The sequence below is a fragment of the Marinobacter sp. DSM 26671 genome (assembly GCF_900112835.1).
In the GTDB taxonomy this organism is placed as follows: Bacteria; Pseudomonadota; Gammaproteobacteria; order Pseudomonadales; family Oleiphilaceae; genus Marinobacter; species Marinobacter flavimaris.
The window spans coordinates 1-50,441 of the sequence record NZ_FONF01000026.1; the positions used below are offsets into that span (position 1 = coordinate 1).

The following is a 50,441-nucleotide window of genomic DNA, read 5'->3' on the forward strand; positions in this document are numbered from 1 at the left end:
GAGTTATTGTCAAATCTGGTGTATGACCATCAGGCAGCGCTCCTGTCAGATTGATCCTCCACCGGTATTCCATCCTGAAACTGCACGTTGTCCACGACCAGCTTCAGTTGGTTGAACCCCTTGATCCGCTTCCAGCGTTTCTGGGCGGATTGGAGCAACTTGAACACCATCGATAACGTGGTGTCGCGATTGCCACAAGACCGGCTCCGCTTGGTTCTCAGCCGTACTGTGGCGAAGGTGGATTCAATCGGATTGGTGGTCCGTAAGTGAATCCAGTGAATCGCCGGGAAATCGTAGAAGGCCAGCAGCTCATCCCGGTCCTTCTCCAGGTTTTCCATGGCCTTCGGGTACTTGTCCCGGAACCGCCGCAAAGCGCTGTCAAACGCCTTGTGGGCGCTGTCACGAGTCTCTGCCAGGTAGATCTCATGCAAGGCTGACTTCACCTTCGGTTGCACCGACTTGGGCAGCTTGTCCAGCACATTGGCCGTCTTGTGCACCCAGCACCGCTGGTGCCGGGTGTCCGGAAACACTTTGCTCAGAGCCTTCCAGAAGCCCAGTGCGCCGTCACCCACAGCCAGCCTGGGCGACGGCTCCAGACCACGTTCCCGCAAGTCCGTGAGCAGCTCTCGCCAACTGGCCTCGGACTCCCGGTGGCCATCCTCGACAGCCACCAATTCCTTGTGGCCATGCTCAGTCACGCCGATGATTACCAGCAGACAGAGTCGATCGTCCAGCCGGACGTTGCTGTACACGCCGTCGGCCCACCAGTACACATAGCGTTTCTGGCTCAAGTCCCGGCGCTGCCAGTCCTTGTGCTCATCCAGCCACTTCGCCTTGAGCCGGGAGACCGTGTTCGCCGACAACCCGTTGGCCTGCTCGCCGACCAGCGCGCTCAGGGCCTCCTGGAAGTCACCGGAGGAGACGCCCCGCAGGTAGAGCCAGGGAATCAGTTCCTCCAGACTCCGGGCACGCTTCAGGTAGGGTGGCAGCAGGTGGCTGTTGAAGCGAATGCCAGAGCCACTGCGGTCCCGGACTTTGGGAACCTGGACTTCTACGTCGCCGACGCCGGTCTGAACAGTGCGTTTGGGAAGGTGCCCATTGCGCACCACAGCACGGCGGCCATCCGGTGTCTTGACGTCTGCGCACTGCTTCAACAGGCTCTCCAGCTCCGTCTCGACAGCCTGTGCAATCAGATCACGGGCACCCTGACGGATTAACTCGTGCAAGGGATCGTTGCCGGCTACCTCTGGTTGTGAAAGAGCATGCAGGTTAGACTTGGACATGGCGTATCATTCCTCTGTTGGTTGTGATCGTCGCGGTGATCAACCAACAGGATACGCCACCCCTTCAACCTGCTTCCATACACCAGAAATCACCATAACTCCATTCAAAGCTAAACGAGGGACAGGCCAACTTCATCGCCAACAGTTCGAATCAGCCAATTAAAAGACCGATCCAGTAACCAAAGTTAAAAATCAGGTATAGGGTCGGCACCATCGCAAGAGGAACGAGTAAGCAGGATGCACCCGCCCCAACCAGGACCCCCGTGGCTACCCTCCAGGAGCTGGATCGAGAGATCGTTTTTATGTAAGCAAATAAATAGCCAAGAACGAGTATTGCTGAAGCAAAAACAAATAACATTAACCCGACGAAATAATTCATCAGATCAAAGCGTAGTGATAGGTTTTCGTCGAAAGAGTAATAGATCCCGATAACAGCTTGAGGTATGTATATAAGCCCATGCCAAATCGCTACTGAGTATACTGACGTAAGGAAAATGCTTCGAACATGAACAACAACTCCCAGTCTCAATAACACATACCAGACGCTGATCGAGAAGAGCGCTGATATAGTAAGGAGGAAAATTACTGTCACGGGTTCGTTGTAGATATCCTCTCTAATGACTTTGTCAAAGAGGACTGATGCGAACCCAAATTTAACAAACGCGAGCTGTGGGACTTCAGCATCAAGCAGACAATATTGCGGGAAGGCAATTTTTGTTGACAGTCCGAACTCAAGTACCCTAGCGTTCTGCCGATCAGTTTCAGGGTCACCAGTAGCTACTTGAAGCCCAGGCCCCACGAATTTCATCCCCATATACTCAGGCGCAGGAATCTGCTTGACTTTAGCCGTAGACCTACTGTCTTTCAGCCATTGCTGGATTTCAGGGCTACGCTGGAAGTCTTCGAATTCCTTAAAACTACATGAAACGAAAGCACCGAAAGAGTCGAAGCCCGAATGGCTGAATAGCCGGTGAGACGTTGCCTCCAGAACGAACGTTAAAACCACAATCACCAATACAAACTTTACGGCATCGGTAATTGATGAGCATTTCCTGATACGCGCAGCAAATATTCTAGGGTGGAAGAAAAAGAAATAGATAATTCCAAGATTGCCCAAGGTGGAGGCGTAAAGCGACCGGGCGCGACTAGCCCTTTTTCTCATCATTTCCCCTGCTCTCACTGGCCATGAAGCTGACCAACGCAGTCTATGATCCCACACTAAACTGGAAGAATGGAGTTACGTAACCGTCTGGTGATCCCATCTTGATCCTGGCGCTGCTGCCGTCAGGATAGTGTCCACTTATTTTCTAGTGGACACTTAACATGAACAACGTAAGCGCAACCAAGCCCTATCAGAAGCGTCGCCGCTTTTCTCCTGAGTTTAAAGCCGACATCGTTGCTGAGTGCCTAGAACCCGGAGCTTCTGTTTCCCGGATTTCTTTGGAGAATGGGCTCAACACCAACATGGTTCGGCGCTGGATTAATGAAGCGCGACGAGCGCCGAAAAGATCGGGATTTGTGTCGGTCGCTCTCCCAGCGGCAACCTCTGCACCGAGCAACCAATCAGTTCCAGACAAGCGTAGCACCATCCGCATCAAGATTCCCCGCGCCGGTGGCTCGGTCGTGGTGGAGTGGCCTGCGGAGCAGGCGCACCAGTGTGCTGCGCTGTTACGGGACCTGCTGGGATGATCCGCATTGACGAGATCTGGCTGGCTACCGAACCGCTGGATATGCGGGCCGGGCCCGACAAGGCCCTGGCCCGGGTTATTCAGGTGTTCGGTTCTGCCAGGCCCCATTGCGCCTACCTGTTCGCCAACAAACGGGGCAACCGGATGAAGGTTCTGATCCACGATGGCCTGGGCATCTGGCTGTGTGCCCGCCGGCTGAACCGCGGCAAGTTCCATTGGGGCGAAGCCTGGCGCGGTGACCAACTGCGCCTGACCGAGGAACAGTTATTCGCCCTGGTTGAGGGCCTGCCCTGGCAGCGCCTAGGGGCCGGCGGCGTCATCTCCATCCTGTAACCACAAGTGCAGTAATTTCGCCATAGCCAGAACTGCGAATCGCTTGCAGCACAAGGGCTTGGCATACTATGGGACATGACTCAGCGCCCCGATATCAACCATCTCTCTGCCGATCAGCTCCGTGCCCTGGCGACGGAACTGATGGACTCTCTGGATGCCAAGGATCAAACCTTGGGCCGGAAGGAGCGGGAGCTGGTACGCAGCAATGCCATCATCGAGAAGCTGACCCACGAAGTAGCCATCCTCAAGCGTCACAAGTACGCCCGTCGTAGTGAACAACTCGATGCGGTTCAGGGGAAACTGCTGGACGAACTGATCGACAGCGACCTGGCCGCCATCGAAGCCGAGCTGGACCAGGCGATGACCGAGGAGCAGAAAGCCGCTCGGCCAAAGCAGCAGCCCAAGCGCACCCCGCTGCCACCGGAACTGCCCCGCACCCTGATCCACCACGAGCCTGAAAATACCCAGTGCCGTTGTGGCTGCCAGCTCAAGCGCATCGGTGAAGACATCAGTGAAAAGCTGGATTATGTCCCGGGTGAGTTTACGGTGGAGCGCCACATCCGGGGAAAGTGGGCCTGCAAAGAATGCGAGACCTTGATCCAGGCACCGGTTCCAGCGCAGGTGATCGACAAGGGCATCCCCACCGCCGGTCTGCTGGCCCAGGTGCTGGTGGCCAAGTACGCCGACCATCTGCCGCTGTACCGCCAGGAACGCATCTTCGGCCGTGCCGGATTAGAAATCCCGCGCTCCACCCTGGCCGAATGGGTGGGTGCCTGCGGTGTGCAGTTGCAGCCCCTGGTGGATGCACTGAGAAATGCCCTGTTGGAGCACAGCGTTCTGCATGCCGATGAAACGCCGGTCAGCATGCTGGCTCCGGGCAAGAAAAAGACTCACAAAGCCTACGTCTGGGCCTACTGCACCACGCCGTTCTCGGATCTCAAAGCCACTGTTTATGACTTCGCGCCCAGCCGTGCGGGCGAATACGCCCGGAACTTCCTGGGTGACTGGCAGGGCAAGCTGGTCTGTGACGACTACGCTGGCTACAAAGCCGGGTTCGGTAATGGCATCACCGAAATCGGTTGTATGGCCCACGCCCGGCGCAAGTTCTACGACCTGCACGAAGCCAACAAGAGCGAGTTGGCAGCCAAGGCCCTGGAATACATCGGCGGGCTTTACGAGATCGAGCGAGAATCCAAAGACCTGCCGCCGGATAAGCGACGGGAAATCCGGCAAACCAGAGCCAAACCACTGGCTGACGCACTGCATCAGTGGATGCTGGCGCATCGCCAGAAGGTGCCAGATGGCTCCGGCACGGCCAAAGCGTTGGATTACAGCCTCAAACGTTGGGCAGCGCTGACGCGCTACCTGGACGATGGCGCTGTGCCCATCGACAACAACTGGGTGGAAAACCAGATCCGACCCTGGGCGCTGGGTCGTTCCAACTGGCTGTTCGCGGGATCACTGCGCAGTGGTCAACGGGCAGCTGCGGTCATGACGCTGATCCAGTCCGCGAAGCTGAACGGGCACGATCCCTATGCCTATCTAAAGGATGTTCTGACTCGGCTGCCGACGCAGAAAAACAACGCCATCAACGAGCTATTGCCCCACAACTGGAAGCCTTGCATACCCTGATAAGTCGCAATGGCCGGCCCCTTATGTTGGATTGTTTGATTCCTCTCTAAAGGCTCTATCATGCGGAATTGGCCGTTTTTGATTGAGCGTAATTTCGGATAATCCCACAAGACAAACCACGGTCTAACTCACCCTCCAGATCAAGTAGAAGACAATAAAGAGTGAACGCTGTCTCATATTCTTGACAAAACATTAAACTGTTTATAAAACTCTCTCTTAGATTAATTGTAACTAACTGTTAAGTGTTAGTTTTTCAGCAGTGCCATTGCACTTCGTTGATGCTCATAACAGCGAAGCGAGAGGGCGTCTCGAGAGTGTTAAAAACTGTCAGGGACACTCCAGCGTCAGGATCTGTCCGATCGTCATGCTTCCTGAAGACAGTCTTTTTTATCGTAGTAAAAGGGGAAATGGGTGCGACGCACTCTTCAATGGGTTAGGGAATTCTTCGGAACCTCGACGACAAAATCGCAGCTCGCGACTACCTCCCAACCGGGCCATGCCGATAAGGAGACGAGCGATCCAGTTTTCTTGGCCGTAGACGAGGTCTCGGGAAGTCTGCAAGAAGGCTTGCTCTCCTGGCTCTTGAACGTGGAGCCACACCAACTGGAGAAAACCGACGAGCGCACAAGCGCCATTGTCGCCCAACTGGAAAGCAGAATAAGCTCTGGCAAACTGGAAGAGTTGCCACGTCAGCCGCTGATTCTCCCCAAGCTGTTGCACGCCCTGTCCAAGGAGAACTCGGACAGACGGGAGCTGGTTAGCATTATCTTGAAGGACCCTGCACTGACCAACCGGGTTCTTCAGGTCGCGAACAGCCCCTTCTTCCGATCCGGAGATCAACATATTGAGTCGGTAGACCAGGCGGTCTTTCTGTTAGGGCACAGAGGCATTCGGAATGTCGTGTCGGCTTCCATCATGCAACCCATGCTGGCCGCGCGGGACAATGCCGAAGCGCTGTTCAGTGAGCGAGTCTGGCAGTGGGGCATGACATGCGCCAGATCAGCGGAAGCAGTTGCCATCTCGAAAGGTGTGGACAGCGGTGCTCACTTTCTATTGGGCTTACTGCCGGCGCTCTCTTACATCACCCTTCGACGTGAAGTGGAAAGGCTTTACAAAGACCGCTGCAACCGAGAGGAGGTACCCCCCAGTCTGTTTCGTGCGGTTTTCAGCCAGTTCGATTGGGCAATCGCCCGACTGGTGGCCCAGAAGTGGAGCTTACCCTCTAGCTTCCAAGCCAGTTTGCCTGCAACGACGCGTCCAACGCCGATGCAGTATTCTACCCCGCTCTGCGATGGAATTATGCTGGGTACCCGCGAGGTATTGCGTCACGTCAATCACCCCACTCTGACCGAAGAGGAACTTCGTCAAGTTCTGCTGCTGGAAGAGCCGCAGTTCGACAGGATACGTGGCGCGATTGCGGGGATGCTTGAAAAAGAGGCGAGCCCGGCTTGATAACCTCTACGATTTTTCTTCGGCCACCACGTCCCACACTGCTGACAGGCAGCTGCACGGTATGCAAAAACCGATCTGATTGGCTGTCCCTTTTTCTCTATCAGGCTTGAAGGAACCCCCCATTGAGGACGTTAATTCTGGAGCACGACGTAATGATGGCCGACCTTTTGGAGACAGTTGTTGGCGGTCTCTATCCGGGTGGCACTGTTTTTGTAACGGGGACCATGGAGAGCGCTCTGGCGTATTGGAGGGAAAACGGTGCTGACTTGATAATTACTGGCTGGAGCCTACCGGATGGGTCGGGCCTGGCCTGTGCAAGAGCCGTTCGCGAAAATGACAAACAAACACCGGTTGTCTTGATTTCCAGTCGTTCGGATCGCAAATCTGTGCGCCAGGCAGCACACCACGGCATCAATAGCTACATCGTAAAACCTTTCGATGTGTCGCTCCTTCACGAAAGGCTGAAATCACTGGTTGACCAGGAAGCTTTTGAGCAGCAGTCACCCATCGATCTGGAGCAACGATTACGATCCTCGGTCGATACGGTCATCCAGCTTCCTTGCGAGATTAATACGGCTGATGTCATCAAACTGATGGAACGTCGTCAGGATCTCTATCCATCCCAGCTTGCCGAGCGCTGGAATGACGAAATGGCGCTGACATCTCGTCTGCTGGATGTCGCGAACACTGCATCTTTCAAAAAGACCGGTGAACCCGTCCGTAATTTGCGTGATGCCATTGCAACCTTGGGGATCGATATGGCACTCCGGCAAGCAATGGCATTGTCGTTGAATATATCCGGACACATGCGCGACCCGCGTCTTGCGGAGAGGGCCGAGGCGTTTATTGAACTCGCCGAAAAAACGGCCCGCGAGGCCGAACTGGTTGCAGCGAGGCTTGAAATCAACGCGGCGGAGATTCATGTAGCTGCACTGCTCAGTCGCATTGGTGAGTTGGCAGTGCTCAAGGTGATGCAAGAGGCAATTGACCAAAACTGCTCCATTTCGGAAGAGCATATTGAAGGTGGGTTGGGGACCTGGGCTCCTACCTTTGGAAATCGTCTGAAGGTGCAATGGCATCTACCAATCCCGCTCAGGGAACTCATCGGGGCTGTGCATATTCTTCCTCGGGCCGCCACCCGCGAGTCGCTGATCGTGATGCGCACAGCAGCGCTCAAAGCAGCTGGCGAGGGAAAAAGCGAAGAATGTTTGCGTCTTCTGAGTCGACTCGGGTTGGATGAATATAGCTGTGAGCAACGGTAGCAAGCAAATACAGAAATTGTGGCGAATCGCTTACGTTGGGGGATTAACAGAATGGATGTGCCCAGCAATCTACAACACACAATTTATGAACGCTTGTCGCTTATGTCTACGGCCAAAAGTGAGAGAGGAAAACATTAGTCGCTTTTACTGACGTAAAAATGTACATGTTGGTATAATTCTTAGGTTCGATGAATCAAATCGCTTGCTCGATATTACTGGTGTGAACCTTGCAGACCCATAGTAAAAACAACGTCAGTGATGACGGTCGTCTTTTTTCCGCCGACGCAAGCGGAGCGTCAGAGCGTTTGGGGCGGCTGCTTGTTGCTGACGATGAGCCGCGCTTGCTCGAAAGCTTATGCTCGATACTGCGTGACAAAGGATTTGAGGTGGACGAGGCCATGGATGGCGACGCCGTCTGCCAGCAGCTGCAAGATAATGCCTATGATCTGATTTTGTTGGATATCCGGATGCCGGGGAAGAGCGGTTTAGAGATTATGGCTTGGTTGAAAGAGACCGGCATTGATTCTCAGGTCATCATTATGAGCGGCCATTCCGACTATCGCATCGTAAGGCAAGCATTCAAACTAGGTGCCTGCGATTATCTAAAAAAACCCTACGATGTCGATGATTTAATTCAGGCTGTTGGTGACAAAGTTTTGGAACGAAGACAAAGCCGTTCGAGGGCGACTACGGACTGGTCTAACCCGCTAAAAGGCGAGCTTTTCAGGCGCACACTTGACCATCTTCCCGAGCTGGTTTTTTTACTGGACGAGCGAAAGTGCTTTGAATATCTGAACCATAAAGTAGAGAGCCTTACAGGATTGCCCGCAGAGGAGTTAATTGGTCAACCGCTTTCCCGGCTCGTTCATGAAGATGACATTGCGAAGCTTCCACTGTTCTTTGAGAGAGCCGAGGCTGGCGAGCCAATTACCCAAGAGATCAAGCTTAAGACCCACAGTGGAGGAGTTGGTCACAAGGACTTTGAAATTATCCTTACCTCTACGCTTGGGGTGAATCCCGCGCTAGCTCAAGCGAACTTCTCTCCAGAGGATCCTCCTTTTTTGGGCATTGCCCGGGACATAACTGAGCGCAAACAGACACTGGAATTAATGGAGTTTCGTGCTTCTCACGATTCATTGACCGATTTGCCTAATAGAAACCTGTTTATGGACCGACTTAGGCTGGCTGTCAGTCAGGCGAGACGTAATGGGCAAAAGTTTGCTGTGCTTTTTATCGACCTCGACAATTTTAAAGCGGTAAACGACGCATACGGGCATGGGATTGGTGATCAACTATTGCAGAAAGTCGCATCCGGTCTGAAAAATTGTTTGCGAGAAGGGGATACGCTTGCTCGCTATGGTGGTGATGAATTTATGGCTCTGTTGCCCTCGCTTGATGAAAAAAAGGATGCCGCAACGGTCGCACGCAAACTTTTGACCTCGCTCGAAACCCCTTTTCGTTTTGCGGGCTGCGACCTTCGCGTTTCTATCGGAACCAGCATCGGGATTGCACTGTACCCTGAAAACGGTGATGAGGCGGAAACGCTGGTAGAGCGGGCAGACATGGCCATGTATGCCGTGAAACGGGAGAAAAAGAACGGCTTTCGCTTTTACAGCTAGTGCAAATCTGAAAACGTCTTGAAATCAGCTCTAACACGGCGATTGCTGATAGGTATAGAATTTGCGCTTATCTTGAGAAGGGTAACGACACAAGAGGCGCAAATAAACCGCCGCCCATATTTCTAGAACAAAAAGACAAGCTCTGGGCGATTTTTCAAGCCATTTGTCCACTGGACACTATCTTCACGAAGGCAACGTCTGACTCAAGATGGGATTACCGGTCGCTTACCATTCAGCTTTGCTGACTGGATCAGTGTCATCACCGCAGCCGCACGTTGACCACTGCGCAGTGATCCGGCGAACAGCCAGTTGCTGCGCCCCAGCGCCCAGGGCCGGATCTGGTTCTCCGCCCAGTTGTTGTCGATGGGCACAGCGCCATCGTCCAGGTAGCGCGTCAGCGCTGCCCAACGTTTGAGGCTGTAATCCAACGCTTTGGCCGTGCCGGAGCCATCCGGCACCTTCTGTCGATGCACTAGCATCCACTGATGCAGTGCGTCAGCGAGTGGTTTGGCTCTGGTTTGTCGGATTTCCCCGCGCTTATCCGGTGGCAGGTCTTTGGTATCCCGCTCGATCTCATATAGTCCGCCGATGTATTCCAGGGCCTTGGCTGCCAGTTCGCTCTTATTGGCCTCATGCAGGTCGTAGAACTTGCGCCGTGCGTGGGCCATGCATCCGATTTCGGTGATGCCGTTGCCGAACCCGGCCTTGTAGCCGGCATAATCGTCACAGACCAGTTTTCCCTGCCAGTCACCGAGGAAGGCGCGGGCGTGTTCACCCGCCCGGCTGGGCGCGAAGTCGTAAACGGTGGCTTTCAGGTCCGAGAATGGTGTGGTGCAGTAGGCCCAGACGTAGGCCTTGTGGGTCTTCTTCTTGCCCGGAGCCAGCATGCTAACCGGCGTTTCGTCCGCATGCAGAACGCTGTGTTCCAACAAGGTGTTTCTCAGCGCATCCGCCAGGGGTTGCAACTGCACACCGCAGGCACCGACCCATTCGGCGAGTGTCGAACGTGGGATTTCGAGGCCAGCGCGACCGAAGATGCGTTCCTGACGGTACAGTGGCAGATGGTCCGCGTACTTGGCCACCAGCACCTGAGCCAGCAGCCCAGCAGTGGGGATGCCCTTGTCGATCACCTGCGGTAGCAATGGTGCCTGGATCAAGGTCTCGCATTTGTCGCAGGCCCACTTGCCCCGGATGTGCCGCTCCACGGTGAACTGGCCCGGTACGTAGTCCAGCTTCTCGCTGACGTCTTCGCCAACACGCTTGAGCTGGCAGCCGCAATGGCACTGGGTGTTGTCTGGTTCGTGGTGGATCAGGGTGCGAGGCAGTTCGGGTGGCAGCGGAGTGCGCTTGGGCGTTTGCTTTGGCCGGGCCGCTTTCTGCTCCTCCGTCATCGCCTGATCCAGTTCGACCTCGATGGCAGCCAGGTCGCTGTCGATCAGTTCGTCCAGCAGTTTCCCCTGAACAGCATCGAGTTGCTCACTGCGGCGAGCGTACTTGTGACGCTTGAGGATGGCTACTTCGTGGGTCAGCTTCTCGATGATCGCATTGCTGCGCACCAACTCCCGCTCCTTCCGGCCCAAGACTTTATCCTTGGCGTCCAGAGAGTCCATCAGTTCCGTCGCCAGGGCACGGAGTTGATCGGCAGAGAGTTGGTTGATATCGGGGCGCTGAGTCATGCCGCCTAGTATGCCAAGCCCATGAGCGGCAAGCGATTCGCGGTTCTGGCTATAGCGGCATTACGGCACTTGTGGTTACAGGATAGAGATAACGCCGTCGGCCCCAAGGCGTTGCCATGGCAACCCCTGCACCAGGGCGGATAACTGTTCTTCGGTCAGACATAACTGTTTGCCTCGCCAGGCTTCGCCCCAGTGGAACTTACCCCGGTTCAACCGGCGTGCACACAACCAGATGCCGAGGCCATCGTGGATCAACACCTTCATCCGATTACCCCGTTTGTTGGCGAACAGGTAGGCACAATGGGGCTTGGCCGAACCAAACACCTGAATCACCCGAGCCAGGGCCTTGTCAGGCCCGGCCCGCATATCCAGTGGCTCCGTAGCCAACCAGATCTCGTCAATGCGGATCATCCCAGCAAATCCCGCAACAAGGCTGCACACTGGTGGGCCTGCTCCGCAGGCCACTCAACCACAACCGCGCCACCAGCGAGGGGAATCTCGATGCGGATGGTGCTACGCTTATTCGGGACTAATTGGTTGCTCGGTGCAGAAGCCACTGCTGGCAGATTGACCGGCAAGAACCCAGGTGTTGTCGTAGGTGTTTTCGGCGCTCGCCGCGCCTCGCTAATCCAGCGTCTGACCATGTTGGCGTTGAGACCGTTATCCAGCGAAATTCGGGAAACGGAGGCACCGGGTTTCAGGCATTGGGCAACAATCTGGGCTTTGAATTCCCGAGAAAAGCGGCGACGGCGCTGGTAGGGTTTGGTTACGCTTAAGTCGTTCATGTTAAGTGTCCACTAGAAAATAAGTGGACACTATCCTGACGTTGGCAGCGCCTGGCTCAAGATGGGATTACCGGACGCTTACGGAGTTACCCCGATATGTATGATTCTCTCCAGCCTCAAACAGGGGCCATTTCAAATGGCCCATACAACTGTATTTTCCTTTTTCGTTAAAATATTTAGTCAAGAAAGTGAAGTGCTACTGAAACTATAAGAGACAAAATCGCTACGGCAAGAGCGAGTTTGGCGATGCGCGAGCTCCCCTTTTGTGCAGCCATCTGTTCATTATGATGGCGTTCTTTTTGCTTCATCTCTGCTGGTGAAGACATAATCGTGATATCTCCATTTACTTTTTAAATGTAGTACTCGCTGCGCCCAGAATGGAGAGTTCCATTACCACACCGGCACACCAAAACTAAATCATAAACCATGAGAAGGTACAGGAGTAAACACCCCTCTTTTAGTAACCCCTCTGATTTGAGTTTTCGGCCCGCTGATGTTTCGCCGTATCCCCATGGCGCTGGGTCTTCCAGTGAATTGGCGGGAAACGTAACGGGCTCATTCGGCCCAGTAAAAGCTCCGCTTTGTAGTCAATTCAGTCTTTTCTGAATGTCCGCTTTTGTTTAAGAGCTTGAGCTTAACTGAACGTCCAGAAAGGTCCGCTTTGAAAACAGAGTGGACGCAAAAGTGGGGTGATTTTTTTGCGTGCTACTACATGAACAGAAGTCACGCCATGGTTTCTTTCAGCTAACTTTTAGGATTTTAGATTGGTATGCTTACTAAACCTAAAAGCGCTTATTCACTCACTCACACGATCATTTGGGATAGTTTATATTGTTATAGTGCTTCAAGGCGCCCGACCTCCGAATGAGTGGCTGCCACCACAGGGTCGGTGCGGCTATTTAGCAAGGTTCAAGCGCATGGTGCTCATCTATAGGTTAGAGTTCTCCGAGGAGGAGCGGCGCTTCCTCGATTGGTTCCTGGCATCTTGCTAATGCTCATCAAATCCAATTTTTCCACCTCTCTCGCCTAAATCTGGTACAGCGACACCGTCTGTCGGAAGCTGCTTGTAGAGTGCACTCGGAGTCATCCCAACAAGGCTTTCGGTGACTCAATCATTTTCTCTAGAAGGATTGGTTTATGAGAGTTTCCCTGTGGTTTTTGATTTTTGCCTCTGTTCTTTCGATAACGGCAGCCCATGCAGCTGAAGGCGATGGTGGCTATTTCGGGGTGTCTGTAGGCCAGGCAACAGTTGATGACTTCTGTGGTGGTGGCGAAAGTACTTGCGACGACAGTGCCCTGAGCCTTCGCGTGCACGGCGGCAGTCAGCTGAGTTCCTTTGCCAACCTTGAATTCGGTTACAGGTATATCGATGAGGTCGAGGCCTCTGGCGTTATCAACGGTATTGGCGTGGCGGCCGCCGTGAACGGGCATTTCGTGGATACGACTCTCCAGTTAGGTATGCCCGAAACGGGGCCTTTCAAAGTCTTCACCAAGGCGGGTTTACTCTTGTGGCGATTGAACTATGACGTGGCTGCCAGCAATGGATTTCAGACATTCTCAGCCAGTGATAGCGATTCGGGTGTCGGGTTCCGAACGGGGCTGGGGGCTTCTTATGAACTGTCCGAAGATGTACGTCTCAGGGCAGACTGGGATTTCCTGGTCAACATTGGCGATGAAGACGAGCTTGGCGAAACCGATATAAACGTCTTTACTGTAGGGCCAGAGTTTACGTTCTAAGGCTCCGAAATCAGATACCCGGCCTGTGGATGAGACGCTTAAATCACAAGGAGGTGAAGTCCAATGGACTACCACGATCTGAAACAGCGGCATCGAGCAGAGAGGGAGGGCTTTCACAGCAATCTCTCTCTTCGTGTCCACCGTTCCCTTAGCTGGTTGCAACGAGCCGAGCAGGCCGAAGATCTGGATGGCCGGTTTATCTTTCTCTGGATTTCCTTTAACGCCGCATATGCAACGGAGATTGACGAGAACTATCGTCGATCCGAGCAGTCTGCATTTCGGGAGTTCCTGCAGAAACTCTGCGATCTGGACGATAAAAAGCAGCTTGAAGGTCTGGCGTGGTCAGAGTTTCCGAGAAGCATCCGGCTTTTGCTGAGCAATCAATATGTTTTTCAGCCCTTCTGGGACTTTCATAATGGAAAGCTGACTGAGCAGGAATGGCGGGATCAATTTGATGCTGCTCGAAGAGCTGCGCAAGCGGCGCTTGGCCATCAGGACACGGCTACGTCGATTGGTATTGCGCTCAGCCGCCTTTACACGCTCCGTAATCAACTCATTCACGGTGGGGCCACCTGGAATAGCTCGGTGAATCGCGAGCAGTTGCGTGACTGTGTTGCGCTGATGTCGAAGCTTGTTCCCATCATCCTAACGATCATGATGGATCACCCCGGTACGCTGTGGGGTGATGCATGTTACCCAGTGGTTTCTGAAACGAGAGCGCTTTAGTGTAATTGATACCAATCATCTATAGTGTTGAGAAAGTGGCATTTGCAAGAAATGATTGGCTCGTTAGAAAAACCATGAAAAAAATAGTCCGTGGAAACGGGGTAGAAGCCGGACACATTTGAATTCCGCATAGCAAGGAGAGCTTGTTGAGTCAGGAATTAGTGAACGTGCAGCCTATTTTGAAGCCCGCCGACATCCTTGCAGGTCTTGGTGGCGCCGACCGAAACCTACTTGCAACCTGCATTGCGCTCTTTGAAGACAGCACACTTACTCGCCGGCTTGAGCATTGGTATAAAAAGTTCGAGAATCTCGAGTGGAATCGCTGGAGACGAGCATTGAATGACAGCAGGGAGGAGGACTTCGGAGGTGTGCAGGATACACAGGCAAAGTGGCTCTCGTCCGATTTCAGTGATGATGATTTGCGGCTCATACTCTGGATCCATCTCCGCAGTGCACTTGAGTTACCTGCGCGATTGAGCGCAACTCATCGAGGCTGTGCTCTGTTGGGTGATGATGTCACCGCAAAACTTATTAGTTATCTAGACCCACCAGGCGCAATTAAGTCAGGCAAGCGTTGGCTTTGTGAAAAAGGTTGGCTGAGCGCTGGCCAGCCGGCGACGAGACTCTCCGATATTGTGCTCCCTGTCTTAGATGAGTTGCTTGAATGCTCTCAGCCGAAAGAGGGCTCATCGGTCGGCCGCGAGAATCGCCGAGAACGGCTGGCCGAGGCGCTCATCTCACTCAGAACTCTCTCAAAGAAAGACCGTGAAGCTTTGTTGGAGGATACAGGCGCTAACGATGCGAATGATAAAACCATTCAAAATTCGCTGCTCCTCGGGGGAAGTTTGAGCCTTTTTGGTATTGGAGTCAGCTCAGCGGGTTTTTCTGCTTATATTCTTGCGGCACAGGTTTCGGCTTTTATACCGATGGTTACAGGGCCAGGGCTCGTTTCGTTTGTCTCCGTAATATCGAACCCCATCTCGATTATTGCTGCAACCGGCGGGGGTGCGTGGTGGCTGGCTCGATCTGCTCGCCAGAAAGCCAATTTTTCTATTGCCTCGCGCGTTGTTGCCATGCTGGTAATCCAAGGTTTGCAAACAGGCTCATCTGGCTTGGAGAGAATCTGCGCTAGTTTTCGTCGTGTTCCTGGACTGATCAGCAGTGACAAGCTGAATGATCTACTGAGCGATAAGCACCGAGATGCCTGGTATGACGAATGGCAATTATTGCGAGCGTTATGGGGGGCAAGCCCAGAAAAGCCGGCAGAGAAAGTAATGCATCTTATGGAAGCCGCCGTTAAGGATGATGTTTCTGAACCCAGGAAGCGAAAAGCTGGTCATTCTGAGTCGGAAAAGGAACGCGTAAACGCTGGTGTCTTTAGCGCCTTAACCGTGGGTGAAATGCTATATAGCGCAGCAGCAATAGATCCGGAGGTAATCAAAGCGGTTGATTTTTCAAGGGTCGCAGAGATTGACGGATATGTGGAGTTTGCCCAGGTGGCTTCCGAGATTCTGAGCGGGTCAGATAGCGCGGTGTTGGGTGGCATTAGTCAGTTAAAAGGCTATGTGGCAGAAAGAGCTGTAGCGGCCGACCTGGTCTCGTCGGGCCACACTGTGAGCTTTCCTGAGGCATCAAATACACCGGGGTTCGACTTGATTGTTGATGGGCAGCCTTTTCAGGTGAAGTTTCATGAATCCCTTCAGGGAATTCGTGAACATTTTGACAGATACGATTACCCGGTTTTTGCCAACTCCGACCTAGCCGGAAAGATTCCAGACGACTTGGTCGATCACGTTTTTTTTATCGAGGGGTTAAGCAGTGAGGTAATAACAGAAGTGGCAGAGTCGTCGTTAAATGCAGCCGATCAGATGCTGAACTCCTCGAGTATGGCTTCAGCCGGAGCCATCAGTATTGCTCGAGGTCTCATCGCTTATCGAGATGGCTCTCTGACGCGGCACCAGTTGGTCGAGCAGGTGCTACTGGACGGTATGGTGAGGGTCGGTCTGGCGGGAAGTGGAGCTGCGATTGGGTCGGCTGTAGGCTTAGTCACTTTCGGCCCTGCAGGCGCCTGGGTCTTTGGGACAGGCGCACCCATTCTCGCCGCAATGCAAACCAGTAACGCGACGATGTGGGTCAAGGGGCTTGTGAGGAGTGAGCAACAGCGACTTTGGGAACGACTGGCTCATGCGCGAATTGACGATCTTCAAAGTGCGGTTCGAAGAGCTTTAAAAAATAAAAGGGAGCTGATTAACAGCAAGATAGCTGAAGCGCCAAAGAATGAAGCCGGTAATTATCTGAAGTGGCGTTTTGAAGAAGACATTCGATATGCCCTTGAGTGCGATATGCGAATCGCGTCTTTGTCTGAGATTTCAATGCCAACTCCTGAAAGGCGCGCCTCTGAGCTGTTGCGATCAATCGCCAGTTGCAGTGTCCACCCATCTCTTTACCCAACAGAAATGCGCGCTGTAACCCATTGTTTGGGTGAGCGGCCAGGACTCCGTGAGTTTCTCGATCGAGAAACCATTGATGGTTTAAGCGATATGACCAGAGGCTACACGGACAGTTTGATTCGATGGTTTAGAGACAAAACTCGCTAAGAGCTTCTTGGATTAGTTGACCACTACATACGGTAAAATTTCTAGACCTGTGAAAGCCTCTAATTTACTAGGGCTACCGAGTAACGAAAAAATCCAAATAATTGAGAACTGCCCTTACACCTTCGGGCGTCCGGATCAGCTCCAATGGCATCGCACCCAAACCTGAATTGTAAGTGCGCATCCAATGCGCCATGTTCTCTCGGTCATTTCCTACCAATGCATTAAGCCGCAATCTCAATAGCTTCATTAATTCCCTGACTTCGGCTTCCGAAAAATGGGTGAAGACGGCAACCTTTTCCAGCTCATGACGATTCAGTCCCAGTTGATCGGCGAGTGCATTCAGGGCCTCGCTTTTATCACTGACCATATTTCACGCGCTCTAGGTGGTAGAAAACTTCCTTGAGGGCAGATGGTTCACCGGAGAGAATCAAATCCAAAGGCGATTGGCCATAAAACGGCGGGTTGTGGTTAACTGCGCTCATGAATCCGTACTGATTTTCAGGATTCTGGAAAAGGTCTCGAAGCGAGGCGTGAATGTTCAGCAGATACGAAACCCTCGAGCGTTGCTCATTGTTGAAGCACGGCAATGACTGGGGTGAGCTCAGTGTTTCACTATCAACGTGGATTAGCTGCGCCTGACACGCCGTATCTAGTCCCCACTTATCCATAATTCTGATTACCGTACGTAGGCCTATTTGATCATTTTGGGTCAACGTTCGATCGGTCGATTCTGATGACATTGTGCAGATCCTTTAACGACATTTATAGCCAACAGCGAGCCTTGAATTCTGTTCACACTTTGAGCCTGCCTGCCTCGCTACATAAGCACTGCTAACGATGGGTGGTTTTACCTTACACTAATATTGTCGTCGTCGTTTTGTCTATAAAAACCTTCAAGTATTTGAAGTGCTATCCGAAGTGCTCTTCAGCCGCACTTGCAAGCAGCTACGAGCGACATACGCGCGTGGAATAGTGATTTTCAGAAGTGAGTTACATATATGTAAAACAAGTCTTACATATATGAGACTCGACAGTGATCGATGATTTTTCCTCAATGGTAGTTTATGCGACCTTTAAACTGCTCGCCATGATTGCCCACATGGAAATTTTTCAAGAACCCTGAAACAAGTTCGTATGGAAGAGGTAGTTCGTGTGGGCAGAGTTGTTCTGCCGACTTAGAGACTCTGTATCGTCGTGGAACAATTTGCTTTCATGTTCTGCCCATGGTATCTGTATAACAGTTACTTTTCGGCCAACGCTATGTCTTAAATTTGTATCCTAAAAAACATAACCAAGCAACTTGCCTGAACTTCATTATTAAATTATCAAATGGCATTTTTACTGAGTCAAATTTCAAGTCAGCCGATTTACTTGCCTGATGAGCGAAGTAAGATTAACAATTCAGATGATTTGCTTGCTTTGTTGACGAGTTAAAGTTCTATGCGTTTAATTTCGTTACGCACTATGGATTGCTTTTGTTTCGATGGGTATATTTCATTCCGTTAAACATAACTAAACGAAAATTTTACTCTCTAAAGAGTCAGCCCACACTAAGGCCTTTCAAAATTGAATGAATTGCTTGTTGCAAACCGAAGGCATATGGAAACAAAGAGATTTCTCTGTCGGCTTTTATTTACGTCAGCGGTGCCGGATGGCTTGGCGCCACAAGTGCCAGAGTTTAACAGATCGTCCGGTGGTTGGAATGTGTTCAAATCGGTTCGGGAATTGTTGTCATGACGACTTCGAACGTTGGTGAATTTTTCGATACCTCAGTTCTGGTGCTCCACCCCTCAAGCGCGCCGAGTGTATTTGCCGCCGATGGTGCTCTTGAATTCGAAGAAGAGAGCTCCATCGCGCTTCCGATGCAGAAGAAGTTAAAGGATGCGATGGTGGTTGCGCTGAGTGACTTTGCAAAGTTTCGGAAAACACCGGACGTCGCTCTTGAGTTCAGGCTTAGGGTCGAATCGCAAAACGGAATTGAATTCCCTGCCACTCATGTGGTCCGGCTCATCGGTCCGGAAGTGGTTTCATCAGATGTGTCGTTATACAGGGCGGCAGCCCGCTTTATACTGGCCCAATGGGTGAAGCAGAGGTCGCTTGATGAACAAGAGACAGAGCATCTGCTCTCAGAAGCCGAGAAAGCTTTTTTGAAAGAAGTCGGTGAGGGCATTGCTGCCAACTTTGCAGGTAGGTCAATTAGCCGAGGGTTTGTTGTTCGGTTTGGCATGGATGACCTGGGAGGGTTGGTCATACAAGGCGTAATGCCTTCTTTGACGATTGACCAAGCCGCGCAAGCCACTGTTCTCGGAGTTGGGGGGCCGCTTGGATTCGATGAAGTCAAAGGTTCGGTAACGATGTGGATCAGCAAGTCTGTCTCAGAAGACCTTCAACTGCCAGGTAGTAGCCGGGTACAAGCACAATGCCATGATTTAGAGGCTCTCCGCGTGCTGGCGCAAGCTTATGCAAACCGCAACGAAATTGAGTTCAAGGCACTGGTTCAGCAAGACGCCAGCAACAAAAAGCCCGTTATCACAATTTTGGAGTTAAAAGAGGTACCGCTCGGCGACCCGGATCAATTTCACCTCGAGTGAATTGGCCGGGTTGTCGGTTGAGGTGAAAGGGGTCTTGTTCGTGGACAATAAGCAGCAGCCACTGAAATATAGGCTAATACCAGCTCAAGGCCGTCATGGAGTGGCCCTACGGCAGGTTTCCTTAGCACCAAGCCCGCATAGGATCTTGCTCGCCCAAAGGGCCTGCCATAGTCTTCGTTGAAGGTATCTAGTGAAATCGTCACATCGTTTGCCCGTGAGAATCCGCCGTCGAGCAATAAATTGTCGGCACGCTGGGATTCTTCTGGCCGACTTTTTATCAAAGCCACGTAACTGGTCTCTGGCAGCCCGAAACAGTCAACAACAAGCCGAAGTAGGCGTGACTCTTCTGGCAGGTTTGTCAGCAGATGGCCGTTTCTGCCGATGAGGTTTGAGGCTTGGTCCAACGAAGGTAGAAACCCGCTATCGCTCAGCTGGTCTCTCGACGGCAGCCTTTCAGTGAGTTCGAGTAATCTTGGCCAAACCCCAGGTGGGCGAGACTTCAATAAGTACTTGGGTAATGATCGCCCATAAAGGTAGGTCTTTTTACCCTTTTGAGGGTCGAAGACTTTAAAGCGGATACTCGCATTGATTCGGTCCACAAAAGTTTCAACGTCAGCAAGCTCTCCGGTTTCAAGCCGCAAGCAGTGTTCAATTCGGTTCGTGTCGTAGCCAAGTGCCATCAGTCGCAGACTCTCAACCACATTTTTGGGAGAGAGTCTCGTTTGTTCAGAAAATACAGTGGACGGGGAAATGTCATTAGGTGGCGGCTCAATGGTCCAATGGTGGATCTGAATCGCTTTTCTGATGGTGCCTTTGTAGCGGGAGGTGAGCGGCGTGAGGGCGTCCGCCCACTCGGTGAGCAGGTGGTTATATGAGCGCATCTGCGTGTGTGGCGTCTGGTGTCCTAGCACCCTCCCAATTGCCATCGCGCCGCGTCTTGTGAGACCGGAATTGGTTCCCAACATGATCGTTTTGATGACTTCATCGTCAGAAGATGGGGACAGATGTGATGCCAGAGGCGTGTGAATCCCGAACACGGCGCTGGTCAACACATTGCAAAACACGTGTCTTGCCTGATGCAGGCTCATCCTTGAATTGCCGGTGACGAGTTTAAGTGCTTTGGCAATATCTGAAGGAATCGATTTGGCAAAAGGGGTGAGAGTGCTATCGTTTGCGCCTAAAATCGGCTTGTTGGTGATATCCCCAGAGCGAGTTGTATATTGAGTAAGAATTGTCTCGACCAGCATCCGCTCAGTCTCAGCCAGCTCAAACATCAGCGGTACGGCTCGTCGGCTGTTCTGAGCATTTTTTAAGGCTCGAATCGGATTGTTCTGTACCAGCACCCAAGTCAGTTGGCCGGATTGGCACCAATCGGAACGGAGTAGACCTAAAGCCTCTTGTGCCCTGAGTCCAAATCGAAATGCGAGCAGAAGGACAAACGCTGCTTGCCTGCCACGATCCGCATCCGCAGGGTCCTGGTGCAGAAGTATTTTCAGAGCCCGATGATATTCTTCTTCGGAAAACAGCCGTGGGCGAACCGAACGGCCTGAACGCCTTATATCCAGTTCATCCCAGTCCGGAGCTGACACGCCGTGTTCGGTAGCCCAGTCAAAAAAGTCGATGAGTCGAGCTGAGAAGTAATGGAGATCTTTCTGCTTGTGCCCTTGGTGCTCCAGCATCCTTGCGCACAGTTCGGTGACCTCTTCCTCGGTCATGCTAATAAGGTCAGTGTTTGAGGCTAAGCCTCGAAACGCAGGCGACAGCGCTGTCAAGTAGCGCTTGATAGAGCTTGCAGCATAAGGTTTGTGTTTTCGATTGGGTGCTCCTTTTCCTCGTAGAATGCGGAAGGCGACCCAGTAGCCAATCATCAAGATCGCGCTGCTGACCTTGCGGGCATTTGAACGACAGTGTCTTTCGATTTGCCTGGCTATCGTCTCAGATTTGCTTTTGGTGTATTGATTCAAAATGTCGTGCAATGCGCGCAAAAATACCGCTGACTCAGAGTAAAACGCTCTGGAGTTGCCCAGGGGGGCCATAGCGGGAATGATGTTTGGAGTTTCCGGTTCTGGAAAGTTCTCGGTTGAATGACTTGCAGGGCTTTTGTAGCGGAGGCCTTCGACAATTCTGAGGTGGTCATATAGGCAGACGCTTGTGGGGGGATTCCTCTCACTTAGGGCCCCGGCGACTATGCCTGGTAATTCCACCAGGTTCGCTTGCTCGACTGCGTGATTTAAAAGATTAAGCACATGCGCAAAGGTGACACGTGTATGGTCGGCTTCATGTTGCGGCTTGGTTTTTCTTAGGATTGCATATAGTGAAATCAGGGGCTTGGGGCAGCGTGTCTGGTTCAGGTCTTTCATGCTCTTGAGACCCAGACCCCTTGCTAACATTCGCCCAGTGGCATGGTCGATTTCATGCCTTTGGACGGGTTGGTCAAAGTTGTCGTATTCCAGCGCTTCGTTGTACTCAAGGTAAACATGCTGTTTGTGCTGGATGATCCGATAGTTCCTGCCCCTGACCAGGTCCTCCAGTAGCTGTAGATAAGAAATGCGCTTTTCGATAGCAAGCAACGCCATCGCGAGTGCAAGTTCGTCGGATTTCGAATAACGCTTCTGTCGAATGTCTTGTTTAATCTGGCTTGCCCAGAGCTTTAGTTCAGGCATAACGCGCAGCGCCTGCGCACAGCTGCTGCGAAATAGGGATCGTTCATTCCCAAAACGCGACAGCCTATGCCGGATGAATCGGCGAGCCTGCGAATCCGCGTTTTCTAGCCACTGGATCAATACCTCCATTCGAATGGCTGCTCGCGGGTGGGGCAGGCCATTTTCTCTCAGCAACATGTGTTTGACGGCATCATCAACATAAGGCTGGTTTAGCTTTTCGCCATCAGGAAGGGGATTGGTTGCGAGAAAAAAGTCCAGATCCTTCCGGGCTGTGGATCGAGCCTCATTGCGCGCACGCAATCGCTCCCGATGGCGTTTTTCCTGACCAAAATATTTTGGTTCCTCGTAATTGATTGTGTCCGGGCGGTGATGAAGCTGAATGCGTTCATAAGAAGCCGTGGGCAACGACACCGAAAAGCCGAGTCGGTCAAAGCAGTCATCGACAACTTGCCGATATTCGTCAGCATCATGCTTCCAGCATTGTGGCGAATGGTCGCTATACGTTGTCACGCCGCGTTCTGCGTGTCCCAGCCAACCGTCAATTACTTCAGGATTAACGCCGTACCGTGCTAGTTGCTGTGAGAATCGATGTCGGAAAAGGTTTTTAGGCAGGCCAAACTCTAAAAAGTCTGATTCCGAGACCATCGGATCGTTGAGTGGATGCCAAAACCCGAAATGATCGAGTAAGAAGAAAAGGGGTAAATGATCAGACCTTCCTTGCAGCACGTTTTCGATGCGTTCAGCCAATCTTTTGTGTTGAGTTCGCACAGCATCAGAAAGCTTGCGAAGGTGCTCAAGATAGCTATTGATTATCGAAACAGCACCGTGTGCAAGTGGCACCATTCGACCGCAGTGGAGTCCATCGTCGTTTTTGTCGTTGATGAAAACTGCCGGCGGATCAAAGCAGAAATGACTCAGTGACTCGAATGGTTCCGATAAGTGGCGGCATCCGGTAGCTGCATAGAGGGCGGTAACCGTATAGGTTACGAGGTGGTTGTGAAAGGTGATTGCATCGCAGGCCCTCGTCGCGAAGAGCTTTTCGGTGCCTCGCTGTATGACCTCAATGAGGAACGACTCCAGTGGGGCCAGCACACTCCCAAGTAAGTTAATTCGTTCAGTACGAGCTGCTGCTTCTGTTCTATGGGATAAAAAGCCACTCCTTACTTCGTCGATATCCCAATTGGTGTAACCGCACGCAGCAGGAAGCGCAGAGCGTGGGTGAGCCGAGATCAAACGGGCGAGAGAGTGATCGCCTTTTGCATCAAATACTTTTTGCGATTGGGCATTGGCGAGTTTCGCGCTGGATAGTCTCGGGAAGTTTTGACGAGCATGTTGGTTGAACCAGGTGTTTATATCTTGAGAGCCGAATAGCGTCCACAGTCGTCGCAACGAGGGGGCGTCCTGATTGCCCTGGGTCGCGTGCTGAAGTATTTCCTGTACCCAGCTTGGCAAGGTAACGCGTAGACATTCCTCAAATGGCTCGATGAGTTGTTCGTCTTGCGGGCGGGGAAACCAGGAATTGTGACGCTTTGGAAGTATTCGATGCGCCGCGCTGGCATCCCGACAGATGCTCCACTCCGCTTGCATACTGTCAGTGATTTGAAACTCCAGTACGAACTCCAAGGAACGGCCAAAATTGATTGCTAACCACACCAATGCGGTGCCAAGCCTCTCTGAGAACTCGCCATTCTCCCGATTGCGCGTTAGCCAGTCTTCGAGCAGTTGATTTTCAGGAGGTAATGGCTTGTCCCATGACCAAGGCAGGTAGTGAGAGAGCTCTGCCGTCTGCATGACAACGCTGCGGCCTGATAATTGCTGCTCTTCCGGAGTCTCTTGGGGGTTAACATCGAAAAGAATCAGCTGCTCAAGATCGTCTGGATCAGCCGTGCTGCTATCGCTTTCTGAATAGGCTAAAACCTGTTGTGTCTCAGTTGTCCTGTCGAGTACGAGAGCGAGATTCGAGCGCTTAAGTTCAGTAAAGGATGCGTTGATGGCCGGAGCTACTCGGCGACCTACTATTGGGTTTCGCTGACCTTCGCTTACTTTTTGAACAGATCTGAGTAATAGAAGGCTCTTGCGGTCGTCGGGTGCGGAATACTGCGTAAGTAACTGGGTGGATGCGTATCTCAGCGCCAAATTAAATTGTTGATACGAGTAGTGCTTAGAAGTGAGGGCTCTCTTTGCCCTCGTTAGTAAGGCGTCGATGACTCCCCACTTGTCGTTCTGGCCAGGCAGACTTAGTGCACTTGCAACCTGCTGTATTTGGCTATCGTGGAAGCAGGCGTCTTTAACTGTCCTCTCAATTGCCTGCATGATGAGCCAAAGGCGGAGGGCTCGACGGAGTCGATTTAATTCATCGGTCCGTGATTGCGCCAACGGATTAACGATCATCTCTAAGAGGAAATGCTCGTTCTTGATGTCCGCTCCTGCTCTCCTTAGTGTGGTTTTCGTCCTTTCTCGGGATGTGTCATGAGGCATGCCCGAGAACGCAGAGGATATATCAATATCAGCGTTATAGGCGGAGGACAGTTCTCTCAACTGAAACGCATAGGGATTGGCATCCCACTGAGCAAGTAACGAGACCGAATCTTTGTTGGAAAGTTCGCGGGCAAGATTGCCGATGACGGTGAAGTTTTCTGTGAAGCCAAAGGTCAGAGCGATGGCTTCGAAAATTTCGGCAACTTGATGTTGTTCCGCCCAAGTTTTGATTGTCTGGAAATGGGGGCCTGGCAACCTTAAGGTCAAATCGGAGCTATCCGTAGTCGCGTCTTTGTGCCAACTCTGGCTCTGATTTTTTGTCATTAATGGATTTAGTCTCCAGAGGCTCAGATAGGCTAATACCCAATTTATACACTAATTTAGGAGGCATAAAGCATTTTTGGCACAAAAAAGGTGGGTTAAATTCATCGGTCTCATAACCGTCGTTGGTTCGAATCCAGCCCCCGCTACCACTATTTAACAAAGCCCGCTTATGCGGGCTTTGTTGTTTCTAATCGGAGCTTCTGAGTCACCGAGACCGCTGTAGAGAAAGGGCCCGCTTTTGCGGGCCTTTTGTTTTATAAGCTACTCCCATACTTCTCCCTCAATAGAATTTTTTCAGTGCTGCCGCCTGTTGTCGGCCCCTTCCGGGCAAATTTTTGCCTTCCCAATCAGTAACTTCTCTAACTTCATTACGAGTCCCTGACGGGAAATTGACAATTTCGTAACTAGGGGAATGACAGAGTTCACATCGATAATCAGCCCCGTTTTATACAATTTCACAAAATCGACGAAAAAATGGTGCTTAAACCACATGAAGCGCGTCATCAAAGTGTCACAGGCATGGATTGCCGCGTTCGCTATGGGAGCACTACTCACAGGGTGTGGCGGTGGTGGCTCTTCCGATTCTTCAGGCACACAAACTAGCTCTAGTGGGGGAATCTCGTCTCCGGAACGCTCCGCAGTATTGAGCTGGAGCGCTCCCCTGACTCGCGTTAACGGCGAGAGCATTCCGATGGGTGAGCTCGACAAATATGTGATCCGGTACGGTCAGGATGCTGACGAGCTGAGCGAAGAGGTGGTTGTCACCAATGCCCAGGCCGAAGCGGAAATGTCCTACGAGGTGAGTGGTCTGGACGCAGGGACCTGGTATTTCACTATCCAGGTTCAGGATACCAATGGGCTGATCAGTGAGCCCTCCGATGTTGTGAGCAAGTCCATCCGTTCCTGAGACTAGAACCCCGGGCCTGGAGTATGAAGTCTCAGGCCATCGGGTCTGCAATCGGCAGTTTGAGGGTGAACGCAGAGCCTTCGCCCGGTTGCGACGACACCGAAATTTCCCCTCTATGCTTTTCAACAACGGTTTTGACGAAGGATAGTCCGAGTCCCGTTCCGTGGACTCCGGCCAGCTCAGTGCTTTTTTGACGCCGGTAACGGTCAAACAGGTGCGGCAGTTCCTCCGGATCGATACCGGTACCTTCATCGGCAATCGTCAAACAGGCCTGATGGCCAGCGCGGAAGACCTGAATGCTGACGTCTGATCCACTCGGGCTGTATTGAACAGCATTGGTCAGCAGGTTGATGACGGCGCGCTCCAGAAGCTCCGCATTGCCTTTCAGCCACAAATCCTCGGTACCCTGTAACTGGAGTTGTATCTGCTTCTCTACAGCCTGCTCGCTGACGCTGTCACGGGCATTTTCTACGATGGCCAGAAATTCGCATTCGTAGAACCGGGTTTCCGTTAATTGTTCCGCCCGGGCCAACTGCACGAATTCCTCGGCCAGGTGATAGCTTCTCCGGGCCAGCCGCCCCAGTTGTTCCAGCTGTTCCTGTTCAATGTGGCTGGGATCCCGTTTCAACTGTTCGATCAGGGCAAGCTGTGAAACCAGAGGCGAACGCACGTCATGGGAAATAAAGTCGATTGCCTCGCGGTGCTGTCGCTGCTGCTCCCGCAATTCCGAAATATCCGAAATATTGGCAATGATGCCTTGCTGGTCGCTGTCTGGCAGCGAAAACGGTGCAAAATGAATCAGGAAATCTTTGTCGCGAATCCTGAGGTCTACGGTGCGGCTCTGTAATAGGGTCAGGGTGTCGGAAACGGTTTCATGCCAGGGTGGCGTTTCCCGCGGATCGTGTCCCTCTAGTAGTCTTACCAGGGGAAGGCCGGCCAGGCTCGGCATAGGCTCGCGGAACCATTCCTCTATGTGGCCGTTGGCAAAACGGATGACCCCCAGCTCGTCAGTCACGATGATACCGTCGGGCATGCGCTCAAAACTTCTCCGGATGAACTGCTGCATGTGGTTCAACCGATCCGTGGCAATGCGGACCCGCTCTATTCGTGCAGAAATGTTTTCACTGGGTCTGGCTGCAGAATCCGCCGGTACGGCTTGCTCAAGGTGCAGCCTGCGCAGATAGCGCTGGATGGCCTCGCGCCCGAGATCATTGGGTAACAGCAGACCCAGGTGATAGCGGGTGCCGGCTCGCAATAGCTGAATCCAGCTTCGATTGCTGTCGTGAAACCAGTGCCCCGGAGTCAGGTCATCCGGAATATCGCTCTTTGACATTCCACGTGCGGAGAGGATGTCGTTCTCCTCCATCAAAAGCCACCCTGTGGGGCGAAACAGGGCCTGGAAGTGCTCCAGAAGTTGTGTCGGGTTCCTTCCCGAGGGTGCGGGCAGGGCGACCTGGGGGCTTCTGGCCAGCTCGTCCAGTTGCCGGTTCAAAAATCGGTTGGTCATGGCCAGTCGAAGGCCGCTGGATACAGGAAAGGCCAGGAGTGGAACCAGCAGTGCGTTTGCAAGGGGAACCCACCATCGCATCGTCAGCAGCACGAACAGATAGATTCCGAGCAGTCCCGCCAGAACCGTCGCGCAGGCGAGAAGGGTTCGCGCAGGCCGCATGGGTGGCAGGGCGAGGGCGAGTATCAGGATGGTTGTCATGGCCAGCAGGGCAGACGCCCACGCCGGTGCGGGTTTAATCAACAATCCCTGCATGTATGCCGACAACACGTTGGCGTGGAATTCAACGCCGGACATCGGACGGCTCAGCCCCGAGAAGGGCGTGGGCAGTATGTCGCCAAAACCGGCGGCTGTGGCACCGACAAAGACTATTTTGCCACTGAAGTGTTCGGGTGCGGCCGGCTGAGCGAGTACCTGCGAGAAAGAATACGACTGGAGAGAGCCGGCACCACCGATCAGGGGCACGGCACGGTATTGATCCCGAATATTGACATAGGAAGGCGTATCCCCGGTCTTCGGATTTTGTGGTCCAACACCGCTTGCGGCCAGCGCAAGGCTTGGCCAGAGCTGGTTCCCGAGGCCATTAAACAGGTAAAGACCTCGGGCAACGCCGTCGCTGTCCAGTTCCACATGAGCATGGCCCAGACCGGCGGCCGCCGAAGCCAGCACTCCAACCGGCAATTGTTCGCTTAACAGGTACTGGGAGGTGGGAGGCGACAGATAGACTGGCAGAATAACGTTGCCGTGGCTTCGCATCTGTTCTGCCAGTTGCTGGTCGTCTGGCGACGGTTCGGCGAACAGAATATCGAACACAATGGTTTTTGCGCCTGCCTCGTTGAGCTTGGCAATGAGCTCTGCGTGCAGGTTACGGGGCCAGGGCCAGCGGCCCAGGCGATTCAGGCTAAGCTCGTCGATCGTCACCAGAACCACCTCGTCCGAGGCTTCCAGTGGATTCGAGGTGATGGCTTGGTCGTACAGCCAGTAATCCAGGCGCTGAGGCAGTTCGGTTGTCTGGATAAGCAGGAGCAGTGCCAGCAGTATCAGGCCCAGAGTCCAGGGGGTCGTTTTAATTGGCAGCCAATCCCGGTTCATGAGCCCTGCTGTGTGGTTCGGTCGATCAACGGATTATTCCAGGTACAATTCCCTCCCTGGTCCCCAACGGCTTTGCAGTGGACCATCAGAAAGAGCTTTCAGGCGCACAAAATACCGCCTTCCGGGAATAAGACGCAAGGCTGCCGTGGTATCAGGCAGTGTTGCTTCCTTGATGATATTGTTGAAGCCCGGCTCCTCCGAGAGTTGCAGTCGGTATTCTGCCGCCGTGTCTACCTTCTCCCAGAACACCCTTACCTGGCTGTCGATGTAGTTCACGCTGATGATCCGAACCGGAGGCAGGCTGCCATTGACCACCAGCTCCCGCGGCTGCGTTGTAGCAACTGAATTGCCGCCTGCTTCGGTCACCACGCGCCAGTAATACTTGCCAGGCCCAAGCGGGCGTGAGGGCAGGGCAGCCGTTTCGGGTGCCCACTCGCTGGTGGCGATCAGGTTCCGGAAATCCTGATCTTCGGCTATCTCTACCCGAGCCACTTCATTGTCGCCGTTAAGCTGCCAGCGAAACTCGGGCATATCGTCGTTGACGGTGCCCCCATCTTCCGGAGCAACCAGGCTGGCAGTCCTGGCCTGAAGATCGACTTCCAGCGGGACGACGCGTGGCATCCCCGCCGTGCCGCGAGTATCGAGTGCCGCCAGGTGTACCTCATAGCTGCCATTATCCAGTTGCCCGATATCAAAGCTGTTGCCTGTCAGTTTTCGGCTTTCTACCCAGCGGCCTGTGTCGCTTTCGAAGATGTCCACCCGGTGCATGGGGGCGCGACTTTCCTGCCAGGTCATGGTGGTGGGCAGTTGGGTCAGTCTCGGTGGCAGTGGATCGAGCGCCGGCGCTGGCGGTAGGCGGCGAATGCTCAGGCCGTCATTGTTAGTGGTGGACAGGCTGGCTCCGAAACCCGCAGGGATCCGGCGGGTCTTGCCGGGGGCCCCGAAGTCAACGTCGCCCTCGGTTACCTGCAGGCGAGTGCCCTCTGCCGATGTCTGGAGTGAAAATGCGGTACCTCTCACGGCGGCGACGGCCGAAGGCGTTTCAATCTCGAATCGTGCGCCTCCCTCCATGACCGGCTTCACTCGGGTGTGGATCTCGCCCCTGTCGAGTCGGAGTCTGGTATCGACCATGCCGGCTTTGCCGTATTGGGTCAGGCGATTGAAGATGAGTCGAGAATTCGGAGAAATCCTTACTTCCGAGCCGTCCGCCAGTTCAATGGTGGCGGTCCCGGACGCGGACAGAATTTCATCACCAACGCGGATGAGGGCGTCTTCACTCAGGGGTGTTTTCCGACCGGTATTTCCGGAAATCAGCTGTACGGTTCCGGTGACCGATGTCGCCCGCGCCGGCTGAGGTTGGCGCTTTAGCCAGGCAAGGGGAATTCGCACACTGTCGCCGGCACCCAGAATGGCACCGTTGCCAATCTTGTTGTATTGCAGAAGGCGACTCGCGGGATAATTGGGTGCGAGCAGGTCGTTGGCCACTTCCGAAAAGCTTTCTCCCGGCCGCAAGGTGTAGATCCACTCGGGCACCGGGTTGGCCGACGAAACGTCAGAATGCCCGGCTGAACCGCGCGTTACCGAAAGCTCGGCAGCCGCGGGGGCAGCCCAGGCAAGCAGTGAAAGGATCAGCAGCAGTGCCGGTAATCGCGGAGCCGGGCTGTCAGTCATTGGCTGCCCTGGCGGGTTCGTCGACGTCAAAGGCCTGGTCCTGCGCCTTCATGGCCTCCAGTCGGTAGCCCCGCTGGTAAATGGTCTTGATGCGGAAGCCGTTTTCCGGGTTCAGGCCGAGACGACGGCGCAGTCGGCTCATATGCGTGTCCACGGTACGGGTATTGATATCCCGCGCCAGACCCCAGACGCGCTCAAGCAGCATTTCCCGAGTCAGCAGCCGGCCCTGGTTCTGGAACAGGAACAGGGTCAGATCGAAATCCTTGTCGGTCAGCGTCAGTTCTTCACCATGGAGTGCAATGACCCTTTGCTGCGTGTTGATTTCGAACGGACCATAGCGAAGCACTTCCTTTTCGCTGTCAGGATTGGAGCGTCTCGCCAGAGCATTGATGCGCGCGCCCAATTCCGCCGCACGGGCCGGCTTGGCCAGGTAATCGTCGGCGCCGGCATCCAGAGCCCGAACAATATCTGCCTCGCTGTCCCGCTGGGTGAGAAACACGACTGGAATCGGCCAGTTCAGCTGGGCGCGAACGCTCTCGAGAACATCAATGCCGGTCATGTCCGGAATCTGCCAATCCAGAATCAGGAGGTCATAGCTGCGGTGCAGAACCGCGCTCAGGAAATTTTGGCCGGTCGGGAAGCTGTCGCAGTGGTGCCCGCTTTCAGACAGAATTGACTGGATGTGCTGTGCCTGTTCGGTTTCATCTTCAAGCAAAGCAATACGCATTAAGCCTCTCCCGGAGTGTCGCTCTCTTGCCTGGTATCGAGCAGAGCTTTCAATGGACTACTCTGCTATATCAATCAATTATCACAAAATGTGGATCTGCGTTCAGTATCGTTATGTAGACTTGCGTAAACGGACTGAAGGCTTTCCGTTGTCGTCGTCCAGTGTTTGTCGGCAGCCGGGGAAATTACTGCAGCCCCAGAACCAGCCTTTTTTCCCTTTTCGTCGCACCAGGGGCGAGAAACAGTGGGGGCATGGAATGGGTTTCTGGCCAGTGCCATCCTGAGGCGTGGCTTCTTCCAGCGGTCGGGTGCCCCGGCAATCCGGGTAGCGGGTGCAGGCAAAAAAGCGGCCGAATTTGCCCTCTCGCTCCAGCATCGGGGCGCGACATTTGGGGCAGTGGGGCTGTGCCTCTGGCGAGGTTGTGCCGATGCTCTCCGAGTCGACGGTCGGGCGGCCCTGGGGCCTGGCCAGAAAGCCGCGGATCTCCTCTTTGAGGGTATCCAGAAACTTTCTGGGGTCGCCCTCGCCACGGCGAATGCTCTCCAGGTTGGCTTCCCAGACGGCCGTGCGATCCGGCTTGCTGACCGATTCGGGCAAAGCACTGATCAACGCCTTGGCTTTGTCGGTGGCGCGTATATGTCGACTGTCGCGGTACAGGTAATCGCGCTTGAATAAGGTATCGATGATCGCAGCCCGGGTTGCTTCGGTGCCCAGGCCATCGGTCTCGCGTAGGGTTTTGCGAAGTTCGGTATCGGTTACAAATCGGGCAATGTTGGTCATTGCCGAGAGCAGGGTCGCGTCGGTGAAATGCTGGGGCGGCTGGGTTTTGCGCTCGCTGAGGTTGCTATCGTCGCAGAATACCGGTTCGCCTTTTTCCAGTCTGGGAAGCGGTGCCTTCTCCGGTTCCTTGCGAGCTTCTCGCAGTTTCAGTTCCAGCGTTTTCCAGCCGGGCACCAGGATGGCCGTTTCCGTCGCGCGGAATTCGTGCTCTGACACTCGTACCGTTAGCTTACCCTCCCTGTGCACGGCATCGGGCGCGAACTGCATCAGATAGTACCGGCTGATCAGTCCGTAGATTTTTTCTTCCGCGTCACTGAGTTTGCCGTTCGGCGTCGGGCGGCTGGTTGGGATAATAGCGTGGTGGGCGTCGACCTGTTTGTCGTTCCACGCGGAAGTCCTGCGGCCAAGGTCTGCGCCGTTGCAGGCTTGCTCCAGATCCGGTGCCACTCGGGCAATGGCTCTTATCACCTGCTCCCGCTGGCTGTAGTGGCCTTCCGGTAAAAACCGGCAATCTGATCGCGGGTAGGTGATGAGCTGGTGGCGCTCGTAAAGATTCTGGGCGGTATCCAGGACGTCTTTGGCACCCATGCGGAATAGCCGGCCTGCTTCAATTTGCAGGGCCGACAGGGAAAACGGCAGCGGTGGCGCTTCCGACCGATCCCGAAAGCGGGACTCGGTGATGGTGCCGGGTCGGTTTCGAACGCTGTCGGCAATCTGTTCAGCGACTTCCCGGTTGAGCAGGCGGTTCTCTTCATCCAGGTAATCCTGGAACTGCTCGTTGGGCTGCCAGCGGGCGGTGAAGGTTTGCTGGTCGGCTTCTTCCTCCTGAGCCCTGAACCTTGCTTCAATGCGGTAATAGGGCTTGGGCTGGAAGTGTTCGATGGTATTGTCACGTTCAACCACAAGGCCAAGTACCGGAGTCTGTACCCGGCCAACGGAATAGACCCCCTGTTCACCCTGCCGCTGATAACTGAGGGTATAAAATCGGGTCAGGTTGATGCCATAGAGCCAGTCGGCGCGTTGTCTGGCCAGGGCGGAATGGGATAACCGACGGAATTCCCGGTTGTCCCTGGGGCTCTGGATCGCCCGGGCCACGGCCGCTGGCGTCAAATCGTTGATCAGTATCCGTTGAACCGGGGCGCTGGCACCGAAATAGCGGATAACTTCGTCCACCAGCAGCTGGCCTTCCCGATCCGGGTCGCCAGCATGAATAATGGTCTTGGCCTGGCGAATCAGCGATTCCAGCACCTTTAATTGTTGCTGAACACTGTCCTTGGGCATGACCTCCCATTTGTCGGGAAACATCGGCAGGTCTTCCTGGCGCCATTTCTTCCAAGCGGGGTTATAGCGTGCAGGTTCTGCCGGTTCCAGCAGGTGGCCGATGCACCAGCTAACGGTGGCAGCATTTTCGCCAGTGCCACAGCGTATCCAGCCCTGGCCTTTCTGGTGAGGGCCAGGGAGGGCAGCGGCGATGGCGCGGCCGAGACTTGGTTTTTCGGCGATGTACAGGTGCATGGGGTTTGGGTGTTTTGGAATCGGGATGGGAATGTGGCGCTTTGGCTTTATGGTGTCAAGGCTCTCGGGTGTGTCCTGTATGTGTAGTAGACTGAGGGTGTTGGTGGAGGCGGCTGTGAAGATGGCTTTCCCAAAAGACGCCGTGAACCCATCCATGGGGGCTTGGTGCTGCCATCCTTGGCAACACACACTTTTGGGAAAGCCATCTCCACACCCGCTTCTGACCGTTCGCCATTCGCCCTCTTCCATCAGGGTTGAGCTGTAGGAGTCTCGAAACATGAAGATCCAGAATGCAATTGAAACCAAGCTGAACGACGCCTTCGATGCGCGTGTGCTTCAGGTGGAGAACGAGAGCCACAAGCACAGTGTGCCTCCTAATTCTGAAACTCATTTCAAGGTGACCCTGGTGTCGCCGGAATTTGAGGGGCAGATGAGGGTGCGGCGGCATCAGGCGATTTACAAGGTGCTTGCCGAGGAACTGGCGGGGCCGGTTCATGCGCTGGCGTTGCATCTATACTCACCGGAAGAATGGGAGGCGACGGGGCAGTCGGCGCCGGAATCTCCGAATTGTATGGGCGGGTCGAAGAAAGATCCGGCGATGGCGACGCGGACCGCACAGGGAGAGGGTTCATGAGTCAGTTTTTCCAGATTCATCCGGAGACGCCACAGAAGCGTCTGATCAATCAGGCGGTGGATATTCTGCGTCGTGGCGGGGTGATCGTGTATCCCACGGATTCCGCCTATGCCATTGGTTGTCACCTCGGTGACAAGCAGGCGGCGGATCGGATCAAGCGGATTCGCCGTCTGGATGACAAGCACAACTTCACCTTGGTGTGCCGGGATCTTTCGGACATCGGGGTCTATGCCAAGGTGGACAACACCCAGTACCGGTTGCTGAAGAATTTCACGCCCGGGCCCTACACTTTCATTCTGGATGCCACCAGTGAAGTGCCCCGGCGGCTGCTTCATCCCAAACGCCGGTCAGTAGGCGTCCGTGTGCCGGACAATGCCATTGTTCAGGAGCTGTTGGGCGAGCTTGGTGAGCCCATCATGAGTAGCACTCTGATTCTGCCGGGCGAAACCGATCCGATGACAGACCCTTATGAAATCCGGGAAACCCTGGAGCATGAGCTGGATCTGATTATCGACGGGGGATTCTGCGGTATGGAAGCGACCACGGTCGTGGACTTTACCGGCGAGGCTCCGGTGGTTACCCGTGTTGGTAAGGGGGATCCGGCGCCTTTCGAGGTCTGATTCTCCTGATCCGTCTTTCCTTTATGCCCGGGCGTTCAGATTAAAGGCGTACGCCCGGCTATTCCCTGCAGCTTCGATTTGCTCGGCACTCACTGAGCGGCGCATGGTGTCGTAACGGTGCACGAGGTCCTGCAGGCCGTTAAATTGCTGGTTCTCGCTGATCAGTGTGTCCAATAGCGGGTTATTCACCCCGTACGCCTGATTCAGTTTGAGCGCATTGTCCATGAAATGCAGCGTTGGCTCGTTAACGCTGAGGCGATTGAACGCTTCCTTGAAGTTTTTGTTTACGTTCAGGTCTTTTTCAATCTGGATGCGTGTGTTGTCTGCGATTTTCCCTTCCACCGCAACGCTGCCATTCTCCGTTTTGCTCACGTTCAATGCGGTTGCCGGGTGCAGGTTGTATTCGGCAAGTTTGTGCCGCAGTGTTTCTCGAACGAAGGCAAGATCCTGCCCCACAGTTTGTTTGTAGTCGGTCATGGCCAGTCGGCGGGCTTTCAGCCGTGAGAGGTCAGACTGGTTGTTCTCCGAGGGTGTAAAACGGTCATCGCCAGGTGTCGGCTCGGTTTCCATGGCCTTTGCCTGTGCTTTGCCGGGCGCGGCTTCCGGCCCTGTTGAAGGCGTCTGGCGCCTTTCCATGGCCTGCTGGAACTGGGTGCTCGCCCGGATCAGAGATGTCAGTAGGGACATGGATGGGTTTCCTCCTTCGGTCAACCGGAGTGCGGTTTCCGAACAGTCAGCGTTGGGAATCACGAATGCTTGTCATCATGCTCTGCAGCTTTCAGGCCAACTCGATGAAGTCCCGGGCTGAGGGCTCCCTCCTTCCTTCATGTGTAAACGACTTTTCCCGGATCTGATCTGTGTCAGGAAATAATTGACGCATATCTATAAAGTTTGGCGACAGTTAGTTGTCATCACGAAACGTCAAAACAACGTCCTGGCCGCATGCCGCGCGGTCTCTGTGTCGGGTTACCATGAAAAAACAGTATTCCATCCGCTTTCTCTTACTTGCCGCTCTGGCGGCTGCCTTCTCCCTGGTGCTCGTGTTTACCGTAATCTACAGTGCAGACTCGCAGCGTGATCATCTTGAAGAGTTCAGCCACAAATACGTGGATGGACTGGCAAAATCCTATTTCGATGGGCTGAATACCATGATGGTCACCGGCACCATCGGTAACCGGGATGTGCTTCGGAAAAAGGTGATGGCGTCTGAAGACGTGCTGGACGTGCGGGTGATTCGCAGTGACCATTTGAACCGGATCTTCGGCAACGGCAACGCGTCGGAACAGAAGCGGGAACCTTTGGACAAGAAAGCGCTTGCCGGTGAGCGGGTGGAGTCCTATTCCAGCAATGAGGACGGGCGAGTCTACACACTGATCGAGCCCGTGATCGCGATGGAGAACTATCAGGGCGTCAACTGTCTTGGCTGTCATCAGGCCAGTGAGGGAGACGTTCTTGGAGCCATTCGGGTGGACTATTCCATGGCTGACAGCGATGCCCGTTTGCAGCAGCAACTGCTGACCAGTGGCGGTATTCAGGTAGCCATCTTTGCTGCGGTGTTTTTCCTGACCGCCGCCGCTTTGAGTCGACTGGTGTTTTCCCGTTTGCGGCGACTCCACGACCGCATGGACGAGATCTCCAGAAATTCTGACCTGACCATTGAGCTTGAGGTTACCCGCAACGACGAGATCGGTTCCGTGTCCCGGGCGTTCAACCGGATGATGGCGAAGATACGGGAGAGCATGAATACCGTCATGGACAACGCCGAACAGGTTGAACAGGCGGCCAGAAGCATTGCGGGGAAGGCTGACACGACAGAGAGGGAAGTGCTTGCCCAGCGTGACAACACAGATCAGGTGGCCAGCGCCACTACCGAGATGGCCGCATCTGCGGTTCAGGTCCGGGAAAATGCCATTCATACCACCCGAAAATCCGCAGATACTGCGGAATCAGCGAGCAAGGGTGAGAGCCTTGCCCGGAATGCAGTAAAAAGCATCGAGGCATTGAACACCGAGGTCCAGAGTGGCGCAAAACGCATTGAGCAGCTGGATCAACGTACCAGCCAGATGTCGGATATGCTGGAGGTAATCTCCAATATCGCTGACCAGACCAACCTGCTGGCGCTCAATGCCGCCATCGAGGCGGCCCGTGCCGGAGAGCAGGGGCGCGGTTTTTCTGTGGTGGCCGATGAGGTGCGTGCGCTGGCGTCGAGAACTCAGGATTCAACGGAGGAAATCCGGAACACCATCAACGGACTGAAGGGAGAGGTTGTCGATTGTGTGGCCACCATGCGCCATGCCTCTGAGATGGCAGAGCATCAGGTTTCAGCCATTCTGACAGTAGAGTCTGAACTGCAAACCATTGCATCTGCTGTGCGGGAGATCACCAACCTCAATCAGGAAATGGAGAGCGCTGCCAACGAGCAGAGCGATGTCTCCGAATCCATTAATCACAACGTGATTGAAATCAGTCGCTCGGCAGAGCAGACCTCCGGGGATGCCAAGGAGACAGCGAGAATTGCCGGAGACCTTCTGGCCATGGCCGAGAATCTCAGGAAAACCATCGAACAGTTCCGGCTGAATCAGGAAAGCCGCCTTTAGAACGGCGGCGTGGGTCTGGCGACAGGCTCAGCCCCGATGGTCGGAAACAAAGGGGTTGGTGGCTCGCTCCCGGCCAAAGGTGGACATCGGACCGTGTCCGGGAATGAACGCAACCTCGTCGCCGAGCGGGAACAGCTGTTCCCTGATAGAGCGAATCAGTGTTGCGTGGTCGCCCTTTGGAAAATCCGTGCGTCCGATGGAGCCATGGAACAGCACGTCACCCACAAGCGCCAGACCGGATTCCTTATGATAAAAAACCACATGCCCCGGTGTGTGGCCGGGGCAGTGAAGGACCTCCAGAGTCTGGTTGCCCACCGTGACCTGCTGCCCATCTTCCAGCCAGCGATCCGGGGTGAAAACTTCCGGGGCCGGAAACCCGAACATCTGCGCCTGCTGGGGCAGGCCAACAATCCAGAAATTGTCTTCCTTCTGCGGCCCCTCAATGGGAATACCCAGCTCTTTGGACAGCTCCGCAGTTCCGCCGGCATGGTCAATGTGGGCATGGGTAAGCAGAATTTTCTCGACCGTCACGCCTTCCTCAGCCACAGCGGCGCGAATCTTCTCCAGATCCCCGCCCGGATCGACTACGGCTGCCCGGCGCGTCTTTTCGCACCAGATCAGTGAGCAGTTCTGCTGGAAAGGCGTGACCGGAATGATTCTGTAGTTCAGTGACATACCTGTTCTCAATCGCTGAAGAAATGGCTAGTGCCATCAGTTTACTGGAACTTCCCGCGTAACAACGAACGCGCCCCGCAAATCGCCCTCGGAGAAGCCGGTCGCCTTGTCTTCAGGATAGAGTTCAGCCAGTTTTGCCTTCACCTCCGGGGCGATGGACTTACCATGACAGCCAAGGCAAAGTTTCTGTGTCGGGATGGCGCTCATATATTGGAACGCCGGCTGTCCGGACGCTTCGGAGACCTGCCAGACCTCCACCGGTTTTCCGTTCTTTACCGGCTGTCTGTCCATGGCCAGCAGCTGGATCTCCTGCCAGTCGGTCGGGGTGTTTTCCGGGTTCCGGACTTTCAGACTGGTCCGACTGATGACCCAGCCGCCGCTGCTGTTGTTGCTGGCGATTTCCGGTGCCACAGTCTTGCAAACACCAATACCGTTTGTGAGGCCGCCTTCTTTGATGGCCGCCTGGAGCGCCTGCTTCAGTGAGCCGCCGAAGCTTTTCACCAGGGAACGTGCTTCGGCAACCATTGCTTCCGGGCTATCTGCTTGGGGTTGCGCGAGAAGTGGCATGGAAAGCAAGGAGCATAGCAAGGCTGTTGTGATGGTCGGTTTGGTCATTGAATCTCTCCCGGGCTTCTTGGCTTTGGAATAAGTATATAACAAAGGAATAATCCCAAATTGAGCCAGGACAGATTCCGGTAGAGTCGATGAATGATTACCACGCCAGCCAGATAACGTGGCGGGCACCCTTGCCGGGTCGCAAGGCCCTCACTGTAACGGGCTCAACAGAAAATCCTGCCCGCCGCAGCCTCTCTGTGAAGGAATGCTCCTGGCCGGCAGACCAGTAGGCAAGGATGCCATCAGGTCGCAGGGCTTTCTGGGCGGCCGCAATGCCATCCGGTGAGTAGATCCAGTTGTTTTCTTTGCGGGTGAGGCCTTCCGGGCCGTTGTCGACATCGAGAAGGATGGCATCCCATTCGCCGTCGCTGTTTCTGAGTAATTCGGCTACATCACCAATGTGAACCTGCGCTCTCGGGTCGTTCAGCGGGTTGCCCGCCGCAGAGCCCAGCGGCCCGCGATTCCAGGCTTCTACTTCGGGAACCAGCTCGGCTACCGTCACCTGCGCATCGTCGCCCAGAGCGGCCAGCGCTGCTGCCAGCGTGAACCCCATGCCCAGGCCGCCGATAAGAACCCGGGGAGCAGGCTGATCGGCAATCCGTTCGCACGCCAGGGTGGCAAGAGCATCCTCCGAGCCGTGGATCCGGCTGTTCATCAATTCTCCGGTGGTGCCGGCAATTTTGATGGAAAATTCATCATTGCGTTGCAAAAGACGTAATCGGGTTCCCTTGCCGGGGATCATTGCGGTTCCGATTTCGGTAAAGCGGGCCATTGAGAAGTCCTGATGTCGGTAAGGAGGGGCAGTTTAGCTCGCCTGGAGCCAGGTTGAATATCACGGACCGAGAATCGGGGTTAAGAGAGGTGGTACCCCCGGCAGGTTCCACACTAATGTCCCAGTTAGTCTCAGAATGCCCCATATGGTAACTAACCACCTGTTTTTAAAATAAATTAATTGTGCGATTTGATTTTGATGGTATCGTTGAGTGACAAGTATGCCCATCTTACGACAGGTGTTTTGGGGGGTAGGATGATGGGTAGGTTGAAAGTTGGAGCTAGACGATGCCAAAAAAAGTGCCTGAAATGAGCCCTGCTCAAGTTCGCAACCTACGCCATGGGGTGGTGAAAAAGGACAGTAAAACGCGAAAAGCCGGAGAGCCTTGTGTTGCTTATCACAGGGTGGGTGGGGTAGACGGTCTAGTTTTGCAATGTCGTCCGCCAGCGGTTGGACAGGAAATCGGCTCACGCTCTTGGCTTCTGGTCACGACGGTGGGCATACGTCGTCGCGAGATTGGCCTGGGAGGCTATCCCGATGTGAGCCTAGGAGAGGCGCGAGAGCAGGCCCGCCAGAAAAAGGAGGAAATCCGTAATGGCGTAGATCCTGTTGAACAGAATCAAGAGCGAAAGGCCAGAGACCGTGAGCGTCAGCGGAAACAAGTCACCTTCGGAGAGCTCGCGGAGGAATATTACAAGATTAAAGAGGTGACTTTTCGCGGCAAGAACCCGCAGCGGCAGCGAAACCGCTTACGGAAGTCGATTGATCGATGTCTAGGGGAGATTGGTGATACCCAAATCGGCGACCTCACCGTTGAGGACGTAGTACGAGTTCTGAATCCGCTATGGACCACCCAAACACCAACGGCCACCAGAATTCGTCAGACTATTGCCCAAGTCTGGAAGTTGGCGGCATCTCGCAACTTGGTTTCCGGGAAGAATCCTGCAGATTGGGACGACAATTTGGATGGCTGGCTGCCACCGGCAAAGCGTATCCATCACACTAAGCATAAACCTGCGATGCGGCATCATGACTTGCCTGAGTTTATGAAATTCCTGCTGAAGCGAGACACGACACCTGCCCGCGCACTGGAGTTTCAAATACTGACTATCGCCAGACCCACAGAGGTTCAGTTTGCTGAATGGCCGGAAATCAATCTTGATGAGGGAACTTGGACGATCCCAGGCTCGAAAATGAAGAACAGAAATCCGAATGAGCTCCACGTGGTGCCTTTGGTGCCGCGAGCAATAGAAATTCTACGGAGTATGCCTCAGTCGGGCCGTTACGTATTTCCGGGTTATCAAGGAAAAGAGCAGATTAGCGAGAACGCGTTGAACAACACGGTGAAGGCAATTCATCAAGAGTCTCTGAAGTCTGGCGGCAAAGGATTTATGGACCCTCGCTATAACAAGATCGCGTGCGCCCATGGAATGAGAAGCTGCTTCAAAAATTTTGCTGCAGCTAGGACAGATTTTGATGATGTGGTCTCCGAACTCAGTTTGGCGCACCTGGACAGCGATGAGACCCGCGCAGCTTATCTGAGCGAGCAGATCTTGGATCGTCGCCTGCAACTGCTCAACGCCTACTCCAGGTACGCATACACAGGCAAATTGCCAAGGAAACGCCAGCGCAAGGATTATTAACCAAAATTCCGGAGTTTCTGCACTTTTCTGGCAATTACACGCGCCAACCGGTCCTTGTTACCGATTAACTTATTGAGTACCAATTAATCGGAATGAGGTACATAACGTGTTCTACAGCATCAAAGAAGTCAGCGAGCGTTACGGGGTTGCTCCCAAGTCCATTTGGCGTTGGATTCGCGAAGGGCGCTTTCCGAAACCGCTCAAACTTTCACCTAAAACCGCTCGTTGGCACGAGGCCGACTTGCAAGCTTATGAGGAGGGTCTCAAAAAGTAGCGGTCTGAAAATCTCAATTGGCCATAATTGAGCTAATGGCGGGTTCTGTTCGTCTCGAACCCGCCGCACAGTACCGCTCTTTTCATCGCATCATGATTTTTCCGGCCTCCGGTGGCCCTGCTATTCCGGAACAGCGGGTGTGTTGGTGGGAATCGAGCACGCTGTTTCTTCTCTCTCTCAGCTCGACGCTGCAGTGCCAGTTTCTCTCGCTTAATCTCGTCCTGACGTAATTGCTGCTTAAGTTGGCGTAATACCGCTTTGGCGTTCGATGCGTTGCGAAGCTGGCGGGCCAAACTCCTGCATGCCTCCAGGTTGCCTGCTCGGGCACCCCGGGCGAGCGTCAGAAGGTGAGGGAAGTTCTTGGGTTCCAATATGCCGGTTTTCATGCCTTCGTTCCTCAGGTTTTATTGTTGGTTGACCTTCAGCAACATCATTGATTTATCGACGCTTCAAAGACTACTGGAGGATGATGGCCATAAACCTTTTGAAATGTGATCAAATGTGGCAGCGTCCGAATTCCAGGGTTTTGTCGCCACTGTATCGAGGAGCATATGAAGAGCAGAGTCTGGGTTACACTTCCGCCACTCGATGTGTTCTTCCTGCCGCACGTGTCTGATTTTCTGCGAATCGCGCTCGGCGACTCAGGTTCGTTTCCCCGGTTGGTGAAGACAATGGCGAATGCTGCTGGGGTTGAGGCACCGCATCTGAACACGTTAAAGAAAGCTGAGCAGAAGCCAGTAACACCCAGCACCGCGATGAAAATTAAACGCGTCTGGCACGCAAGTATTCCCGACAAGCAATTCCTGGATTCGATCGAAGCTGCAGTGGAGCCCTGGAACGGCCTCCAATTGAAGAACAATGGCTCCTCGTGGGTAGCTGCACTGGCGGGTGCTGGCAAGTCGAAAATTGGCTCGGCCCTCAAAGGATCTAGGGTTGCCAGCTTCCTTGAGCAGCGGATGGCCCAAGAGAAGGCTTTTCTCGACTGGGTCAAACAGGAGACCAGCCGACAGCCGAATAAACAGCATGACCCCGCCGTCTGGATTCGACGGGGTCAAGAGTTCTTGAGGGAGCACCACCCTGGTGGATCCGGAACTCATCTCCTTGATCGCCGAGATCGACCACACCGCCAGAAATGCCGAAAGCGCAGAGTGGCGCAAGGGAAAGAGCATACTGCACTTGGTTAACCATCAATTGCGAATTGATTTCTACTACACGCTGCTCTGTGAGTTGGCTTTGGATGTGGCTGAGTATCTTGCAGCGCATGGGGTGTATGAGGCGCACAGACAACAGTTGGTTGATCAGGGATTTGTGGGAGATATTGCGCCCCGGTCATCGCCCCTGGGAACTCTGTCTGAACAGGACAGACCGTTAATTCGGTTATTTGAGGCCTGGAAGCATCGATTGTCTGCGCTTAATGGTTGCGACTTTAGCTACAGACGAATGGCCAGCTACCTGCCGTTGCCTGGTGACTCAGCTGGAGAGGAGTTTGTCTCTCCTGCAGGGTACACACTGGCAATGCTCAAGTATCGCAAACTGAAACGATGGCGGAGTGGCACTATTCCCGATTTATCGGATTTGGAAACATTCATTGCCAGGCTCTGTGCCGGCCACGACTCAGACCATTATCTGGCGTGGATGAAAGCCCAGGCTGCGCTGGCATGGGGGCGATTGATCGATGAGGAAGAAGAGGCCCTCGCCTCAATTTTCACTACGCATCCAGATCTTCAATGTTTCAATGCCATTGGGTCCTACAGCACATACTGGAACCGTTATCAGAAACAGGCCGCCGACATTTCAGCGGCCTGATCTTGCATAGCTACTTACCCTTGGAAGGGGCGTTACCTCGGCCTCCTCCAGATGGCCGGCCGGTTGTGCTTGGCCAGTTGCCGCCCGGATGACCGTTGGAGGGACGAGAGCTACCTTTACCTTTTGACATGGGAATCTACTCCATTTCTTGAGTTCGGTTTAAGAGTTCTCATCGTTAGGCACTACTGTTTAGTCAGATGCCAACCCGTTTGGTACGGGCATTCATAGACCCGCAAATGAATGTGACTCTCACGGCCAATGATTTCTGCCCGAGCCACTGCTCCTTTCCTGGTTGAATAAAGTTCCTTGGTATCTCCAGAGCCATCGGTGCAGAACTCGCAGGGCTTACTCGGCGTGTATCGTTGCTTGGGGGTTAGATGCCAGTGCTGGCATCGCTGGCATTGGTAATACGTGAAGTCCTGACCGTAGAACAGACTCGCGTGGTCGGCAGAACTCCACGCTTCATATTCAGATTCGTAAGCTGCCAGTGGTTCACCAGTTCGTTTGCTGATGCAACTGTCGAATGTCAGTTTCATTGGGTACTCCAGTTCAGATTGTGGATTTGCGTTTTCCAGGCAATGAGCTCTCTCATCACCTAACGCGATCATCGGAAATCTGAACCAGTGCCGGGAGGGGGCTCGGCCTGTGAAATTTTTCAAAGAACCCCACCCGAACAATCGGAGGATCGTTTATCGACGATTTCGTGACCTCGTTTTCGTGACTCGTGAAACCACTCGCCGCCCTCCGCGTGTGGGGTCTTGGACCAGGCCCAAGTGACCGAACCAATGCCGGTCTTTCCCGAGAGCCTTAATCATGAGTCGCATGGCACGGGTGTAATCAGCCATGGTCGACGGAGCGAAGCCCTCATTGTCGAACCAGGCGTACTTGAGGTACTCCATGTGCTTAAGCTTAATCTGGTTGCAGTACCGAACCGCCGGAAACTGGGCCTCAATAGCATCAGCCATCGTCTGAATGCGTCTTACTGTGCGGCTTTTGGTTGACGTAGAGGCCTCTTCGTGCCATTTGATATTCTTTGTAATGTCCCGAATATTCATGAGCAGCCCCCGATGTAAGAGGAAGCCACTTGGGGACGCCCATGCCCCAGGAGACGAGCGACCTTTTCACGGGCGATGCGATCCAGTACCCGATCCCCGATAGGGCCGCGGAGTGGGCTGGGTCCACGCACGATTTCTTCGTAAGCGTCCTGCGCAAATCCACTTCGCAGTTCCCGGATGGAAGGGATCCCGCATCGCTTGAGGATTCTCCTGCAGCGCCCCAGCTCCCGTCGGTAAAAGCTGATGACGTTGTCTGTTTTCGACAAAATGCATTTGGAGCCTGCCGGCCGAACGGAGATAGCGAATTCAAGTGCCTCGCGCTGAAACTCGCCGGCTTTGATTGTCCGGCTGCGGCAACGTCGGCCCCCTTTCGTTCCTTCAAGGATAGCGGCGGTCCCGGTTGCAGCTACCTCTCGCATCATACGGTCTAGGTCCTGCAGAATGGCCTCATTCGCTCTCATGCCCCAGGCACGTGTTAGCAGAACCACGGCAGCTCCGCGCTCATTGCCGGACGCGATCATAAGATCTGCTGCCGTCTTTGTATCCGCGATATCAGCCTGAATCTGGGTTTTGCGGACATTGGATCTGGCCACGCCCAGCGCTTTGCGAGCGGACAAGTACAGCTTTTCATCTCGACGCATCGCGTACAGACAGGTGTTCACTGTCGAGATAAGATTATGTGCATATGACACTGAAATCGTCGTGTCACGCTTACCATCCGCCCACTCGTAGGCATCATACAGGCGGTGACGCAGGTAGCTGCCATAAGCCTCCACCAGCTGCAGATCGATATACCGAGCATCCCGTATACCATGCCGCCGGCAGAATTCGACGAAGAGCCGGATGCGAATGCCGTGAGTTCGGCGCGTCGCGAAATGGTCGTGCTGACCAAAGAGCGCTGCCAGTGCCCTCTTAATGGCGTACAAAAGTTGTTTGCCGTAGCCAAAATTGCGCTTCTGGCTGCGCGGCGTCTTACGTTTCCGTTTCATTGCAAAATTACCTGTTCTTGATGGTTTGAGATTAGTTGCAGCTGTTGCGAGGCAAACCCTGCGGCTGTCGGGGCAGAGCCTGGTCCCCTCGCTGACACTCCACCCCGTCGCCGCAGTCAGATACAAAACCATGGGGAAATCTCCTCTGGTCGTTGGGAGTGTCGTTCGTGCCGCTGCAGGCACCGTGTTTGTCCATTGCGAACCGTGGCTAACGAATCAGCGAATGCTGTTCGTTGGGGTAGCGGAGCCGTCACGGGGTCAGCGTGACGATGCAAAAGATGGGTGCCTGATACGGATCAGGCTTGGGGGCGAACAGGTCGAATCGAGCATGCCGGTGGTGACGCACCGGGGGAACGATTCCGCTCGAATCTGGTTTTAGTCAGGGTCTTCGACGAGTTCTAGTCCGAGGATCGGCTTGGAGGCATTGGAAATACTGGGGTTCCCAGTTCCAGGTCAATGCATCTCTCTAACGTTCGGTGGTCGCTCGCAGAGATGCGGAGCCCAGAAGGGCGGTTGGATTAGCGAACCTGCAGTCCGCTTGGACGCTCGTTTTGAGCTGTTTGGATCGGGTCTTGCCCCGAGGGATACCGGTCGATAATCGACGGTGAGACACTTGCTTTTTATTTAACCAGACTAGCTATCTGGCCGGGCAATTGATGCTCGGGTTGAGCTTTTATTATCGAAATCGCGAATGGACTTGTCTACTCGCGTAAACGCAGAATTAGTGCAATAAGACCAATATGATGCCTGCTACCATGCGGCATTATGTGGGGTGCGAATACAGTCCGGGATTGTTTACTGGCCTCTCAGTAGACTCCAAGTGTACTTAGGAGCGACAACTTGGGAAGAGCAAAAAGGAAACTCGTCCCGAAAGTCCATTACAGGTACATTTGGAGGACACTATGGGGCACCTGGAAGAAGTTTGAGCATCACCGGTGCACATCTTTTGCCGAGAAATCGTTCAGGCAGGATTTCTAAGTCCAAACTCCGTGTTCGAGCCGGCCGATGATATCGAGCAGCTGTTGTGCTCGCTCGGAGGTATCAATGTAGTTGATTGGCACCTCGTTACCGATTGCTGGAAGAGGTTTTGAAAGCCATTTTTCCGCCATCTCCTGATCGCCTTCGAAAAGCTCGGTAGCGTTGGAGATGACTTGAGCCCGAAGCCATTCAAAGTCAGCTTTTAGCTTGGCCATGTGAACCCTCGTCCTTCAGCCAGTCCGTTACTCTCACGATTTTATTCTGGTGAAAGGGGATAGTGAACCCTTGGAAATTTCCAATGAAGCAAGCAGTATTGATGACTGGTCAAATTCGCAGGCTAACTACTGGTGACCGGAAGTTGGCTTAACATCCTATGGATGGGTTTAAGTGTTGGGAGAGGAAATGATTGATCTGCTGGAATCCTGGATTGATGAGGTCAATGAGGCCCACAAAAGCGACCGCCGCCCCTGTTCAGTTTTGCAGCACCAGTTTGAAGGCTATTATCGCCCGGACCTGCTCCGCTCATCCTATTTCGTAGTCGTGAAGGCTATCCCCATGCCGAAGATGCCGGAGCTCAGAGAAGCAGGGTTGGCTGACTTTATAGATAATGAGGGCCACTTCGGTGGTATCACCTACAAAGATACTTACTACCTTGTGCCAGAGGCAGCCAGGGATGTTGGTATCCACTTTCACGAACTGGTGCACGTTATCCAATGGCGAACGCTCGGCGCGCGAAACTTTATACAGCGCTATATGGAAGAAATACGAAGATTTGGGTACAGCGAAAAGGCTCCGCTTGAGGGAATGGCGTATGGTCTGCAGAGAATGTTCGAAAAGGGAGTAGTGCCCTTTGATGTGGAGAGAAAAGTAGTCGCGACCCTCTGACGAAAAGCGAGGGTTCCAGAATAATAAAGAGATGGATCTGAAACGATATGCCTTTCCTTTCACTCCTTGATGACCGAGCCAAACCCAAAGGTTCACGTGACCCACTGGGCTTCGAGCTGGTATGGACCCATTTCGGCCGAAAGGTGGTTGGTAACCTGACCACCATCACCAGTTCCGTTGAGAACTTCACCGTTGCGCTGCTCGGCTTTTATTGGGCACATCAGATCCATGGGAATGCCGACAAAGACAGTCGCGAACGGCTAATCAGGGAGACGTTCCTTCGCTACGAGCAGCTTGCCGCCTACCTCCGCTACCAGTCCGGTAGCAAAGAAATCATGGGTATTACCCGCGTTCACAAAAATATGACAGCTCAGGCGGGGTCGTTAGCTATTAGCTTGAAGGCTCAAATTCTGAGCAATCAGGCAAGCTATGGCTTGTGGGGCTTGTACAGTTCGGCCCTGAAAGATTCCGGGCTTGTAGAGGGGAGCGATCGGAAGCTTACAGCGGAAGGGATGGACCTCGCTGCAACAATCGCACAGGGTCTGAACGCCAACGAATTCATTCAGCTGTTCAGGGTCGACGGTCAGCTTTCCAGACATGAATGTGAACGCTTGGCCCCCCAATTTTGGCATGCAATTCGTAAGGAGACTGTCCGACAAAATCTCACTCATATACTGCTTCGTGGTCGCCACAATCAGTCAGCCTCGGTACAAGAAGGTCTTTTCGCGGCGACCGAGAAGCTCGTGAGAGCGGGTAAGCTAACCGGTAAGTTTTCCCAGAATTTGAATCAGGTTCAAAGCGTCGGGTCGCCCGAATTGCAGAAGTGTCTGGAGGAAATCCAGCGAGTAGAGCGTGTGCTGGTCGCCGCTAACAACGTTTTCTATTACCTGCTCACACAGGATCATCGACCGGTTTCTTCAGTTGTGGAACAGATTGAAAGCCAAGCTTATGACTATGAACACCTGCCAGAGACTTTGCCCCAAGGGATGACTCGCAGGAGCTCGCTTTGCGAGATCAATGACAATCTGAGAGCTCGCAACCATTGGGGAGCAGTGAGTGCCGTCATCAAGTTAAATGCGGAGGTGATGAAAGCGAGGGGTGGTGCTCCCTGGGTAACCTATGACGGCGACATTCTGAACGTCAAAGTGAAGTCAGAAACGGCTGTTCTTCGGTCCAGGGAAGCTCTCCTGGATGACTGGGACTACGACTACTTCCTGGGCTCCTATTTTCGCATTGCCAAAGCGAATCTGGAGGAGCGTAATGGATAATGCGCAGATATCCCAATACCTTGAAGAACGTCTGGGAGGGCGCCCGGTTAAGGCCGCTGTCTTTACCACCTACACCTTCGATCCCGCATTTTTTGAGCTGGAAGTTGTTCCTCTTTTATTGCCAGAAAACAGCTCGTTCTCGATCGATGAACGGGTGAAACAGTTCCAGGTACGAGAATCCCTCAGGGAAGCCGAACTGCCGATTGATGTCTTTTACGATCAGAACATATTTCGTATTCAGGGCGAAAGCTCCCCTGGAATGGAATACGGCTGCCACGGTGTTTCAGAAGGAAATCGCGCTTTCCACCCGAAGCTATCGTTCCTGCTTGTAGGTAACGGCGCTGGGGAAAGTGACTCCTTACTGATATCCGCCGGTTCCAATAACCTCACTAAGGCTGGTTGGTGGGATAACATTGAATGTCAGCACTGGGAGGAAATTGGCCAACAGAATGGCGATGGAGAGTTTCTGCAGGTACTGAAACAGGACCTTGAATACCTGAAAGGTAAGCAGATAGTCCAGTCGGGCAATGGTGCTGTTTCTGAAATTCAGAGATTTCTGGCTAACTGCGTAGCGGATCCTGAAGCACCACCAGTCCACTACTTCGGATTATCCAGTACAACACGGTTTCTGGATTTTCTATCGGCAGAGACCAGCCAGCTTAAAAAGCCCGTTGAACTGGAGATTATCTCGCCATTTTTTGCCGACGACTCCAGGAATAATCTGCATGAGGCATTTCAGGATTTGGGCGTAAGTAATGTGCGCCTATTGTTGCCGCGTGATGATAAGCAAGAGGCTCTTTGCAACATCGATTATCTGGCCCATATTGATAGGTTGGAGAACGTCTCCTGGTCCGATTGGGTTAAAACAACATCAGACCCATTGGGAGTAGGAAAAGAGCCTCATAGGGAACTGCACGCCAAGATTTTCAATTTCATTGGCGCTGATCGGGCTTTCACCTTTGTTGGGTCAGTGAATTTCACGTACAAAGCGCTCAATGAGAATGTCGAAGCCGGTTTTCTGGTAGCTACAGATCCAGAGTCGCTGTTGGAGACGATCTCCGACGATTTGCCGGAGGTTAGCCAACGATCACTCGAACCAGCACCGGGCGAGATTGACGGCGAAGAGCAGGGCATCATGCCGCAGATCTCCCTCACGTTTGATTGGCTGACCAAAACCCTGAGCGGGAGAGTGGGCTCTGAAAGCCCGATCGAAATTGATTTAATCGGCCCTGACGGGGTAGATAGCACGGCAGTGAAGGGCTGGCCTCTCGGCAACTGTTTGAGCAACTACACTGGCGACACGGAAGCTCTGGAGAAGGCGCTAGCCAACGGCTCCCTGATCCTCGTTTCTGGACGAGTTTGTGATTCCGGTGAACTAATCGCCCCGCACCGTGTTTTGCTTCAGCAAACGCATTGGTCGCACAAACCACAGCCCGAGCTCGCCACACTATCTCCTCAACAGATACTGGCGATTTATGCCGGAATGTCTCCGGAACGACGCCAGCTGCTGCTGACAGACGCACGGGTTAAACGGCTTTTCGAACTGGGCGAGCGAGGAGAAACCAGCCTGATCGAAGAGGCGCCTCTGGAGAACGAGTTCTTTTCCGAATATGCCGAACTGTTCCACGCATTTCGCATGCTGAGGCGTGACCTCAGCAACGAGCAATCCACACCGAAGAAGCAGGATTACTACCTCACCGGCACCGGCGTGGATAGCCTACCAACCTTAGTAGGCCGGGCTGCAGCTGCACTCGAACCCGCGCAGGAGAGTGATCACCAGCTCCATCCAGTCAGTGCGTATCTGTTATTACTCAGTGCCAAGGAAGTCTATCGATCAGCCGAATTTGCAGGTCGCCCCTATGTCACAGCGCAGTTGGAGTTTATCGAAACGCTTCTTCAACAGATACGCGAGAGCAACTTGATCAAGCTTTCCAGTGAGCGTGAGGCTGATCGAGACCGGTTCTTCGATTGGTTTGAGGCTCAATTTCTGCAGCAGTACCGGATCGAAAGAGCGGAGGGTAGCGCATGAAACCTTACCCTATTCTCGACCTGGACTCTGCACGCCATATTCTTGATTTCAGTGGTGGTAGGGATGAGCTCAAATCGCTCGGCGAGGTCCAGCTCCGTGGCGCGGTTGCTCTTTACAACATGATCAACACCGAGAATATCGGGTTAGGTTATCTCGCCGATGAAGTCGGAATGGGAAAAACCTACATAGCGCTCGGAGTTGTTGCGCTGATGCTGCGTATTCCGGCGAACGTGACCGGTCATTCCGGGGATCGTGACCGATTTGCACACGGCCATCACGCTGGAGTGAGTTTTGTACTCTGAGCGGTCACGATGGGTCAACCGATTCCGGTTTTTGTGTTTTCGCTTTTCGCAGTGATTCCCCCTTCAGATTGAGTCGGTGAGCGCCGTGTAGGAGCCGATCCAGGATGGCGTCGGCGAGCGTGGCGGAGCCGATGTAGTCGTGCCAGTGTTCGGTTGGTAACTGGCTCGCGATGAGCGTTGAGCCTCGCCCGTGCCGGTCTTCGATTACTTCCATCAGGTCTTGCCGTTGTTGTGCCGTCACCTTCTGCATGCCC

43 protein-coding genes and 1 pseudogene are annotated in these 50,441 nt (G+C 53.8%); 22 read left to right on the plus strand and 22 right to left on the minus strand.

Annotated elements, in window-relative coordinates:
• Positions 1–29 precede the first annotated feature (29 nt).
• On the minus strand, positions 30–1,283 hold the full coding sequence (locus BM035_RS19575; RefSeq protein WP_008172221.1) for an IS256 family transposase: 1,254 nt from the start codon (positions 1,281–1,283) through the stop codon (positions 30–32).
• Positions 1,284–1,434: 151 nt separating this feature from the next.
• Positions 1,435–2,448 carry a hypothetical protein gene (locus BM035_RS19580; protein WP_139216075.1) on the minus strand — a complete coding sequence of 338 codons (1,014 nt, stop codon included), beginning with the start codon at positions 2,446–2,448 and terminating at the stop codon, positions 1,435–1,437.
• A gap of 158 nt (positions 2,449–2,606) precedes the next feature.
• Here BM035_RS19580 and tnpA (BM035_RS19585) point away from each other — a divergent pair, with 158 nt between their 5' ends.
• From tnpA (BM035_RS19585) to BM035_RS19610, 6 genes are all read left to right on the plus strand, one after another.
• The gene (gene tnpA / locus BM035_RS19585) at positions 2,607–2,972 is read left to right on the plus strand and encodes an IS66-like element accessory protein TnpA (protein ID WP_008173615.1); all 366 of its coding nucleotides are present in this window, start codon (positions 2,607–2,609) and stop codon (positions 2,970–2,972) included.
• A complete protein-coding gene (tnpB, locus tag BM035_RS19590; RefSeq protein WP_008173617.1) occupies positions 2,969–3,304 on the plus strand; it encodes an IS66 family insertion sequence element accessory protein TnpB in 336 nt (111 codons plus the stop codon). Before tnpA (BM035_RS19585) ends, tnpB (BM035_RS19590) begins: the two co-directional genes overlap by 4 nt.
• Positions 3,305–3,379: 75 nt before the next feature.
• Positions 3,380–4,936: an IS66 family transposase gene (gene tnpC / locus BM035_RS19595; protein ID WP_008173619.1), complete on the plus strand. Its 1,557-nt coding sequence runs from the start codon at positions 3,380–3,382 to the stop codon at positions 4,934–4,936.
• 411 nt (positions 4,937–5,347) lie between these two features.
• Positions 5,348–6,388 carry an HDOD domain-containing protein gene (locus BM035_RS19600; RefSeq protein WP_092033962.1) on the plus strand — a complete coding sequence of 347 codons (1,041 nt, stop codon included), beginning with the start codon at positions 5,348–5,350 and terminating at the stop codon, positions 6,386–6,388.
• A gap of 122 nt (positions 6,389–6,510) precedes the next feature.
• Complete coding sequence (locus BM035_RS19605) at positions 6,511–7,650, plus strand: HDOD domain-containing protein (protein ID WP_039881877.1); 1,140 nt, start codon at positions 6,511–6,513, stop codon at positions 7,648–7,650.
• Between the two features lie 227 nt (positions 7,651–7,877).
• Positions 7,878–9,269, plus strand: coding sequence for a diguanylate cyclase domain-containing protein (locus tag BM035_RS19610; protein ID WP_092033965.1), 1,392 nt, complete (start codon positions 7,878–7,880; stop codon positions 9,267–9,269).
• A 218-nt stretch (positions 9,270–9,487) separates the two neighbouring features.
• Here BM035_RS19610 and tnpC (BM035_RS19615) read toward each other — a convergent pair.
• The 4 genes and pseudogenes from tnpC (BM035_RS19615) to BM035_RS22705 form a co-directional block, all read right to left on the minus strand.
• Positions 9,488–10,945 (minus strand): annotated as a pseudogene (gene tnpC, locus BM035_RS19615) (IS66 family transposase); the annotation flags it as partial.
• A 75-nt stretch (positions 10,946–11,020) separates the two neighbouring features.
• Positions 11,021–11,356, minus strand: coding sequence for an IS66 family insertion sequence element accessory protein TnpB (tnpB, locus tag BM035_RS19620; RefSeq protein ID WP_092033967.1), 336 nt, complete (start codon positions 11,354–11,356; stop codon positions 11,021–11,023).
• Entirely contained in the window at positions 11,353–11,730 is a 378-nt protein-coding gene (gene tnpA / locus BM035_RS19625; protein ID WP_092033970.1) for an IS66-like element accessory protein TnpA, read from the minus strand. Before tnpA (BM035_RS19625) ends, tnpB (BM035_RS19620) begins: the two co-directional genes overlap by 4 nt.
• A 176-nt stretch (positions 11,731–11,906) precedes the next feature.
• The gene (locus BM035_RS22705) at positions 11,907–12,056 is read right to left on the minus strand and encodes a hypothetical protein (RefSeq protein WP_175497432.1); all 150 of its coding nucleotides are present in this window, start codon (positions 12,054–12,056) and stop codon (positions 11,907–11,909) included.
• A gap of 811 nt (positions 12,057–12,867) precedes the next feature.
• Here BM035_RS22705 and BM035_RS19630 point away from each other — a divergent pair.
• The 3 genes from BM035_RS19630 (at position 12,868) to BM035_RS19640 (ending at position 16,790) form a co-directional block, all read left to right on the plus strand.
• Positions 12,868–13,467, plus strand: coding sequence for an outer membrane beta-barrel protein (locus BM035_RS19630; RefSeq protein WP_092033972.1), 600 nt, complete (start codon positions 12,868–12,870; stop codon positions 13,465–13,467).
• A 63-nt stretch (positions 13,468–13,530) separates the two neighbouring features.
• A complete protein-coding gene (locus tag BM035_RS19635; protein ID WP_092033975.1) occupies positions 13,531–14,193 on the plus strand; it encodes a HEPN domain-containing protein in 663 nt (220 codons plus the stop codon).
• A 146-nt stretch (positions 14,194–14,339) separates the two neighbouring features.
• The gene (locus tag BM035_RS19640) at positions 14,340–16,790 is read left to right on the plus strand and encodes a hypothetical protein (RefSeq protein ID WP_092033977.1); all 2,451 of its coding nucleotides are present in this window, start codon (positions 14,340–14,342) and stop codon (positions 16,788–16,790) included.
• 73 nt (positions 16,791–16,863) lie between these two features.
• Here BM035_RS19640 and BM035_RS19645 read toward each other — a convergent pair whose 3' ends face one another.
• The gene (locus BM035_RS19645) at positions 16,864–17,157 is read right to left on the minus strand and encodes an MbcA/ParS/Xre antitoxin family protein (protein ID WP_092033980.1); all 294 of its coding nucleotides are present in this window, start codon (positions 17,155–17,157) and stop codon (positions 16,864–16,866) included.
• On the minus strand, positions 17,147–17,458 hold the full coding sequence (locus tag BM035_RS19650; protein WP_254775544.1) for a hypothetical protein: 312 nt from the start codon (positions 17,456–17,458) through the stop codon (positions 17,147–17,149). The genes BM035_RS19645 and BM035_RS19650 overlap by 11 nt, the downstream gene beginning before the upstream one ends.
• 1,065 nt (positions 17,459–18,523) lie before the next feature.
• Here BM035_RS19650 and BM035_RS19655 point away from each other — a divergent pair.
• Positions 18,524–19,381 carry a hypothetical protein gene (locus tag BM035_RS19655; RefSeq protein WP_092033985.1) on the plus strand — a complete coding sequence of 286 codons (858 nt, stop codon included), beginning with the start codon at positions 18,524–18,526 and terminating at the stop codon, positions 19,379–19,381.
• Here the strand turns inward: BM035_RS19655 and BM035_RS19660 are convergent.
• The gene (locus BM035_RS19660; RefSeq protein ID WP_092033988.1) at positions 19,369–24,846 is read right to left on the minus strand and encodes a hypothetical protein; all 5,478 of its coding nucleotides are present in this window, start codon (positions 24,844–24,846) and stop codon (positions 19,369–19,371) included. The genes BM035_RS19655 and BM035_RS19660 overlap by 13 nt on opposite strands.
• A 538-nt stretch (positions 24,847–25,384) precedes the next feature.
• Here BM035_RS19660 and BM035_RS19670 point away from each other — a divergent pair.
• Positions 25,385–25,753: a fibronectin type III domain-containing protein gene (locus tag BM035_RS19670; protein WP_227497769.1), complete on the plus strand. Its 369-nt coding sequence runs from the start codon at positions 25,385–25,387 to the stop codon at positions 25,751–25,753.
• A gap of 31 nt (positions 25,754–25,784) precedes the next feature.
• Here the strand turns inward: BM035_RS19670 and BM035_RS19675 are convergent, their stop codons facing one another.
• From BM035_RS19675 to BM035_RS19690, 4 genes are all read right to left on the minus strand, one after another.
• Positions 25,785–28,352, minus strand: coding sequence for a CHASE2 domain-containing protein (locus tag BM035_RS19675; protein ID WP_092033991.1), 2,568 nt, complete (start codon positions 28,350–28,352; stop codon positions 25,785–25,787).
• 33 nt (positions 28,353–28,385) lie between these two features.
• The gene (locus BM035_RS19680; RefSeq protein ID WP_008171400.1) at positions 28,386–30,023 is read right to left on the minus strand and encodes a FecR family protein; all 1,638 of its coding nucleotides are present in this window, start codon (positions 30,021–30,023) and stop codon (positions 28,386–28,388) included.
• On the minus strand, positions 30,016–30,750 hold the full coding sequence (locus BM035_RS19685) for a response regulator transcription factor (RefSeq protein ID WP_008171403.1): 735 nt from the start codon (positions 30,748–30,750) through the stop codon (positions 30,016–30,018). The genes BM035_RS19680 and BM035_RS19685 overlap by 8 nt, the downstream gene beginning before the upstream one ends.
• Positions 30,751–30,861: 111 nt before the next feature.
• A complete protein-coding gene (locus BM035_RS19690; protein ID WP_092034027.1) occupies positions 30,862–33,045 on the minus strand; it encodes a DNA topoisomerase III in 2,184 nt (727 codons plus the stop codon).
• A 277-nt stretch (positions 33,046–33,322) separates the two neighbouring features.
• On the opposite strand from BM035_RS19690, the gene BM035_RS19695 reads away from it, so the two are divergent.
• Both BM035_RS19695 and BM035_RS19700 read left to right on the plus strand, forming a co-directional pair.
• Entirely contained in the window at positions 33,323–33,679 is a 357-nt protein-coding gene (locus BM035_RS19695; protein WP_008171407.1) for a BolA family protein, read from the plus strand.
• On the plus strand, positions 33,676–34,299 hold the full coding sequence (locus BM035_RS19700) for an L-threonylcarbamoyladenylate synthase (RefSeq protein WP_008171409.1): 624 nt from the start codon (positions 33,676–33,678) through the stop codon (positions 34,297–34,299). The genes BM035_RS19695 and BM035_RS19700 overlap by 4 nt, the downstream gene beginning before the upstream one ends.
• Positions 34,300–34,320: 21 nt before the next feature.
• On the opposite strand, the gene BM035_RS19705 is transcribed toward BM035_RS19700, so the two are convergent.
• On the minus strand, positions 34,321–34,986 hold the full coding sequence (locus tag BM035_RS19705) for a hypothetical protein (protein WP_008171411.1): 666 nt from the start codon (positions 34,984–34,986) through the stop codon (positions 34,321–34,323).
• 284 nt (positions 34,987–35,270) lie between these two features.
• On the opposite strand from BM035_RS19705, the gene BM035_RS19710 reads away from it, so the two are divergent.
• Entirely contained in the window at positions 35,271–36,896 is a 1,626-nt protein-coding gene (locus BM035_RS19710; protein WP_092033993.1) for a methyl-accepting chemotaxis protein, read from the plus strand.
• A 27-nt stretch (positions 36,897–36,923) separates the two neighbouring features.
• On the opposite strand, the gene BM035_RS19715 is transcribed toward BM035_RS19710, so the two are convergent.
• The 3 genes from BM035_RS19715 to BM035_RS19725 form a co-directional block, all read right to left on the minus strand.
• Positions 36,924–37,571: an MBL fold metallo-hydrolase gene (locus BM035_RS19715; protein ID WP_008171415.1), complete on the minus strand. Its 648-nt coding sequence runs from the start codon at positions 37,569–37,571 to the stop codon at positions 36,924–36,926.
• Positions 37,572–37,607: 36 nt separating this feature from the next.
• Positions 37,608–38,186 (minus strand): Tll0287-like domain-containing protein, encoded by a 579-nt coding sequence (locus tag BM035_RS19720; RefSeq protein WP_050898265.1) that lies wholly within the window; start codon positions 38,184–38,186, stop codon positions 37,608–37,610.
• Between the two features lie 97 nt (positions 38,187–38,283).
• On the minus strand, positions 38,284–38,958 hold the full coding sequence (locus BM035_RS19725; protein ID WP_092033996.1) for a spermidine synthase: 675 nt from the start codon (positions 38,956–38,958) through the stop codon (positions 38,284–38,286).
• A 287-nt stretch (positions 38,959–39,245) separates the two neighbouring features.
• On the opposite strand from BM035_RS19725, the gene BM035_RS19730 reads away from it, so the two are divergent.
• Together BM035_RS19730 and BM035_RS23240 are read left to right on the plus strand one after the other, a co-directional pair.
• Positions 39,246–40,601 carry a tyrosine-type recombinase/integrase gene (locus BM035_RS19730; protein ID WP_092033998.1) on the plus strand — a complete coding sequence of 452 codons (1,356 nt, stop codon included), beginning with the start codon at positions 39,246–39,248 and terminating at the stop codon, positions 40,599–40,601.
• Positions 40,602–40,707: 106 nt separating this feature from the next.
• On the plus strand, positions 40,708–40,875 hold the full coding sequence (locus tag BM035_RS23240; RefSeq protein ID WP_175497433.1) for a helix-turn-helix transcriptional regulator: 168 nt from the start codon (positions 40,708–40,710) through the stop codon (positions 40,873–40,875).
• 32 nt (positions 40,876–40,907) lie between these two features.
• Here BM035_RS23240 and BM035_RS19740 read toward each other — a convergent pair whose 3' ends face one another.
• Complete coding sequence (locus BM035_RS19740) at positions 40,908–41,261, minus strand: hypothetical protein (protein ID WP_092034003.1); 354 nt, start codon at positions 41,259–41,261, stop codon at positions 40,908–40,910.
• Between the two features lie 165 nt (positions 41,262–41,426).
• Here BM035_RS19740 and BM035_RS19745 point away from each other — a divergent pair, with 165 nt between their 5' ends.
• Complete coding sequence (locus BM035_RS19745) at positions 41,427–42,059, plus strand: hypothetical protein (RefSeq protein ID WP_092034006.1); 633 nt, start codon at positions 41,427–41,429, stop codon at positions 42,057–42,059.
• Positions 41,956–42,681 carry a hypothetical protein gene (locus BM035_RS19750; RefSeq protein ID WP_217646365.1) on the plus strand — a complete coding sequence of 242 codons (726 nt, stop codon included), beginning with the start codon at positions 41,956–41,958 and terminating at the stop codon, positions 42,679–42,681. Before BM035_RS19745 ends, BM035_RS19750 begins: the two co-directional genes overlap by 104 nt.
• A 182-nt stretch (positions 42,682–42,863) precedes the next feature.
• On the opposite strand, the gene BM035_RS22820 is transcribed toward BM035_RS19750, so the two are convergent.
• The 3 genes from BM035_RS22820 to BM035_RS19765 all read right to left on the minus strand — a co-directional run bounded on the left by BM035_RS22820 (position 42,864) and on the right by BM035_RS19765 (position 45,918).
• Entirely contained in the window at positions 42,864–43,217 is a 354-nt protein-coding gene (locus BM035_RS22820; protein ID WP_036206379.1) for a hypothetical protein, read from the minus strand.
• A gap of 515 nt (positions 43,218–43,732) precedes the next feature.
• Positions 43,733–44,725, minus strand: coding sequence for an integrase domain-containing protein (locus BM035_RS19760; protein ID WP_092034013.1), 993 nt, complete (start codon positions 44,723–44,725; stop codon positions 43,733–43,735).
• A 974-nt stretch (positions 44,726–45,699) separates the two neighbouring features.
• Complete coding sequence (locus BM035_RS19765) at positions 45,700–45,918, minus strand: MbcA/ParS/Xre antitoxin family protein (protein WP_092034015.1); 219 nt, start codon at positions 45,916–45,918, stop codon at positions 45,700–45,702.
• Between the two features lie 187 nt (positions 45,919–46,105).
• Here BM035_RS19765 and BM035_RS19770 point away from each other — a divergent pair, with 187 nt between their 5' ends.
• Genes BM035_RS19770 through BM035_RS19785 form a run of 4 tightly spaced genes read left to right on the plus strand, consistent with a single transcriptional unit; the run spans position 46,106 to position 50,187 of the window.
• The gene (locus BM035_RS19770; RefSeq protein WP_092034030.1) at positions 46,106–46,588 is read left to right on the plus strand and encodes a hypothetical protein; all 483 of its coding nucleotides are present in this window, start codon (positions 46,106–46,108) and stop codon (positions 46,586–46,588) included.
• 47 nt (positions 46,589–46,635) lie between these two features.
• The gene (locus BM035_RS19775; RefSeq protein WP_092034018.1) at positions 46,636–47,856 is read left to right on the plus strand and encodes a hypothetical protein; all 1,221 of its coding nucleotides are present in this window, start codon (positions 46,636–46,638) and stop codon (positions 47,854–47,856) included.
• Positions 47,849–49,885, plus strand: a complete 2,037-nt coding sequence (locus BM035_RS19780) for a phospholipase D-like domain-containing protein (protein ID WP_092034021.1) — start codon at positions 47,849–47,851, stop codon at positions 49,883–49,885. The genes BM035_RS19775 and BM035_RS19780 overlap by 8 nt, the downstream gene beginning before the upstream one ends.
• Positions 49,882–50,187, plus strand: coding sequence for a hypothetical protein (locus BM035_RS19785; RefSeq protein ID WP_175497434.1), 306 nt, complete (start codon positions 49,882–49,884; stop codon positions 50,185–50,187). Before BM035_RS19780 ends, BM035_RS19785 begins: the two co-directional genes overlap by 4 nt.
• Positions 50,188–50,191: 4 nt before the next feature.
• Here the strand turns inward: BM035_RS19785 and BM035_RS19790 are convergent.
• Positions 50,192–50,441: ATP-binding protein (locus tag BM035_RS19790; protein WP_217646366.1), on the minus strand; the 250-nt coding region annotated here is incomplete at its 5' end.

What these genes read in the sequence shown, in the direction of transcription:
- BM035_RS19575 (WP_008172221.1), bottom strand. Translation starts at nt 1,283, where the DNA reads ATGTCCAAGTCTAACCTGCATGCTCTTTCACAACCAGAGGTAGCCGGC.
- BM035_RS19580 (WP_139216075.1), bottom strand. Translation starts at nt 2,448, where the DNA reads ATGATGAGAAAAAGGGCTAGTCGCGCCCGGTCGCTTTACGCCTCCACC.
- tnpA (WP_008173615.1), top strand. Translation starts at nt 2,607, where the DNA reads ATGAACAACGTAAGCGCAACCAAGCCCTATCAGAAGCGTCGCCGCTTT.
- tnpB (WP_008173617.1), top strand. Translation starts at nt 2,969, where the DNA reads ATGATCCGCATTGACGAGATCTGGCTGGCTACCGAACCGCTGGATATG.
- tnpC (WP_008173619.1), top strand. Translation starts at nt 3,380, where the DNA reads ATGACTCAGCGCCCCGATATCAACCATCTCTCTGCCGATCAGCTCCGT.
- tnpB (WP_092033967.1), bottom strand. Translation starts at nt 11,356, where the DNA reads ATGATCCGCATTGACGAGATCTGGTTGGCTACGGAGCCACTGGATATG.
- tnpA (WP_092033970.1), bottom strand. Translation starts at nt 11,730, where the DNA reads ATGAACGACTTAAGCGTAACCAAACCCTACCAGCGCCGTCGCCGCTTT.
- BM035_RS22705 (WP_175497432.1), bottom strand. Translation starts at nt 12,056, where the DNA reads ATGTCTTCACCAGCAGAGATGAAGCAAAAAGAACGCCATCATAATGAA.
- BM035_RS19630 (WP_092033972.1), top strand. Translation starts at nt 12,868, where the DNA reads ATGAGAGTTTCCCTGTGGTTTTTGATTTTTGCCTCTGTTCTTTCGATA.
- BM035_RS19635 (WP_092033975.1), top strand. Translation starts at nt 13,531, where the DNA reads ATGGACTACCACGATCTGAAACAGCGGCATCGAGCAGAGAGGGAGGGC.
- BM035_RS19645 (WP_092033980.1), bottom strand. Translation starts at nt 17,157, where the DNA reads ATGGTCAGTGATAAAAGCGAGGCCCTGAATGCACTCGCCGATCAACTG.
- BM035_RS19650 (WP_254775544.1), bottom strand. Translation starts at nt 17,458, where the DNA reads ATGGATAAGTGGGGACTAGATACGGCGTGTCAGGCGCAGCTAATCCAC.
- BM035_RS19655 (WP_092033985.1), top strand. Translation starts at nt 18,524, where the DNA reads ATGACGACTTCGAACGTTGGTGAATTTTTCGATACCTCAGTTCTGGTG.
- BM035_RS19660 (WP_092033988.1), bottom strand. Translation starts at nt 24,846, where the DNA reads ATGACAAAAAATCAGAGCCAGAGTTGGCACAAAGACGCGACTACGGAT.
- BM035_RS19670 (WP_227497769.1), top strand. Translation starts at nt 25,385, where the DNA reads ATGGGAGCACTACTCACAGGGTGTGGCGGTGGTGGCTCTTCCGATTCT.
- BM035_RS19675 (WP_092033991.1), bottom strand. Translation starts at nt 28,352, where the DNA reads ATGAACCGGGATTGGCTGCCAATTAAAACGACCCCCTGGACTCTGGGC.
- BM035_RS19680 (WP_008171400.1), bottom strand. Translation starts at nt 30,023, where the DNA reads ATGACTGACAGCCCGGCTCCGCGATTACCGGCACTGCTGCTGATCCTT.
- BM035_RS19685 (WP_008171403.1), bottom strand. Translation starts at nt 30,750, where the DNA reads ATGCGTATTGCTTTGCTTGAAGATGAAACCGAACAGGCACAGCACATC.
- BM035_RS19690 (WP_092034027.1), bottom strand. Translation starts at nt 33,045, where the DNA reads ATGCACCTGTACATCGCCGAAAAACCAAGTCTCGGCCGCGCCATCGCC.
- BM035_RS19695 (WP_008171407.1), top strand. Translation starts at nt 33,323, where the DNA reads ATGAAGATCCAGAATGCAATTGAAACCAAGCTGAACGACGCCTTCGAT.
- BM035_RS19700 (WP_008171409.1), top strand. Translation starts at nt 33,676, where the DNA reads ATGAGTCAGTTTTTCCAGATTCATCCGGAGACGCCACAGAAGCGTCTG.
- BM035_RS19705 (WP_008171411.1), bottom strand. Translation starts at nt 34,986, where the DNA reads ATGTCCCTACTGACATCTCTGATCCGGGCGAGCACCCAGTTCCAGCAG.
- BM035_RS19710 (WP_092033993.1), top strand. Translation starts at nt 35,271, where the DNA reads ATGAAAAAACAGTATTCCATCCGCTTTCTCTTACTTGCCGCTCTGGCG.
- BM035_RS19715 (WP_008171415.1), bottom strand. Translation starts at nt 37,571, where the DNA reads ATGTCACTGAACTACAGAATCATTCCGGTCACGCCTTTCCAGCAGAAC.
- BM035_RS19720 (WP_050898265.1), bottom strand. Translation starts at nt 38,186, where the DNA reads ATGACCAAACCGACCATCACAACAGCCTTGCTATGCTCCTTGCTTTCC.
- BM035_RS19725 (WP_092033996.1), bottom strand. Translation starts at nt 38,958, where the DNA reads ATGGCCCGCTTTACCGAAATCGGAACCGCAATGATCCCCGGCAAGGGA.
- BM035_RS19730 (WP_092033998.1), top strand. Translation starts at nt 39,246, where the DNA reads ATGCCAAAAAAAGTGCCTGAAATGAGCCCTGCTCAAGTTCGCAACCTA.
- BM035_RS19740 (WP_092034003.1), bottom strand. Translation starts at nt 41,261, where the DNA reads ATGAAAACCGGCATATTGGAACCCAAGAACTTCCCTCACCTTCTGACG.
- BM035_RS19745 (WP_092034006.1), top strand. Translation starts at nt 41,427, where the DNA reads ATGAAGAGCAGAGTCTGGGTTACACTTCCGCCACTCGATGTGTTCTTC.
- BM035_RS22820 (WP_036206379.1), bottom strand. Translation starts at nt 43,217, where the DNA reads ATGAAACTGACATTCGACAGTTGCATCAGCAAACGAACTGGTGAACCA.
- BM035_RS19760 (WP_092034013.1), bottom strand. Translation starts at nt 44,725, where the DNA reads ATGAAACGGAAACGTAAGACGCCGCGCAGCCAGAAGCGCAATTTTGGC.
- BM035_RS19765 (WP_092034015.1), bottom strand. Translation starts at nt 45,918, where the DNA reads ATGGCCAAGCTAAAAGCTGACTTTGAATGGCTTCGGGCTCAAGTCATC.
- BM035_RS19770 (WP_092034030.1), top strand. Translation starts at nt 46,106, where the DNA reads ATGATTGATCTGCTGGAATCCTGGATTGATGAGGTCAATGAGGCCCAC.
- BM035_RS19775 (WP_092034018.1), top strand. Translation starts at nt 46,636, where the DNA reads ATGCCTTTCCTTTCACTCCTTGATGACCGAGCCAAACCCAAAGGTTCA.
- BM035_RS19780 (WP_092034021.1), top strand. Translation starts at nt 47,849, where the DNA reads ATGGATAATGCGCAGATATCCCAATACCTTGAAGAACGTCTGGGAGGG.
- BM035_RS19785 (WP_175497434.1), top strand. Translation starts at nt 49,882, where the DNA reads ATGAAACCTTACCCTATTCTCGACCTGGACTCTGCACGCCATATTCTT.